Annotated in this window: 54 protein-coding genes and 3 tRNA genes; 40 read left to right on the forward strand and 17 right to left on the reverse strand. The window is 71.3% G+C overall.

Annotation, left to right across the window (positions count from 1 at the left end; all coding sequences use genetic code 11):
• Window positions 1–201: hypothetical protein (locus tag VJ693_RS07070; protein ID WP_324152810.1), on the reverse strand; the 201-nt coding region annotated here is incomplete at its 3' end.
• Between the two features lie 105 nt (window positions 202–306).
• Here VJ693_RS07070 and VJ693_RS07075 point away from each other — a divergent pair.
• The 5 genes from VJ693_RS07075 to VJ693_RS07095 all read left to right on the forward strand — a co-directional run bounded on the left by VJ693_RS07075 (window position 307) and on the right by VJ693_RS07095 (window position 3,937).
• The gene (locus VJ693_RS07075) at window positions 307–1,164 is read left to right on the forward strand and encodes an EamA family transporter (RefSeq protein WP_324152811.1); all 858 of its coding nucleotides are present in this window, start codon (window positions 307–309) and stop codon (window positions 1,162–1,164) included.
• On the forward strand, window positions 1,161–2,057 hold the full coding sequence (locus VJ693_RS07080; RefSeq protein ID WP_324152812.1) for an NUDIX hydrolase: 897 nt from the start codon (window positions 1,161–1,163) through the stop codon (window positions 2,055–2,057). The genes VJ693_RS07075 and VJ693_RS07080 overlap by 4 nt, the downstream gene beginning before the upstream one ends.
• Window positions 2,058–2,118: 61 nt before the next feature.
• Complete coding sequence (locus VJ693_RS07085; protein WP_324152813.1) at window positions 2,119–2,688, forward strand: cytochrome b; 570 nt, start codon at window positions 2,119–2,121, stop codon at window positions 2,686–2,688.
• Window positions 2,689–2,747: 59 nt separating this feature from the next.
• Entirely contained in the window at window positions 2,748–3,317 is a 570-nt protein-coding gene (locus VJ693_RS07090; RefSeq protein WP_324152877.1) for a YceI family protein, read from the forward strand.
• 47 nt (window positions 3,318–3,364) lie between these two features.
• Window positions 3,365–3,937, forward strand: coding sequence for a YceI family protein (locus VJ693_RS07095; RefSeq protein WP_324152814.1), 573 nt, complete (start codon window positions 3,365–3,367; stop codon window positions 3,935–3,937).
• A 3-nt stretch (window positions 3,938–3,940) separates the two neighbouring features.
• Here VJ693_RS07095 and VJ693_RS07100 read toward each other — a convergent pair whose 3' ends face one another.
• The gene (locus VJ693_RS07100) at window positions 3,941–4,240 is read right to left on the reverse strand and encodes an antibiotic biosynthesis monooxygenase family protein (RefSeq protein WP_324152815.1); all 300 of its coding nucleotides are present in this window, start codon (window positions 4,238–4,240) and stop codon (window positions 3,941–3,943) included.
• 86 nt (window positions 4,241–4,326) lie between these two features.
• Here VJ693_RS07100 and VJ693_RS07105 point away from each other — a divergent pair, with 86 nt between their 5' ends.
• Window positions 4,327–5,466 (forward strand): 3-deoxy-7-phosphoheptulonate synthase, encoded by a 1,140-nt coding sequence (locus tag VJ693_RS07105; protein ID WP_324152816.1) that lies wholly within the window; start codon window positions 4,327–4,329, stop codon window positions 5,464–5,466.
• Window positions 5,467–5,482: 16 nt separating this feature from the next.
• Here VJ693_RS07105 and VJ693_RS07110 read toward each other — a convergent pair whose 3' ends face one another.
• From VJ693_RS07110 to VJ693_RS07125, 4 genes are all read right to left on the reverse strand, one after another.
• Entirely contained in the window at window positions 5,483–7,663 is a 2,181-nt protein-coding gene (locus tag VJ693_RS07110; RefSeq protein ID WP_324152817.1) for a putative bifunctional diguanylate cyclase/phosphodiesterase, read from the reverse strand.
• Window positions 7,664–7,729: 66 nt separating this feature from the next.
• Entirely contained in the window at window positions 7,730–10,033 is a 2,304-nt protein-coding gene (locus VJ693_RS07115) for an ATP-binding protein (protein WP_324152818.1), read from the reverse strand.
• A 94-nt stretch (window positions 10,034–10,127) separates the two neighbouring features.
• Entirely contained in the window at window positions 10,128–10,412 is a 285-nt protein-coding gene (locus VJ693_RS07120) for a BTH_I0359 family protein (RefSeq protein WP_324152819.1), read from the reverse strand.
• Window positions 10,413–10,487: 75 nt separating this feature from the next.
• The gene (locus VJ693_RS07125) at window positions 10,488–11,669 is read right to left on the reverse strand and encodes a DUF3108 domain-containing protein (protein ID WP_324152820.1); all 1,182 of its coding nucleotides are present in this window, start codon (window positions 11,667–11,669) and stop codon (window positions 10,488–10,490) included.
• Window positions 11,670–11,722: 53 nt separating this feature from the next.
• On the opposite strand from VJ693_RS07125, the gene VJ693_RS07130 reads away from it, so the two are divergent.
• From VJ693_RS07130 to glcF, 8 genes are all read left to right on the forward strand, one after another.
• Complete coding sequence (locus VJ693_RS07130) at window positions 11,723–12,706, forward strand: fumarylacetoacetate hydrolase family protein (protein WP_324152821.1); 984 nt, start codon at window positions 11,723–11,725, stop codon at window positions 12,704–12,706.
• Window positions 12,703–13,659, forward strand: coding sequence for a TraB/GumN family protein (locus VJ693_RS07135; protein WP_324152822.1), 957 nt, complete (start codon window positions 12,703–12,705; stop codon window positions 13,657–13,659). Before VJ693_RS07130 ends, VJ693_RS07135 begins: the two co-directional genes overlap by 4 nt.
• A 155-nt stretch (window positions 13,660–13,814) precedes the next feature.
• Entirely contained in the window at window positions 13,815–14,537 is a 723-nt protein-coding gene (locus VJ693_RS07140; protein ID WP_324152823.1) for a PhaM family polyhydroxyalkanoate granule multifunctional regulatory protein, read from the forward strand.
• A 122-nt stretch (window positions 14,538–14,659) separates the two neighbouring features.
• Window positions 14,660–16,168: an FAD-linked oxidase C-terminal domain-containing protein gene (locus VJ693_RS07145; RefSeq protein ID WP_324152824.1), complete on the forward strand. Its 1,509-nt coding sequence runs from the start codon at window positions 14,660–14,662 to the stop codon at window positions 16,166–16,168.
• 63 nt (window positions 16,169–16,231) lie between these two features.
• A complete protein-coding gene (locus VJ693_RS07150) occupies window positions 16,232–17,128 on the forward strand; it encodes a hypothetical protein (RefSeq protein WP_324152825.1) in 897 nt (298 codons plus the stop codon).
• Between the two features lie 21 nt (window positions 17,129–17,149).
• Window positions 17,150–18,265 carry a glycolate oxidase subunit GlcE gene (gene glcE, locus VJ693_RS07155; protein ID WP_324152826.1) on the forward strand — a complete coding sequence of 372 codons (1,116 nt, stop codon included), beginning with the start codon at window positions 17,150–17,152 and terminating at the stop codon, window positions 18,263–18,265.
• Window positions 18,262–18,930: a class I SAM-dependent methyltransferase gene (locus VJ693_RS07160; protein WP_324152827.1), complete on the forward strand. Its 669-nt coding sequence runs from the start codon at window positions 18,262–18,264 to the stop codon at window positions 18,928–18,930. The genes glcE and VJ693_RS07160 overlap by 4 nt, the downstream gene beginning before the upstream one ends.
• Before the next feature lie 12 nt (window positions 18,931–18,942).
• A complete protein-coding gene (glcF, locus tag VJ693_RS07165) occupies window positions 18,943–20,196 on the forward strand; it encodes a glycolate oxidase subunit GlcF (RefSeq protein ID WP_324152828.1) in 1,254 nt (417 codons plus the stop codon).
• A 27-nt stretch (window positions 20,197–20,223) separates the two neighbouring features.
• Here the strand turns inward: glcF and VJ693_RS07170 are convergent, their stop codons facing one another.
• Complete coding sequence (locus VJ693_RS07170; protein ID WP_324152829.1) at window positions 20,224–20,958, reverse strand: 5'-methylthioadenosine/adenosylhomocysteine nucleosidase; 735 nt, start codon at window positions 20,956–20,958, stop codon at window positions 20,224–20,226.
• A gap of 124 nt (window positions 20,959–21,082) precedes the next feature.
• Between VJ693_RS07170 and alaC the strand changes: the two genes are divergently transcribed.
• On the forward strand, window positions 21,083–22,291 hold the full coding sequence (gene alaC / locus VJ693_RS07175; protein ID WP_324152830.1) for an alanine transaminase: 1,209 nt from the start codon (window positions 21,083–21,085) through the stop codon (window positions 22,289–22,291).
• Window positions 22,292–22,313: 22 nt separating this feature from the next.
• Here the strand turns inward: alaC and VJ693_RS07180 are convergent, their stop codons facing one another.
• Window positions 22,314–23,570, reverse strand: a complete 1,257-nt coding sequence (locus tag VJ693_RS07180; protein ID WP_324152831.1) for a glycoside hydrolase family 5 protein — start codon at window positions 23,568–23,570, stop codon at window positions 22,314–22,316.
• A 160-nt stretch (window positions 23,571–23,730) separates the two neighbouring features.
• Here VJ693_RS07180 and VJ693_RS07185 point away from each other — a divergent pair, with 160 nt between their 5' ends.
• Together VJ693_RS07185 and VJ693_RS07190 are read left to right on the forward strand one after the other, a co-directional pair.
• Window positions 23,731–24,474: an expansin EXLX1 family cellulose-binding protein gene (locus VJ693_RS07185; RefSeq protein WP_324152832.1), complete on the forward strand. Its 744-nt coding sequence runs from the start codon at window positions 23,731–23,733 to the stop codon at window positions 24,472–24,474.
• Window positions 24,475–24,559: 85 nt separating this feature from the next.
• A complete protein-coding gene (locus VJ693_RS07190) occupies window positions 24,560–25,621 on the forward strand; it encodes a hypothetical protein (RefSeq protein WP_324152833.1) in 1,062 nt (353 codons plus the stop codon).
• A 7-nt stretch (window positions 25,622–25,628) separates the two neighbouring features.
• Here the strand turns inward: VJ693_RS07190 and VJ693_RS07195 are convergent, their stop codons facing one another.
• Window positions 25,629–26,921 carry an alanine racemase gene (locus tag VJ693_RS07195; protein ID WP_324152834.1) on the reverse strand — a complete coding sequence of 431 codons (1,293 nt, stop codon included), beginning with the start codon at window positions 26,919–26,921 and terminating at the stop codon, window positions 25,629–25,631.
• 121 nt (window positions 26,922–27,042) lie between these two features.
• On the opposite strand from VJ693_RS07195, the gene VJ693_RS07200 reads away from it, so the two are divergent.
• The gene (locus tag VJ693_RS07200; RefSeq protein WP_324152835.1) at window positions 27,043–27,516 is read left to right on the forward strand and encodes an META domain-containing protein; all 474 of its coding nucleotides are present in this window, start codon (window positions 27,043–27,045) and stop codon (window positions 27,514–27,516) included.
• A gap of 37 nt (window positions 27,517–27,553) precedes the next feature.
• On the opposite strand, the gene VJ693_RS07205 is transcribed toward VJ693_RS07200, so the two are convergent.
• Both VJ693_RS07205 and VJ693_RS07210 read right to left on the reverse strand, forming a co-directional pair.
• Window positions 27,554–28,522, reverse strand: coding sequence for a DMT family transporter (locus VJ693_RS07205; protein ID WP_324152836.1), 969 nt, complete (start codon window positions 28,520–28,522; stop codon window positions 27,554–27,556).
• 50 nt (window positions 28,523–28,572) lie between these two features.
• A complete protein-coding gene (locus VJ693_RS07210) occupies window positions 28,573–29,238 on the reverse strand; it encodes a LysE/ArgO family amino acid transporter (protein ID WP_414652237.1) in 666 nt (221 codons plus the stop codon).
• Window positions 29,239–29,296: 58 nt separating this feature from the next.
• On the opposite strand from VJ693_RS07210, the gene VJ693_RS07215 reads away from it, so the two are divergent.
• The gene (locus tag VJ693_RS07215) at window positions 29,297–30,214 is read left to right on the forward strand and encodes a LysR family transcriptional regulator ArgP (protein ID WP_324152838.1); all 918 of its coding nucleotides are present in this window, start codon (window positions 29,297–29,299) and stop codon (window positions 30,212–30,214) included.
• A 3-nt stretch (window positions 30,215–30,217) separates the two neighbouring features.
• Here VJ693_RS07215 and VJ693_RS07220 read toward each other — a convergent pair whose 3' ends face one another.
• Entirely contained in the window at window positions 30,218–32,959 is a 2,742-nt protein-coding gene (locus tag VJ693_RS07220) for a TonB-dependent receptor (RefSeq protein WP_324152840.1), read from the reverse strand.
• Window positions 32,960–33,208: 249 nt separating this feature from the next.
• Between VJ693_RS07220 and VJ693_RS07225 the strand changes: the two genes are divergently transcribed.
• From VJ693_RS07225 to VJ693_RS07260, 8 genes are all read left to right on the forward strand, one after another.
• Entirely contained in the window at window positions 33,209–34,540 is a 1,332-nt protein-coding gene (locus VJ693_RS07225; protein ID WP_324152841.1) for a cyanophycinase, read from the forward strand.
• 33 nt (window positions 34,541–34,573) lie between these two features.
• Window positions 34,574–35,374: an ABC transporter substrate-binding protein gene (locus VJ693_RS07230; protein ID WP_324152842.1), complete on the forward strand. Its 801-nt coding sequence runs from the start codon at window positions 34,574–34,576 to the stop codon at window positions 35,372–35,374.
• A 15-nt stretch (window positions 35,375–35,389) separates the two neighbouring features.
• The gene (locus VJ693_RS07235; RefSeq protein ID WP_324152844.1) at window positions 35,390–36,076 is read left to right on the forward strand and encodes an ABC transporter permease; all 687 of its coding nucleotides are present in this window, start codon (window positions 35,390–35,392) and stop codon (window positions 36,074–36,076) included.
• The gene (locus VJ693_RS07240) at window positions 36,076–36,765 is read left to right on the forward strand and encodes an ABC transporter permease (RefSeq protein ID WP_324152846.1); all 690 of its coding nucleotides are present in this window, start codon (window positions 36,076–36,078) and stop codon (window positions 36,763–36,765) included. Before VJ693_RS07235 ends, VJ693_RS07240 begins: the two co-directional genes overlap by 1 nt.
• Window positions 36,766–36,778: 13 nt before the next feature.
• Window positions 36,779–37,903, forward strand: a complete 1,125-nt coding sequence (locus VJ693_RS07245; protein WP_324152848.1) for a succinylglutamate desuccinylase/aspartoacylase family protein — start codon at window positions 36,779–36,781, stop codon at window positions 37,901–37,903.
• A gap of 25 nt (window positions 37,904–37,928) precedes the next feature.
• Window positions 37,929–38,720 (forward strand): ABC transporter ATP-binding protein, encoded by a 792-nt coding sequence (locus tag VJ693_RS07250; RefSeq protein ID WP_324152850.1) that lies wholly within the window; start codon window positions 37,929–37,931, stop codon window positions 38,718–38,720.
• Between the two features lie 100 nt (window positions 38,721–38,820).
• Window positions 38,821–39,306, forward strand: a complete 486-nt coding sequence (locus tag VJ693_RS07255) for a BON domain-containing protein (RefSeq protein WP_324152852.1) — start codon at window positions 38,821–38,823, stop codon at window positions 39,304–39,306.
• On the forward strand, window positions 39,303–39,908 hold the full coding sequence (locus VJ693_RS07260) for a hypothetical protein (protein WP_324152854.1): 606 nt from the start codon (window positions 39,303–39,305) through the stop codon (window positions 39,906–39,908). Before VJ693_RS07255 ends, VJ693_RS07260 begins: the two co-directional genes overlap by 4 nt.
• 125 nt (window positions 39,909–40,033) lie before the next feature.
• Here VJ693_RS07260 and VJ693_RS07265 read toward each other — a convergent pair whose 3' ends face one another.
• Window positions 40,034–41,269: a murein transglycosylase A gene (locus VJ693_RS07265; RefSeq protein WP_324152855.1), complete on the reverse strand. Its 1,236-nt coding sequence runs from the start codon at window positions 41,267–41,269 to the stop codon at window positions 40,034–40,036.
• On the opposite strand from VJ693_RS07265, the gene VJ693_RS07270 reads away from it, so the two are divergent.
• A complete protein-coding gene (locus VJ693_RS07270) occupies window positions 41,268–41,414 on the forward strand; it encodes a hypothetical protein (protein ID WP_324152856.1) in 147 nt (48 codons plus the stop codon). The two genes, VJ693_RS07265 and VJ693_RS07270, sit on opposite strands and share 2 nt — an antisense overlap.
• Here VJ693_RS07270 and VJ693_RS07275 read toward each other — a convergent pair whose 3' ends face one another.
• Together VJ693_RS07275 and apaG are read right to left on the reverse strand one after the other, a co-directional pair.
• Window positions 41,415–43,511, reverse strand: coding sequence for a site-specific recombinase (locus VJ693_RS07275; protein ID WP_324152857.1), 2,097 nt, complete (start codon window positions 43,509–43,511; stop codon window positions 41,415–41,417).
• The gene (gene apaG, locus VJ693_RS07280; RefSeq protein WP_324152859.1) at window positions 43,511–43,885 is read right to left on the reverse strand and encodes a Co2+/Mg2+ efflux protein ApaG; all 375 of its coding nucleotides are present in this window, start codon (window positions 43,883–43,885) and stop codon (window positions 43,511–43,513) included. Before apaG ends, VJ693_RS07275 begins: the two co-directional genes overlap by 1 nt.
• A 148-nt stretch (window positions 43,886–44,033) precedes the next feature.
• Between apaG and rpe the strand changes: the two genes are divergently transcribed.
• Both rpe and gph read left to right on the forward strand, forming a co-directional pair.
• The gene (rpe, locus tag VJ693_RS07285) at window positions 44,034–44,717 is read left to right on the forward strand and encodes a ribulose-phosphate 3-epimerase (RefSeq protein ID WP_324152860.1); all 684 of its coding nucleotides are present in this window, start codon (window positions 44,034–44,036) and stop codon (window positions 44,715–44,717) included.
• Window positions 44,714–45,367 carry a phosphoglycolate phosphatase gene (gph, locus tag VJ693_RS07290; protein ID WP_324152862.1) on the forward strand — a complete coding sequence of 218 codons (654 nt, stop codon included), beginning with the start codon at window positions 44,714–44,716 and terminating at the stop codon, window positions 45,365–45,367. The genes rpe and gph overlap by 4 nt, the downstream gene beginning before the upstream one ends.
• Window positions 45,368–45,395: 28 nt before the next feature.
• Here gph and VJ693_RS07295 read toward each other — a convergent pair whose 3' ends face one another.
• Together VJ693_RS07295 and VJ693_RS07300 are read right to left on the reverse strand one after the other, a co-directional pair.
• Window positions 45,396–46,181 (reverse strand): energy transducer TonB, encoded by a 786-nt coding sequence (locus VJ693_RS07295; RefSeq protein WP_324152864.1) that lies wholly within the window; start codon window positions 46,179–46,181, stop codon window positions 45,396–45,398.
• Between the two features lie 181 nt (window positions 46,182–46,362).
• Complete coding sequence (locus VJ693_RS07300; protein WP_324152865.1) at window positions 46,363–46,986, reverse strand: chalcone isomerase family protein; 624 nt, start codon at window positions 46,984–46,986, stop codon at window positions 46,363–46,365.
• A gap of 405 nt (window positions 46,987–47,391) precedes the next feature.
• Here VJ693_RS07300 and trpE point away from each other — a divergent pair, with 405 nt between their 5' ends.
• The 10 genes from trpE to VJ693_RS07350 form a co-directional block, all read left to right on the forward strand.
• On the forward strand, window positions 47,392–48,867 hold the full coding sequence (trpE, locus tag VJ693_RS07305; protein WP_324152867.1) for an anthranilate synthase component I: 1,476 nt from the start codon (window positions 47,392–47,394) through the stop codon (window positions 48,865–48,867).
• 82 nt (window positions 48,868–48,949) lie between these two features.
• A complete protein-coding gene (locus VJ693_RS07310) occupies window positions 48,950–49,549 on the forward strand; it encodes an aminodeoxychorismate/anthranilate synthase component II (RefSeq protein WP_324152868.1) in 600 nt (199 codons plus the stop codon).
• Window positions 49,546–50,610, forward strand: a complete 1,065-nt coding sequence (gene ltaE / locus VJ693_RS07315) for a low-specificity L-threonine aldolase (protein WP_324152870.1) — start codon at window positions 49,546–49,548, stop codon at window positions 50,608–50,610. Before VJ693_RS07310 ends, ltaE begins: the two co-directional genes overlap by 4 nt.
• A gap of 9 nt (window positions 50,611–50,619) precedes the next feature.
• On the forward strand, window positions 50,620–51,657 hold the full coding sequence (gene trpD, locus VJ693_RS07320) for an anthranilate phosphoribosyltransferase (protein WP_324152872.1): 1,038 nt from the start codon (window positions 50,620–50,622) through the stop codon (window positions 51,655–51,657).
• The gene (gene trpC / locus VJ693_RS07325) at window positions 51,654–52,454 is read left to right on the forward strand and encodes an indole-3-glycerol phosphate synthase TrpC (RefSeq protein WP_324152873.1); all 801 of its coding nucleotides are present in this window, start codon (window positions 51,654–51,656) and stop codon (window positions 52,452–52,454) included. Before trpD ends, trpC begins: the two co-directional genes overlap by 4 nt.
• Entirely contained in the window at window positions 52,451–53,227 is a 777-nt protein-coding gene (locus tag VJ693_RS07330; protein ID WP_324152875.1) for a uracil-DNA glycosylase, read from the forward strand. Before trpC ends, VJ693_RS07330 begins: the two co-directional genes overlap by 4 nt.
• Window positions 53,228–53,260: 33 nt before the next feature.
• Window positions 53,261–53,346, forward strand: a tRNA-Tyr gene (locus VJ693_RS07335).
• Window positions 53,347–53,391: 45 nt separating this feature from the next.
• Window positions 53,392–53,465 (forward strand) — tRNA-Gly (locus tag VJ693_RS07340).
• Window positions 53,466–53,597: 132 nt separating this feature from the next.
• Window positions 53,598–53,672 (forward strand) — tRNA-Thr (locus VJ693_RS07345).
• 58 nt (window positions 53,673–53,730) lie between these two features.
• Window positions 53,731–53,880, forward strand: a 150-nt coding sequence (locus tag VJ693_RS07350; RefSeq protein WP_324152881.1) for a GTP-binding protein, incomplete at its 3' end; no start/stop codon positions are given.

The following is a 53,880-nucleotide window of genomic DNA, read 5'->3' on the forward strand; positions in this document are numbered from 1 at the left end:
GTCGTGGATCGTGAACAGGTGCTGGCCCGGTGTGGCCAGGCCCTGCGGCAGCAGCTGCTCGTAGGCCAGGCGCGAGCGCTCCAGCGCCGCGGCGTCGGGCCAGCGCCCGGCGGCCACGTTCTCCTTGGCGTAGTCGGCCACCGAGTTGTCCTTGAAGCGGGCATAGGCCGCCTCGGTCATGGCGCGCAGCACCGTGCTCATCGTCGTCCCCCTGTATGGCTGTCGGCCCATGTGCCGTGCAGGCGATTGTGCGGGCGTTGTCCCGCCGCGTGTGATCGTCTCGACCCATACCTACACTGACGCCCCATGCCTCTCACCCACCTTGCCCTCGCCCTGGCCGTCGTCGCCGTCTGGGGCACGAATTTCGTGGTCATCAAGTGGGGGCTGGCCGAGCTGCCGCCGTTCCTGCTGGCGGCGCTGCGCTTCGCGATGTCGTCGCTGCCCTTCATGTTCTTCATCCGGCGGCCGGCCACGCCCTGGTGGCGGCTGGCCGCCTTCGGCGTGCTGCTCGGCGCCGGCCAGTTCGGCCTGCTGTTCCTGGCGATGAAGGCCGACATCTCGCCGGGTCTCGCTTCGCTGGTCGTGCAGGCCCAGGTCTTCTTCACGATCGCGCTGGCGGCACAGCAGCTGAAGCTGGCCCAGGTCGCGGCGCTGATGCTGGCCGTGGCCGGCATGGGCTGGATCGGCTGGCAGGCCGCGCAAGGCGGCGCCGGCATCAGCCCGCTGGGTTTGTTCCTGGTGCTGGGTGCGGCGCTGTGCTGGGCCCTGGCCAACGCGGTGGCGCGCGGTGCCGGCCGGGTCGACGCGCTGGGCTTCATGGTCTGGTCCAGCCTGTTCGCGCTGCCGCCGCTGGCGCTGCTGGCGGTGGCTTTCGACGGCGGCCCGGCGGCCATCGGCGCGGCGCTGGCCGCGGCCAGCCCGGCGGCCTGGGGCGTGGTCGTCTGGCAGGCGGTGGGCAACACCTTGTTCGGCTATGGCGCCTGGAACTGGCTGCTCGCGCGCCACCCGCCGGCCACGGTGACGCCGGCGGCGCTGCTGGTGCCGGTGTTCGGCATGGGCGCGTCGGCCATCGCCTTCGGCGAGACCCTGCCGGCCTGGAAGCTCGGCGCCGCCGGCCTGGTGATGTCCGGCCTGGCGCTGAACCTGTGGGCGGCCACGCGATGAGCGGCCCCTGGCCCTGCCTGGCCGACGCGCGGCGCAGCGAACGCGGGCCGCGCTGGCCCTTCTTGCTCGGGGGCCGGCGCGCCGGCTCGGTCGATGCCACCGGGCGCCGCGCGCTCGCGGCCTGGCCGCACTGGATCGCCCAGCTGCCTGACGGCGCGGTGACACTGACCGCGCCGCGTGACACGCGCGATGCGGTGCTGGCCGAGCTGAACGCCGCGCTGCGCGCCCAGGGCCTGATCCGCGCCTGGCGCGACGAGCCGTTTGCGCTGTGGGACGAGGCCGGCGAGCGCGCCGCGGTGATCGAGCGCGCGGCCTCGCGCTTCTGGGGCGCGCTCACGCTGGGGGCGCACGCCAACGGTTATGTGGCCGACCCGGCCAGCGGCCGGCCGACCCACCTGTGGATCGCCCGCCGTGCCTGGAACAAGCCCACCGACCCCGGCCGGCTCGACAACCTGGTCGGCGGCGGGGTGCCACATGGCCAGACGCCGAGCCAGGCGCTGCTGCGCGAGGCCTGGGAAGAGGCCGGGCTGCAGCCCGAGGAACTCGCCGGCCCGGGGAGCCTGGCACGGGGCCGGACCATCGAGCTGGCTTGCGACATCGCCGAGGGCTGGCAGCACGAGTGGCTGTTCGTCTTCGACCTGGCCCTGCCGCCCGGCCGCGTGCCGCGGAACCAGGACGGCGAGGTCGCTGAACACCGCTTGTTACCGATTGCCGACGCCCTGCAATGCGCGGCCGAAGGTCAAATGACGACCGATGCCGCGCTCGCCACGCTGGACTTCGCGCTGCGCCATCACCTGCTGCCCGACGACGAAGCGCGCCCGCTGTCGGTGCGCTTCGAGGCCTTGTGCGTCGCACCGGCCCGGGCGGCGCGTTTTGACGTTCAGCAAATCTGAAACGCCGCCTCAATCGGGCTGAACCGAATCGGGGTCCGGCGTGCACACACTGCCGATCACGATGAACACCCCGGCTTCGCCTTCCACCCCCGCCCGCCGCTACGGCGGCGTCGCCATCGGCTTTCACTGGCTGTTGGCGCTGATGATCATCGTCAGCTTCGGCGTCGGCTGGTACATGAGCGACCTGCCGATGTCGCCGACCCGGCTGAAACTGTTCAACTGGCACAAGTGGGCGGGCGTGACCATCCTCGCGCTGTCGGTGCTGCGCCTGGCCTGGCGCTTGACGCATCGGCCGCCGGCCGACCCAGCCGGCCCGCGTTGGCAGCAGCAGGCGGCGCACGCGATGCACTGGGCGCTGTACGCCCTGTTCTTCCTGGTGCCGCTGGCCGGCTGGGCCTACAGCTCGGCGGCCGGCTTCCCGGTGGTCTGGTTCGGCGTGCTGCCGCTGCCCGACTTCGTCTCGCCCGACAAGGCACTGGCCGACCTGATGAAAGAGCGCCATGCGGTGCTGGCCTGGACGCTCGGCGCGCTGGTCGTGCTGCACATCGCCGCGGCGCTGAAGCACCAGTTCGTCGACCGCGATGGCCTGCTCGACCGCATGCGCTTCGGCCGCCGTCCCACCTCGCCTTGATTGAGAGAGCCTCACTCATGATTGACTCGTCCTTGCTGCGTACCGCCACCGTTGCCGCCATGGCCGTCTCGGGCCTGCTGGCCAGTGGCCTGGTGAACGCCCAGGCTGGCGCGGCCCAGGCCGGCGCAGCCCAGAAGGTCGTCCCCGCCCAGAGCGAGATCGGCTTCACCTCCAAGCAGATGGGCGTGCCGGTGGACGGCAAGTTCCGCAAGTGGGATGCACAGATCGCCTTCGACCCGAAGAAGCCCGAGGCCGGCAAGGTCAGCTTCACGATCGACACGGCTTCAGCCGGCTTCGGCTCGCCCGAGACCGATGCCGAGGTGCCCAAGGCGGCCTGGTTCAACGTCGCCAAGTTCCCGCAGGCGAGCTTCCAGTCCAGCAGCCTGAAGGCCGTCGGCCCGGCGCGCTACGAGGTCGCCGGCAAGCTGACGATCAAGGGCAGCACCAAGGACGTGGTTGTGCCCGTCGCCCTGGCCCAGGCCGGCGGCGTGACCACCGCGACCGGCGCGTTCACGATCAAGCGGCTCGATTTCAAGATCGGCGACGGCGAGTGGGCGGACACGTCCATGGTCGCCAACGACGTGCAAGTCAAGTTCAAGCTCGCCGTGACCGGCATTGCGCCGCTCTGAGCGCCTCTTCCTCCCAACCCCTTTCACCCTCCCTGGAGAACCTCCGCATGAAGACCCCGCTGATCGCCGCTGCCCTGTTGACGCTCGTTGCCACCGGGGCCCAGGCCGACGTCGCGACCTACGGCATCGACCCGAGCCACACCTTCGTGACCTTCGAGATCGCCCACTTCGGCACCTCGACCAACCGTGGCCGCTTCGACAAGAAGGAAGGCAGCGTGCAACTCGACCGCGCCGGCAAGGCCGGCAAGGTCGAGATCACGATCGACACGACCTCGGTCAACAGCGGCACCGCGCCCTTCGACAAGCACCTGAAGAGCGCCGAGATCCTCAACACCGAGGCCTTCCCGACCGCCAAGTTCGTCGGCGACAAGTTCAGCTTCAACGGCGACAAGGTCAGCGAAGTGGCCGGCCAGCTGACGCTGAACGGCAAGACCAACCCCGTCACGCTGAAGGCCAGCAACTTCAACTGCTACCAGAACCCGATGCTCAAGCGCGAGGTCTGCGGCGGCGACTTCGAAACCACCATCACGCGCAGCCAGTTCGGCGTCAACTACGGTCTGCAGTACGGATTCCCCGACGCGATGAAGCTGATCATCCAGGTCGAAGCAGTGAAGCAGTAACTGTCAGGATTTCCCGACCAGCTCGAAGTGTTCGACCACCGGCGGCTCGGCGAAGAACGGGCCGACGATGGCGCGCCACTGCGTGAACAGCTCCGACTGGCGGAAGCCCACCGTGTGGTCCTCGAGCGCGTCCCAGAAGATCATCAGCAGGTAACGCTCGGGGCGCTCGACGCCGCGGTTGACCTTCCAGCCGCGAAAGCCCTGGGCTTTCGCGATCACGGTCGTGATGCCGCGCACGATGGCTTCGTCGAAAGCGGCCTGCTGGCCCGGCGCGATGCGGATGTCGGCGTGTTCGAGGATCATGGCGTGCGGCCTGGTGTCGCTGTGGGGGCCGGCCAGTGTCCCACGGCGCGGATAATCCGGGGTTCCTTCCTCGAATGCGCGCGACGATGAACCGACCCGACGACTGGCAGCACGACCACGAGGTCGGCGGTGCCCCCACCGTGCCCGCCGCCGATGCGGTGGCCACCCACGATTCGACCCGCGTCGACGACGTGCGCATCGGCGCCGTGCGCCCGCTGATCTCACCCGCGCTGCTGCAGGACGAGATGCCGATGCCCGACGAGGCCCAGGCGCTGGTCGAGGCCGCGCGGCGTGACCTGGCCAGCGTGCTGGCCGGCCGCGACGACCGGCTGATCGCCGTCGTCGGCCCCTGCTCGATCCACGACCACGACCAGGCGATCGAGTACGCGCAGCACCTCAAGCGTGTGGCCGACGAGCTCAACGGCGACCTGCTGGTCGTGATGCGGGTGTACTTCGAGAAGCCGCGCACGACGGTGGGCTGGAAGGGCTACATCAACGACCCGCGGCTGGACGGCAGCTTCCGCATCAACGAGGGCCTGAAGCGCGCGCGCCAGCTGCTGCTCGACGTGGCCGCGCTCGGCCTGGCCGCAGGCACCGAATTCCTCGACCTGCTGAGCCCGCAGTACATCGCGGATCTGGTCTCCTGGGGCGCGATCGGTGCCCGCACGACCGAGAGCCAGAGCCATCGCCAGCTCGCCTCGGGCCTGAGCTGCCCGGTCGGCTTCAAGAACGGCACCGACGGCGGCGTGAAGGTCGCCGCCGACGCGGTGGTCGCGGCCCGCGCCGCGCACGCCTTCATGGGCATGACCAAGATGGGCCAGGCCGCGATCTTTGAGACCCGCGGCAACGACGACTGCCACGTGATCCTGCGCGGCGGCAAGCAGCCCAACTACAGCGCGGCCGACGTCGAAGCCGCCTGCGCCGTGCTGCGCGCCTCGGGCCTGCGCGAGCAGGTGATGATCGACTTCTCGCACGCCAATTCGAGCAAGCAGCACCGCCGGCAGATCGAGGTCGGCGCGGACGTGGCGGCGCAGATCGCCGGCGGCGAGCGCCGCATCACCGGCGTGATGATCGAAAGCCATCTGCACGACGGCCGGCAGGAACTGGTGCCCGGCCAGCCGCTCAAGCCCGGCGTGTCGATCACCGACGCCTGCCTGGGCTGGACCGATACCGAGCCGGTGCTGCGGCAGCTCGCCGGCGCCGTGCGCCAGCGGCGCGGGCGCTGAGCGCGCGCCCCGCGGCTTACTGCAGCGCCGCGGTCCCGCTCGTGTTCCCGCTCGTGTAGATCGACGGGCGGAAGTCGGGCATGTGCACGCCCTCGTCGCCCATGGCCCACAGGGTCAGCCGGTCGGCCGCCATCGGCTTGGCGAACAGGTAGCCCTGCAGCTCGTCGCAGCGCAGCGCCAGCAGCATGTTGCGCTGCTCGTCGGTCTCGACGCCCTCGGCGACGACCCGCAGGCCCAGCGCGTGGGCCATCTTGACGATCGCGTCGACGACGGCCAGCGCGTCGGAGCTGTGCTGGATGTCGGTGAACAGGCTGCGATCGACCTTCAGCTGGGTCACCGGCAGCTTGCGCAGCAGCGCGAAGTTGCAGTAGCCGATGCCGAAGTCGTCGATCGACAGCGTCACGCCGAGCTGCGCGAGGGCGGCAAAGGCGGTGACGGCCGCGTCTTCCATCAGCACCGACTCGATGATCTCGATCGTCAACAGGGCCGGGTCGACGGCGTGGGCGTGCAGGGCGTGGCGGATGCGCTGCACCAGGTTCTCCTGCCGCAGCTGGTGGGCCGACATGTTGATCGACATGCGCATGCGGATGCCGAGGTCCATCCATTCGCGCAGCTGGCGACAGGCCTCGTCGATGACCCACTGGCCGAGCGCGCCGATCAGGCCGAAGCGCTCGGCCACCGGGATGAAGATGCCGGGCGAGATCAGCCCCTTGGTCGGGTGCTGCCAGCGCACCAGGGCCTCGACGCCGGTGATCTGGCCCGAGCGGCCGTCGATCTTGGGTTGGTAGTACAGCACCAGCTCCCCGTGCTCGATCGCGCCGCGCAGCGCGTGCTGCAGCTCGAGCTGGGCCCGGCTGTCGTGCTCCATGCTGGGCTCGAAGATCGCGAAGCCCGCGCCGCCGGCGCGCTTGGCGGCGTACATCGCGGCGTCGGCGCGCGCGAGCAGCTTCTGCGCCGGGCCGTGCTCGGGGTACAGCACGATGCCCACCGAACCGGACAGGTGCACCTCGGCGCCGCTCGGCAGCTTGCAGGGCACGGCCAGCGCCTGCAGCACCCGCTTGGCCAGCTGGCCGGCGCCGGCGCCCGGGTGCTCGGCCAGCAGCAGGAACTCGTCGCCGCCGACGCGGGCCACCACATCCGACTGGCGCGCCAGCTCCTGCAGCCGGTGGCCGACTTCGCGCAGCACCGCGTCGCCGGCGCTGTGGCCGAAGGAATCGTTGACCGGCTTGAAGCCATCGAGGTCGACGAACATCACCGCCAGGTTGCCGCCCGGCCCGGCCGGGTCGTCGAGCAGTTCCAGCGCCTCGGTCAGCCGCTCTTCGAACAGCAGCCGGTTCGGCAACCGGGTCAGCGGGTCGGTCAGTGCCTGTTCACGCAGGCGGCGGTTCGCTTCGCTCAGCGACGAGGCCAGCACGCGGTTGCGGCGCGAGGCGCGGGCGTCGATCAACACGCCGATCAGGCCGAGCAACACGGCCAGCGCGCCGGCCGCGCAAGCCCATTGCAGCGCCTCGACGCCGACCAGCGACGCGCCGGCGGGCGGCATGGGCCCGGCGAAGCCGAGGCTGCCGAGCGTCAAGGCCTGGGCCAGGCCCGAGGCGAGCGCGAAACCGGTGGCCGCCAGGCCCAGGCGCAGGCCGAAGCCGCCGAGGGCACTCCAGCGCCGGCCGAAGCTGAGGCCGAAGCCGGCCATCGCCGCGGCGGCCACGCCGGCCAGCGCGAACAGCGGCCAGGCGGGCCCGGTCGCGCTGGCCGAACTGACCACAGGCGGCTCGGCCAGGCTGGCCAGCGACAGGCTGTGCACCACGGTCCACACCAGCCCGAATCCCAGGCCTTGCAGGACGAGGTGGGCGGTGTCGCTCCAGTTCAGGCGCGCGGAGGCCAGCACGGCGGCCAGGCCCAGCGAGGCGGCCAGGCCGCTGCCGGCCATCGGCCAGCCGCGAAAATGCGGTTCCCAGGGCAGGCCCAGGCCGGTCAGTGCGAGGAAGTGGGCTGCCCACAGCCCGGCGCCGCCGGCCAGCGCGCCGGCCCCCCACCACCCCAGCGCGGTGACCGCGTCGCTCGAGCGGATCTTGCGCAGCCCGTGGCCGATCAGGCCGAACACCAACCCGGCGAGCACCGCGGCCAGCGCCATGGCCGGCCCCTGCAACTCGGGAGCGGCAAGGGCAGGGGTGAGCGTGGCGGCGAGCGGCGCGGGCATGGGGCAGGCGAGGGGCGCCAATTATTGGCCCCGCCTGCGCCGGCCGCGACGCCGGCGTCTGAACATTCATGCAGATGGCGTGAAGCCGAGCGCGCGGCGCTGCCGGACCTCGGGTTTGACCCGGTGCTCGCTCTCGAGCTGGGCGAGAAATTCGTCCGGCCCGAAGGGGGCACCCAGCACCTCGACCTGGCGTTGCACCGCGGCAAAATCGCCCGGCGCGAGCTGGTCCAGCGCGGCCAGGCGCTGGTGCTGCTCGCTGTTCAGCGCGCTGGCATCGCCGCCCAGCGCCTCGGCGACGAACATCGCCACCCGCTGCTCGGTGCGCAGCGCCTTGAAGCGGATCTTGAAGGTGAAGCGGCGCAGCGCGGCCTCGTCGAGATCCTCGAACAGGTTGGTCGTGCAGATGAAGACGCCGGGGAAGCGCTCCATGCCCTGCAGCATCTCGTTGACCTCGCTGACCTCGTAGTGCCGCTCGGCATAGCGCCGGCTGCGCAGGAAGCTGTCGGCCTCGTCGAGCAGCAGCACGGCCTCTTCGGACGCGGCCTCGTCGAACATCCGGGCCATGTTCTGTTCGGTCTCGCCGACGAACTTGCTCATCAGGTCGCTCGCCTGGCGCACCAGCAGCGGCCGGCCCAGCGCGGCGGCGATGTGCTCGGCCAGCGCCGTCTTGCCGGTGCCCGGCGGGCCGAAGAAGCACAGCGCGCCGTGCGAGCGCCGCTGCAGCGCGGCCACGATCTGCGGCACCCCGAAGCGCGACTCGACGTTCAGCAGCGACAGGTCGTAGTGCGTCACCGCCGGCCGCGCGCCGCGCTCTCGGCTGCCGCCCAGCGCCAGGTCGGCGTGCGCGAGCTGGCGCTCGATCATCGCTTCCAGCTCGTCGGGCGGCGCGGCCAGCTCGGCAAAGCGCACGGCCGTGCGGATCTGCGCCGGCGTCAGCCCGCGCCGGCCGGCCAGCCGGGCGGCGAAACCCTCGCTGACGGCCGTGCCGGCCAGCGCGCGCGCGACCAGCGCCTCGCGCGCGCCGGGCGGCGGCGACTTCAGCTCGAGGTGGTACTGAAAGCGGCGGCGGAACGCCGGGTCGATCTGCTCGATGCGGTTCGTGATCCAGATCACCGGCACCGGGTTCGATTCGAGGATCTGGTTGACCCAGGCCTTGCCGCTGACACTGGCCGACGAGGCGCCGTCGCCGGCGTCCAGCCGCGCCATCAGCTGCGCGGTGTCGCTCGGGATCGCCGGGAACACGTCCTCGACCTCGTCGAACAGCAGCGCGACGTTGGCCCCGCCCTTGAGGAACACCTGGCTGATCTGCAGCGAGCGGTAGCGGTCGCGCCCGGTCAGCGAGTTGCCGTCGCGGTCGGCGTATTCGACTTCGTACAGCTCCAGCCCGGCGGCCTGGGCGCAGACCTTGGCCAGCTCGGTCTTGCCGGTGCCGGGCGGGCCGTACAGCAGCACGTTGACGCCGGCGGCCTTGGCGGCGACCGCGTTGCGCAGCAGCGCGCACAGCACCTTGACCTCGTCGGCCACGAACTCGAAGTCGGGCACCTCCAGCGTGGTGTGCGGGGCCGGCCGGGTGAAGACGGCCATCAGGTCGCTCGGATCGCGGTACTCGCGCATCAGCACCGGCGGCAGCTGCTCGCTGACCTTCATCAAGTCGGCCAGGTCGGTGATGTTGTGCTCCGAGATCAGGTTCTCGACCATGCCGATGCGCTCGAGCCGCGAGCCCGCGCGCAGCGCCTCGGCGACCTCGCGCTCATCGACGCCGGCCACGCGCGCCAGCATCGCGAAGGCCTCCTGCGCGTTCGACACCTTGAACTCGACCAGCAACCCACGCAGCTCGCGCTGGTAGCGCGCCAGCGTGCCGTACAGCAGCAGCGCGCGCTCGGCCGGGTTCAGCTGCAGCAGCTGGCCGAGCGCGTCGATGTTCTTCTCGACCAGCGTCGCGTGCTTCTTCAGCGCCCGCTCGAGCCACTCGGCGGTCGCGTTCAGCGTGGCGAGCAGGTCCTTCGGCGCGTCCTTGATGTACTCGTCGATGTAGAAGAACAGCGAGCTTTCTTCGTACGGCCCGCGCCACGCGCCATGGCGCTCGATGAAGGCGGCGTCGGTCAGCCGCTCGTGGCCGGACCAGTGCTCGTTGTTGCAGCAGCGGCGGGCGAGGAACGAGCGCAGGCGGTGCAGCACCGGCAGCGGCCAGACGAGGTGGCGCCCGGTCAGGCCGAGCAGGCTGCTCCAGTCGCGGCGCAGGTTGAAGCGGCCGCTTTGCGCCAGGGTCAGCGTCAGCACGAAATGCGTGCACAGCCGGTCCAGCACCGGCGCTTCGGCCAGGCCGGGCGACAGCACCACGCGCGCATCGGCTGCTAGACGCTTGACCACTGCTTGAACGCCACGTCGAAGTGGCGCCGATCTTGGCCCAGGCGTGGCGCGTCGGCAAGCCCCAGCAGCGCGCGGGGTCAGCGCGCGGCGCCGATCAGTGCATGGTCAGCGGCTGTTGCGCGAGCTGCGTGTAACCGGAGATGAATTCGTCGATCTCCTCGGTGCCGGACTCCTCGTCGTCGGCCAGTGCCTGGACGCCGTCGCGAAAGCCCCGCGCCAGCGCCCCGTCGAGGAAGATGCCCTTCCTGGCCAGCTTGTCGACGATCTCGTAGCCGCCGCGGGAAGAGGCGTCGTCACCGTTGGGCAGGTCGGCGCCGGCCTCGCGATCGAGCGAGATCTGCACCACCGCAAACGCGTCGGAGTTGTAAACCAGGTTCATCGCACCGTGCCTCCTTAGGCTGCTGCCAGGCCGGAACGGCCCCTTGAAGCGCACATGGGCGCCGGGCCGCCGATTTCAAGGTGCGCCGCGCGCCGCCGAGCTTGCCGCCGGGGCCGGCAGCGGGCCGGCGAGCCAGAAGGCCTCGGACGCGCCACGGCCCGGCACCTGGGTGAAGCGCAGCCCCACCGGCAGGTGGCCGGCCTCGCGCGCCAGCCACACCTCGACGCGCTGGTCGTACGGCTGCGACGGCTCGCGCACCAGGTGCACGGTGGCGATCGGCTGGCCGGCGGGCTCCAGCCGCTCTTCGCCCGCCACCTCGAAGCGCCACTCGGTCACCTGGCCACGCGCATTGGCCACCTGCAGGCGCAGACGCTGGCCGGTGCGCAGCCCGCCCGGCTCGGCCTGGCCGATCGCCATCAGCTGCAACAGCACGCTGACGCGGTCCTGCGCGCCGTCGTACAGCGCCAGCGCCCGGGTCGAGCTGGAAAAGCTGATCACCCCCGCGTCGCGCTGGAAGTTCGCCGCGCGCACCTCGACCCCGCGCTGGCGCTCGACCATGCGCTGCGGTGCGATGCCGGCGACATCGAAGCCGCCGCGCGAGACCCAGTCCATCAGGGCCTTGTCGGCCACCACGCCGTAGAGCTGGGCGCGGTAATGCGAATTGCCTTCGCCGCTGAGCTCGAAGCTGAGCCGGCCGATGCCCCCCTCGTCGCCACGCTCGACGCGGTAGTCGAGCTTGAACGGCTGGCTCGGCACCTGGGTCGTGTACACCGGCGGCCGGCCACCCTCGGCCTCGGCCTGGGCCGAGGCGACGCTGCCGGGCATCGGCGCAGCCGGGCTGGCCGATGACTCATCGGCCGGCGTCGGCTCGGTCCCGGCGACCGCCTCGGGGGCCAGCGGGCCGGCGCTCCAGTCGATCGGGCGGTCCGGCGGCTGGCGGATCGACGGTGGCTGCGCCGGCCCGGCCTCGGGGGGCGGCGCCGGCTCGGGTGGCGGCGCGGGCTGCGGCGGTGCCGGCTCGGGCGGCGGGGGCTGGGGGCCGGCGGCGTCTTCGCTCGGCGCCGGCGCCGCGGCCGGGGGCGCCAGCGTGACCAGCTGGATCGCCGGCACCTGCGCGGGCGCGCGGCCCAGCGGCTCCTGCAGCGGGCCGATCAGCCAGGCGTGCGCGGCCAACACCACCAGCAGCACCGTTGCGAGCTGGCCGCGCCGGCGCCAGGCCAGCAGGCGGGGATGGGGGCCAGGGGGCGACACGGGCATCGGACGACAATGGTGCCATCAGTCTGACGCGTCCCTTTTTTGTCGACCGCCCCATGAAACTCGCCACCTACAAGGACGGCTCGCGCGACGGCCAGCTCGTCGTCGTCTCGCGCGACCTCGCGACCGCGCACTACGCCAACGGCATCGCCGGCCGGCTGCAGCAGGTGCTGGACGACTGGAACTTCCTGTCGCCGCAGCTCGAGGACCTCTACACGACGCTGAACCACGGCAAGGCGCGGCACGCCTTCGCCTTCGACCCGGCGATGTGCATGGCGCCGCTGCCGCGCGCCTACGCCTGGGTCGACGGGTCGGCCTACCTGAACCACGTGGAGCTGGTGCGCAGGGCGCGCGGCGCCGAGATGCCCGAGTCGTTCCTGGGCGACCCGCTGGTCTACCAGGGCGGCAGCGACGATTTCCTCGGCCCCTGCGACGACGCGCCGTTCACCAGCGCCGAGGCGGGCATCGACTTCGAGGCGGAGATCGCGGTGGTCACCGGCGACGTGCCGATGGGGGCCACGCCGGGGCAGGGGCTGGAGAGCATCCGCCTGCTGATGCTGGCCAACGACTGGACGCTGCGCAACCTGGTGCCGACCGAGCTGGCCAAGGGCTTCGGCTTCTTCCAGAGCAAACCGGCGACGGCCTTCAGCCCGGTCGCCGTGACGCCCGACGAGCTGGGCGACGCCTGGGCTGCCGGCCGCGCGAACCTGACGCTGCAGTCGAGCTGGAACGGCCGCAAGGTCGGTCTGGTCGAGGCCGGGCCGGAGATGAACTTCCACTTCGGCCAGCTGATTGCCCACATCTGCAAGACACGCCATCTGCGCGCGGGCGCCATCGTCGGCTCGGGCACCGTCAGCAACAAGGAGGCCTCGCGCGGCTACAGCTGCATCGCCGAGAAGCGCGCGCTCGAGATGATCGAGCACGGCGAGGCGAAGACCGGCTTCATGCAGTTCGGCGACACGATCCGCATCGAGATGAAGGGCAAGGACGGCCACAGCCTGTTCGGCGCGATCGAGCAGACGGTGGTGGAGGCCGCATGAACCGGCTGCTGCGCGCCGCGCTCGGCCTGGCGGCCGCGGCCCTGACGCTGCTGGCCGCGCCCGCGGCGCTGCACGCCGCCGAGGCCTGCCCGCCGCAGCCGGCGGCGCTGACGCCCGACGACGTGGCGCAAGGCATGCGCCAGGCGGTCGACCGCGGCTTGCTGTGGCGCGTCAGCAAGGGCGGCCGCACCTCCTGGCTCTACGGCACGCTGCACGTCGCGCGCAAGGCCTGGATGTTCCCGGGCCCGCAGGTGCGCCAGGCGATGCAGGCGGCGGACCGCGTCGCGCTCGAGCTCGACCTGCTCGATCCAGCGATCACCGGCCGGCTGGCCGGGCTGATCACGGCCGGCCCCTCGGCCACCCCGCTGCCCGAGCCGCTGGCGCGCCGCCTGCGCGTGCAGGCCGAGGCGAACTGCGCCGGGCCCGATTTGGCGGCGCTGAAGCCCGAGATGCAGGCGGTGACGGTCACCGTGATGGTCGGCCGCCGCGCCGGGCTGGAGCCGGGCTATGCGATCGACGGCTTCCTGGCCGGCTTCGCACGCGGCCTGCACAAGCCCGTGCTGTCGCTCGAAACGCCCGAGGGCCAGATCGGCCTGCTGCTGCAGGCCACGCCCGCCGAGACGGCGAGCTTCGTCGACCATGCGCTCGACGACATCGAGCGGGGCCAGGCGCTGAAGACGCTCGAGCGCCTGGCCGAGGCCTGGGCGCGTGCCGACTGGAACGAACTGAGCCACTACGCCGACTGGTGCCGCTGCCTCGACACCGAACACGACCGCGCGCTGATGCACCGCCTGGCCGACGAGCGCAATGTCGCGATGGCCGACCAGCTGCAGAAGCGCCACGAGGCTGGCGAGCGGCTGTTCGTCGCGGTCGGCGCGCTGCACATGATCGGGCCGGAGGGCCTGCCGGCGCTGCTGGCCGCGCGCGGCTTCACCGTGGAGCGGGTGGAGTAAGGCCCCCACGCCCCCTTCCGGGGGCTGCCCCCCATGGGGGCTCGCGCGGCCGACCGGCAAAGCCGGATCCGCGCACGCCACTTGGTGGGCGGCGGCTCCTGCGGAGCGCCTTTCCCGTACCATCTTCCATCCCACGCAAACACCAGGAGCGGGTGATGGCAGATGCGGCCAGTTTCACGAAGATGGTTCCGGGCTTCGATTTCCTGCAGGGGCTGGTGAAGAACGCCGGCGCCGCGCTGCCCAACATGGGCCAGTGGATCGCGCCGACGCTGAACCCCGAAGAGCTGGAGAAGCGCATCGAGGAGCTGCGCACCGTGCAGTTCTGGCTCGAGCAGAACGCCCGCATGCTGGGCGCGACGATCCAGGCGCTGGAAGTGCAGCGCATGACCTTGTCGACGCTGAAGACGATGAACGTGCAGATGGGCGAGCTGCGCGATTCGATCAAGCTCACCGTGCCCGGCATGGAATCCATGACCCCGGCCGCCCCGGCCGAGCCTCCCGCCGCGCCCACCCCGGCCAAGAAGGCCCCGGCGAAGCGGGCCGCATCCGGCGCGAAGGCCCGGGTCGAGACGCCGATGGGCACGGTGGACCCGATGCAGTGGTGGGGCGCGCTGACCAAGCAGTTCACGACGCTGGCCGCTGGCGCGATGAAGGACAGCGCCACCGACGCGGCCAAGAACCTGGCCGGCGCGATGGTCAAGCAAAGCTTCGATGCCGCCGGCGAGACCCTGAAGCGCGCGGTCGAGATCGGCGCGCAGGTCCCCGTCAAGGCGACCAAGGTCGCGGCCAAGGCGGTCGAAGGGGGCGTGAAGGTGGCATCGAAGGCCGCCGCCACGGCCGGGGCCGCCAAGCGATCCACGCCGCGCAAGCGCAGCTGAACGGCACCTGCGGGGCACTCGAGCGCGGCGATTGCGACACGCCAGGTCACGACTGAATCAACCTGCCGGGGGCTTCGGCTTCAGCGCCGATTCAGTCGGCGCTTGCTACAGTGGCTGCCACGATGTCTGTGCTGCCCCATGCATCCGAGCCCGTCGTCGACGGGTCGCGCCGCGCCGCGCGCCAGCGCGAGGTCGTTGCTGCGCTGCAGGCCGTGCTGCCGCCGCACGCGCTGCTGTGGCAGAGCGAAGACACCACCCCGTACGAATGTGACGGCCTGACGGCCTACCGCCAGCGCCCGCTGGCCGTGGCGCTGCCCGAGACCGGCGCCCAGGTCGGCGCCGTGCTGCGCGCCTGCTCGGCGCTGGCGGTGCCGGTGGTGGCGCGCGGGGCCGGCACGGGCCTGTCGGGTGGCGCGATGCCGCACGCCGAAGGCGTGACGCTGGGCCTGGCCAAGTTCAACCGCATCCTGAAGATCGACAAGCAAAGCCGCACGGCGGTCGTGCAATGCGGCGTGCGCAACCTCGCGATCAGCGAGGCGGCCGAGCCGCTGGGCCTGTACTACGCGCCGGATCCGTCGAGCCAGATCGCCTGCACCATCGGCGGCAACGTGGCCGAGAACTCCGGCGGCGTGCACTGCCTGAAGTACGGCCTGACGCTGCACAACGTGATGAAGGTCAGGGGCTTCACGATCGACGGCGAGCAAGTCGAGTTCGGCGGTGACGCGCTCGATGCACCGGGGCTGGACCTGCTGCCGCTGATCGTCGGCAGCGAAGGCATGCTGGCCGTGGTGACCGAGGTCACCGTGAAGCTCACGCCCAAGCCGCAGCTCGCGCGCTGCATCATGGCCAGCTTCGACGACATCCGCCGCGCCGGTGACGCGGTGGCCGCGATCATCGCCGCCGGCATCATCCCGGCCGGCCTGGAGATGATGGACAAGCCGATGACCGCCGCGGTCGAGGATTTCGTCCACGCCGGCTACGACCTGAACGCCGCGGCCATCCTGCTGTGCGAGAGCGACGGCACGCCGGAGGAAGTGGACGAGGAGATCGGCCGCATGATGGACGTGCTGGCCGGCTGCGGCGCGACGCGCATGGAGGTCTCGGCCAACGAGGCGCAGCGGCTGAAGTTCTGGAGCGGGCGCAAGAACGCCTTCCCCGCTTCGGGCCGCATCAGCCCCGACTACATGTGCATGGACTCGACCATCCCGCGCAAGCGCCTGGCCGACATCCTGATCGCGATCGCGCAGATGGAAACCAGGTATGGCCTGCGCTGCTGCAACGTCTTCCATGCCGGCGACGGCAACCTGCACCCGCTGATCCTGTTCGACGCCAACGACCCCGACGAGCTGCAGCGTGCCGAACTGTTCGGCGCCGACATCCTCGAGACCAGCGTCGAGATGGGCGGCACGGTGACCGGCGAGCATGGCGTCGGCGTCGAGAAGCTCAATTCGATGTGCGTGCAGTTCAGCCCCGAGGAGCTCGCGCAGATGGGCGGCGTCAAGTCGGCCTTCGACCCGCCGGGCTTGCTGAACCCCGGCAAGGTGCTGCCCACGCTGCAGCGCTGCGCCGAGTACGGAAAGATGCACGTCAAGCGCGGTCTGCTTCCCTTCCCCGAGCTGGAGCGGTTTTGAATCGGCTTAAGCCAGCCTTCATCGGGCCTCGCGACGATCGGCACTCCATTGCGGGAGTCGCCGATGCGAACGCTTGTTTCCCTGGTGCTGCTGGGCGCCGCTGCGGCGCAGGCCACCGACTTCCAGCTCGCCCCGGTCAAGCTGCCAGGCGGGGTGACGATCTTCGGCACCGTGTCGACCGACGGCACGATCGGCCCGCTGGCGCCGGCCAACCTGACCGGATGGCGGGTCACCGTGCGCACGGCCACGCGCTACGACTACACGCCGTCCAACGCGCCGCCCTCGAACGTGTTCGGCGTGGCGGTGACGGCCGATGGCCGCAAGCTGCGCGTGGCCGCCTCGCCGGACGGGACCGGCGGCGCGTTGTCCTTCGGCACCTACATGCCCGAGGTGGGTGTGCACCTGGCCAACTACAGCCAGAGCTGGCCGCCCGGCATGGGGTTCGCGATGTACCAATACGGCGCGGACTTCGAGTACCTCGACATCCCCGTGCCGCCGAGCGGCTGGCGTGTGGTGGCGAGGGCAGCGGCGGGCAGCAGCGTCTACAAGATCGTGCCGGTGAGCTTCGTCAGCGGCGCCGTGATGACCGGCACCCTCACCACCGACGGCAGCACCGGTGTCATTGGCCCGGCGCAGCTGCTCGACTGGCATGTCACCGTGCGCAACCACAGCGACGTCGTCTACTACCAGGACGCCAGCGGGGCCAACAGCGAGGTGTTGCCCACCACCCAGGGCTTGTCGACCGACGGCCGCACGCTGTTCGTCGCGCGGCCGGGCGGCTATCTGGGCGTCGGCGTGCCGGCGGTGCCACCCGGGCGCCCGCGCGGCGCGGTGCCGGCCGATTTCAGCGATGCCGCTCCACCCAAGGGCCAGGCCGGCTACTTCGACGCCTTCACCGTGCAATACGTGCCACTGCACTTCGGCGGCACGCTGTATCCCGCGGCGCAGGCCATGCCCTGAATCACGGCGGCGAGGGGCGTCATGGCTGACGCCACGCTGCAGGCGGTGGTCGACGCGGTGCGCGACGCTGCCGAGCACCGCCGCCCCGTGCGCCTGGTCGGCGGGGGCACGAAGGATTTCTACGGCGGCGGGCTGCGGGGCGAGCCGCTCGATCTGAAGCCGCTGGCCGGCATCAGCGCCTACGAGCCGACCGAGCTGGTGGTCACGGTGCGTGCCGGCACGCCGCTGGCCGAGTTGGAGGCGGCGCTGGCCGAGCAGGGCCAGTGCCTGCCGTTTGAGCCGCCGCGCTTCGGTGCGGGCAGTGCGGAGGCCGGGTCGAGCGGTGGCACGGTGGGCGGCATGGTCGCTGCCGGCCTGGCCGGGCCGGCGCGCGGCGCGGTGGGGGGCGTGCGCGACTACGTGCTGGGCGCCACGCTGATCAACGGGCGCGGCGAGGTCCTGAGCTTCGGCGGCCAGGTGATGAAGAACGTGGCCGGCTACGACGTGTCGCGCTCGCTCGCCGGCTCGATGGGGCAGCTCGGCGTCATCGCCGAGGTCTCGCTGAAGGTGCTGCCCATCGCGCCCGGCCGGCTGACGCTGCGCTTCGACATGGACCAGGCCAACGCGCTGCGCCATGTCAACGAGTGGGCCGGCCAGGCCCTGCCGTTGTCCGCCAGCGCCTGGTGGGACGGCGCGCTGATCCTGCGCCTGCAGGGCGCGCAGGCGGCGGTGGCGTCGGCCGCGCAACGCCTCGGTGGTGAGCCGATCCAGGCCGAACTGGCCAACGGCTTCTGGGCCGATCTGCGCGACCAGCGCGACGAGTTCTTCAGCCAGGCCGCCGAAGCCGTCGTCGGTGGCGCGCGGCTGTGGCGGCTGTCGGTCGCCGCGACCGCGCCGCGCATCGAGCTGCCGTGCGAGCAGCTCGTCGAATGGGGCGGCGCCCAACGCTGGCTGGTCACCGATGCGCCACCGGCCACCGTGCGCGCGCTGGCGGCCGAGGCCCTGGGCCACGCGACCGTCTGGCGAGGCGACAAGACGGGCGGTGCCTTCCACCCGCTGCCGCCGGTGCAGCAGCGGCTGCAGCGCGCATTGAAGGCGGCCTTCGACCCCTGGGGCGTGTTCAACCCCGGCCGGCTCGACAACCTGGACGCTGCATGAGCACCACGACGGCCACCGAAGCCAGCATGGCCGAGTACTACGCCCGCCGCGCCGGCGAGTACGAGAAGGTCTATCTCAAGCCGGAGCGCCAGGCCGACATCCGCGCCCTGGAGGCCGCGCTGCCCGAGCCCTTCGCTGGTCGCCGCGTGCTCGAGATCGCCTGCGGCACCGGCTGGTGGACGCCGCATGGCGCGGCGCGCGCCACGCACTGGCTGGCCACCGACCTGAACCCCGAGACCATGGCCGTCGCCCAGGCCAAGCCCATGCCGGCGGCGGTCGAGTTTCGCCGTGTCGATGCCTACACGCTCGATGGGCTGCGCGAAGACGAACGGTTCGATGCGGCGTTCGCCGGCTTCTGGTGGTCGCACGTGCCGCTGTCGCGTCTGCCCGGCTGGCTGGCCACGCTGCATGCGCGGCTGGCGTCCGGCGCGCGCGTGCTGATCTGCGACAACCGCTTCGTGCCCGGCAGCAACATCGCGCTGTCACGCCGCGATGCCGAGGGCAACACCTACCAGCAGCGCACCCTCGACGACGGCTCGACCCACGAGGTGCTGAAGAACTTCCCGACGCGCGAGCAGGCCTTCGCCGCGCTCGGCCCGCGCGCCCGCGACCCGCGCTGGACCGACTACACGCACTACTGGCTGCTCGACTACGCGCTCGCCTGACCCCGGCCCCCGATGCAGACCCACCTCGCCCCCGAATTCCGCGACACGCCCGACGGCCAGGCGGCCGAGGCCATCCTGCGCGCCTGCGTGCACTGCGGCTTCTGCACGGCGACCTGCCCGACCTACCAGCTGCTCGGCGACGAGCTCGACGGCCCGCGCGGCCGCATCTACCTGATGAAGCAGGTGCTCGAAGGCGCCACGCCGACGCGCGCCACGCAGCTGCACCTGGACCGCTGCCTGACCTGCCGCAACTGCGAATCGACTTGCCCGAGCGGGGTGCGCTATGGCGAGCTGGTCGACATCGGCCGCCGCGTTGTCGAGGCCAAGGTCGAGCGGCCGGCGGCCGAACGGGCGGCGCGCTGGCTGCTGAAGGAGGGCCTGACCTCATCGCTGTTCGCGCCGGCGATGAAGCTCGGCCAGCTCGTGCGCCCGCTGCTGCCCGCCGTGCTGAAAGCCAAGGTGCCGTCGCCCACCGGGCCCGAGGCGCACCGCTGGCCGACGCGCACGCACCCGCGCAAGGTGCTGATGCTGCTGGGCTGCGTGCAGCCGGCGATGATGCCCAACATCAACTCGGCCACGGCCCGCGTGCTCGATGCGGCGGGCATCCAGACCCTGGTGGCCGACGAGGCCGGCTGCTGCGGCGCGATCCGCCTGCACCTGGCCGACCACGAGGGCGGCCTGGCCGACATGCGCCGCAACATCGACGCCTGGTGGCCGCTGGTGGAGGGCCTGACCGACGCGGGCCGCGTCGAAGCCATCGTGATGAACGCCTCGGGCTGCGGCGTGACGGTGAAGGAGTACGGCCAGGCGCTTGCGCACGACCCCGACTACGCCGAGAAGGCACGACGCGTCAGCGAGGCGACCAGGGACCTGAGCGAGCTGCTGCCCGAGCTCGTGCCGGCATTGAAGGCCAGGCTCGGCACGCGCGCCGGTGCGCCGGTGCCGCTGGCCTATCACCCGCCATGCACGCTGCAGCATGGGCAGCAACTGCGCGGCGGCGTCGAGACCCACCTGGCCGCGCTCGGCTTCGACGTGCAGAAGGCCCCGGTCGACAGCCACCTGTGTTGCGGCTCGGCCGGCACCTACTCGGTGCTGCAGCCGGAGCTGTCGCTGCAGCTGCGCGACCGCAAGCTCAAGGCGCTCGCGCCGGTCGCCGCCGACACTATCGTCTCGGCCAACATCGGCTGCATCCAGCACCTGCAGTCGGGCAGCACGCGCCCGGTGCGGCACTGGGTCGAGGTGCTGGACGAGGCCCTGGGCGGCTGAGCGGCTGAACGGCTGAATCGGCGAGGTTCAGGCCGCCGCCAGCGCGTGCTGCACGATGGCCAGCCCCAGCGGCGCGGCCACGCGGTGCAGGAACTCGCCGAAATCGACGTGGGCCGTGTCGTCGGCGCGGTCCGAGATGCTGCGCACCACCGCCAGCGGCGTGCCGAAGGCATGGCAGACCTGGGCCACGGCCGCGCCCTCCATCTCGACCGCCAGCGCATCCGGCAGCAAGGCCCGCAGCGCGCGGCTTTCGCCGACCGTGGCGACGAAGCGGTCGCCGCTGACGATCAGGCCGCGATGCACGCGGCAGCCGTGGCCGAGCAGCGCCGCCGTCTCGCCGTGCTCGGCGAGCGCGGCCGCGGCGCCGCGCGCCACCGCGTCGCTGAAGCCCGCATCGACCGGAAAGCGCGACAAGCCGGTCAGCGGCACCTCATGGCGCGGGAACAGCGGCGAGGCATCCATGTCGTGCTGCAGCAGCGCGTCGGCCACCACCACGTCGCCCACCTGGACCGCCGTCCCGATGCCGCCGGCCACGCCGAGGAACAGCACGCGGTCGGCGCGGAAGTGGTCGAGCAGCAGCGTGGCGGTGACGGCCGCCGCGACCTTGCCGATGCCCGAGCGCACCGCCACCACCTCGTGGCCCGCGAGGCGGCCGAGCCAGAACTCCCGGCCGCCGCGCGGCTCGACGCGCGCGCCCTCGATCGCCGGCAGCAGCGCGGCGAGTTCCTCGTTCATGGCGGCGATCAGGGCGGTGCGGGGCATGGGGCGATTGTCGTGCGGGCCGGTGGGGCGGGAATCGCCTACCATCACGAAGTCGGTGCGCAATGCGCCGGCTCACGTCGCTCGGACGGTTCCGGGCGCTCACGTTGCAAAGGACTGTTTCCCCATGGCCACCGGCTCCTCCGGTCAGCGCCGCTTCGCGCGCATCGACCGCCTGCCCCCTTACGTCTTCAACATCACCGCCGAGCTCAAGCTGGCGGCGCGCCGCCGCGGCGAGGACATCATCGACTTGAGCATGGGCAACCCCGACGGGGCGACCCCGCCGCACATCGTGGCCAAGCTGGTCGAGGTCGCGCAGCGGCCCGACACGCACGGCTACTCGGCGAGCAAGGGCATCCCGCGGCTGCGGCGGGCGATCTCGCACTGGTACCGCGAACGCTACGGCGTCGAGATCGACCCCGACAGCGAGGCCATCGCCACCATCGGCTCGAAGGAGGGCCTGGCGCACCTGATGCTGGCCACGCTGGACCGCGGCGACACCGTGCTGGTGCCCGACCCGAGCTACCCGATCCACATCTACGGCGCGGTGATCGCCGGGGCCGACATCCGCTCGGTGCCGCTGGTGCCGGGGGTCGATTTCTTCGCCGAGCTCGAGCGCACGATCCGCGGCAGCTACCCCAAGCCCAAGATGATGGTGCTGGGCTTCCCGAGCAACCCGACGGCGCAGTGCGTCGAGCTGGGGTTCTTCGAGAAGGTGATCGCACTGGCCAAGAAGCACGACATCTTCGTCGTGCACGACCTGGCCTATGCCGACATCGTGTTCGACGGCTGGACCGCGCCGAGCATCATGCAGGTGCCGGGCGCGAAGGACATCGCGGTCGAGTTCTTCACGCTGAGCAAGAGCTACAACATGGCCGGCTGGCGCATCGGCTTCATGGTCGGCAACCGCGACCTCGTCGCCGCGCTGGCGCGCATCAAGAGCTACCACGACTACGGCACCTTCACGCCGCTGCAGGTCGCGGCGATCGCCGCGCTCGAAGGCGACCAGCAGTGCGTCAAGGACATCGCTGCCACCTACCAGAAACGGCGCGACGTGCTGGCCAAGGGCCTGACCGAAGCCGGCTGGCCGGTCGAGGTGCCCAAGGCCTCGATGTACATCTGGGCCAAGATCCCGCCAGCCTATGCGCACCTCGGCTCGCTCGAATTCGCCAAGCAGCTGCTCGAGAAGGCCAAGGTGTGTGTGAGCCCCGGCATCGGCTTTGGCGACCACGGCGACGACCATGTGCGCTTCGCCTTGATCGAGAACGAGAGCCGCATCCGCCAGGCGGTGCGTGGCATCAAGGCGATGTTCCGGGCCGACGGGGTGGCTGGTTGAGCGCCGGCCACCCCGCGCCACGTCAGGGCAGGTAGGGCGTCAGCCAGCCCATCTGCGGTGCGTCGCTGCCGTCGCTGCGCGGCTCGATCGAGAACATGTAGCCGCCCCACCAGGGGCCGGCGGCCCACCAGGTCCAGCCGGCCCAGACATCGCGGTTCGCGCTGAGGTAGGCCAGCATGCCGTCGACCGCGACGTGGCAGGTGGCGTTGTCGCCGCCGGCCATCTCGCCGAGGAAGCCGCGCTTGGCGTGGCTGCGCAGCCAGGCGGTGAAGGCCGTCAGGCGCTCGACGCCGATCGTCTCGCTGACGCAGGTGGCCGACCCGCCCGAACTGTCGCCGTCGAGGTACTGGTGCACCTCGTAGGCGTGGTTGTTCGCCGGGTCGATCACGCCGAGCATCGTGGTGGCGTTGGGGCTGCCGTACCAGTTCTGGCTCCAGCTGTGCGCGCCGGTCCAGCCGTTGCCCGGCACCAGCACGAGGTTGTTCGCCCCGGCGGCGCGGATGGCCGCGATGGCCGCGTTCGCGGCGGCCAGCCACTGCTCGGTCGCCATGTCGTGCGGCTCGTTCATCAGCGCGAACACGACCTTGGGGTTGCCCTTGTAGGCCGTGGCCAGGCGCGACCAGAAATCGGCGAAGGCATTGTTCGAGACGCCGGCGCCGATGATGTTGGTGTACCAGCGCGCGTAGTTGTGCGGGTCCAGCACGACCGTCGTGCCGCCGGCGGTGGCGTTGGCGACGAAGCCGTTCAGGCGTGACCATTCGGCGGCGTCGAACGGGGCCTGCAGCGTGGGCTGCAAGCGCTCCCAGCGGAACGGCAGCCGCACCGTGTTCATCTTCTTGCCTGCGAAGTAGCTCACCTCGCCCTGATTCGGGTAGATGTAGTTGACGCCGTAGGTGCCCGGCAGCGCGCCGTTGCCCCACGGGTCGGCGCCGAACTCGGCGCCGGCCAGGCTGACGCCGCGGTAGGCCGGCACCGGGCTGCTCATGTCGATGGCCTTCTTGGCGCGCGAGCAGACCTTCTTCGGCACGTCGGGGTTCGGATCGACGCCGCCGAAGTTCGCCAGCGTGCAGGCAACGCCGTTCTGGTAGATGCCGTAGACGTACTTGCCGGCGGCGCCGTAGGCCACCTTGCGCGCGCCGCTGAAGGCGCAGGTGCCGCCGTCGATGGCGCACTTGGTGTAGCCGGCGGGCACGTTGCCGGCCTGGGCGGTGCCGGCGCCTGCCGTCAGTCCGGCCAGCGCGGCGGCCATCAGCCACCGGGAAGGGATGGGGTGTTGCATGCGGGCCTCCTTGGCGTGGGTGTGTTTGGGCGCGGATTCTGCGGCCGTGGGGGAAGCGAGGCCGTCTTGGATACATGCGGATGCCACTCTTTCGTCTGGGCATGGTGGCGCCCCGGCGCGTTCCCCACAATCTCGCGGTCAGACACGACAGGAGTGGGGCATGGGAACTTCGGCGCGCGGCGCCTTCCGGCGCATGGCGGGTGTGGTCGTGGCCGGGGCCTTGTCGGCCGGCGCGGCCCACGCCCAGGGGCACTACCGCGACACCCACTACGGTGAAGGCACCTTCTACGGTTACTCGGGCGGCGGCAACTGCAGCTTCCCGCCGCCCAGCGGCCTGACGGCGGCGATGAACGAAGCCGACTACAACGGCGCGCAGGCCTGCGGGGCCTGCATCGTCGTCACCAACCCGGCCAACGGCTCGAGCGTCGAGGTGCGCATCGACGACCGCTGCCCCGAGTGCGCGCCGGGCGACGTCGACCTCGACGAAGAGGCCTTCGTGCAAATCGCCGCGCGCGAGGAAGGCCGCATTCCGATCAGCTGGGTCTACGTGGCCTGCACGCCGCCGACGCTGTCGCTGTACTTCAAGGAAGGCTCGAACCCGTGGTGGACGGCGATCCAGGTGCGCGACCACCGCTACCCGGTGGCCAGCGTGGCCTGGCGCCCCTCCGGAACCACCAAGTTCACCAAGCTGCCGCGCGAGATGTACAACTACTTCGTCGCCACCAGCGGCATGGGCGCCGGGCCTTACGACTTCAAGATCACCGACGTGTTCGGCCAGGTCGTCAAGGTCTACAAGGTGGCGCTGGACGTGGGCGTCGACATCCCGACGAAGAAGCAGTTCCCGCTGCTGGGCGGCCAGACGGTGCGGCGCGTCTTGTCGTCGGCACTGGCCGCACCTCGCTGAAGCTTGTTGACACTCGTCCTGGGAGGGGCAGCGCAGAGTGGTCGCTTGCCAAGCGTTCCAGAGAATACGAATGCGTCACCCATCCATGAACACCGCGGCGCGCCGGTTCGCCGCAGGCCTGGGCTTGCTGGCACTCCTGGCCCCGGGCGCCCGGGCGGAAACCTACGCGGCGCGCGAAATCTGCGAATGTGTCGTGACCAGCCTGTCGGCCGACGGCCGGGCGGCGACAGGCCAATTGAACTATTCGCAGCAGACCTTCCGCTGGGCGGTGGGCGAAGGCCTGCAGCCTCTCGGGCGCGGCACGATGAGAAAGCTCGGCGCCCCGTACGGCTGGCCGGCGATCTCTGGCGATGGCCAGACCATCGCGTCGACCATCATGGACGACACCCGGCGCTACGCCATCCAGGGCCGCTGGACCGCCGCCACGGGCTGGCAGCAATTGCCGCTGCCCGCTGATGTGGCGATCAACGAAACTCGCGTGGCGAGCGTCGCCAATGGCCTGTCTCGCGACGGCGCCGTGGTCGCCGGCCACTACCCCGATCTGACCGGCGAGGGCCGCCCCAGCCGCTGGTCCGCGGACACCGGCATTCAGGCGCTTGGCTATGGCGGCGAGGTCAACGCGGTCAACGGAGATGGCCGTGTCCTCGTGGGTGAGCAGGCGGGCAACGCCATGGTCTGGATCGACGGTGCACCGATCGCCCTGGGCGCCGGCATGGCCTTCGGGGTGAACGCGGCCGGCGACATCGTCGTGGGCGGTGCGCCCAGAGCGCCGTCGGGCCGGCTCACGCCGGCCATGTGGGTCTGGCGCGATGGCGCCTGGCACCGCCGACTGCTGGGCACGGTTGCGGGTCAGGGCTTCAGCGTGGGCTATGCGACCGGCGTGTCCGACGATGGCCGGATCGTCGTCGGCCATGGCTGGTGGGCCGACGGCGGCTGGCGGCCCGAGCGTGCCTTCATCTGGACTGCGCCGGACGGGCTGGTGGAGGCCGAGCAGTATTTCGAGTCCCGCGGCTACCCGGTCAGCCAGCGTCTGTTCGTGAAGCGGATCGGCGCCATCAGCGGTGATGGCCGCGTGATCGGCGTCGTCGGAACCGACGTGGCGACAGGACACCACCGCAGCCTGGCGGTGGAGCGCGTCGATCCCTGAGACGCGGCTAGAAGTTCGTCGTGATCGCGTCGACGACGGCGTAGTCCTCGTCGACGACCGGCATCCAGCGCCACTTGTCGAAGGTGGTGCAGGGGTGCGAGATGCCCAGCGCCACGCGGTCGCCCACCTGTGGCGAGACGGCGGCGTCGCCCGGCCGCAGGTAGGCGTGCTGGTCGTTGAGCTTGTCGATCGTCCAGCCGGCGGGCGCCTCGCGCGGGCGCAGTTCGCCGGCCGGGGCCCATTTCACGGGCACGGGCAGGCCCCAGTCGGTCGAGACGTCGCGCTTGCCGGCGTTGAGGATCGCCAGGCCCGGCTCGGGGCAGGACTGGACCACGGCCCACACCTCCAGCGCCGCGCGCAGGCCGTTCGCATCTGCACATCCGAGCCGCCGGTTCACGACCTGCGCATAACGGCGGTAGGCGCCGTCGTCGTGGGTCACGTAGCAGCCCGAGCGCAGCAGCGGCTGCCAGCGGCTGCCCGGGGGCTTCAGGCCGCGTGCGACGAGATCGAAGACGGCCGAGCCGCCGGCGCTGACGATGGGCTGGTCGACCTCGAACAGGCCCTCGGCCTCGCAGGCGGCGGCCAGCGTGTGCAGGCGCTGCATCAGCGCATTCACGAGTGCGGCGTCGCCGGCATCGTCGCCCGTGGCCCACAGCCCTTCGTAGGCTTCCACGCCGGCCAGCCGCACCGCGGGGCTGGCATGCAGCCGGCGCGCCAGCGCGAGCGCCTGGGTGTCGTCTCGCACGCCGGTGCGGCCGCCGGGCAAGCCGAGCTCGACGAGGACCTCGAAGGCCAACGGCGCGGCGGCCTGTTCGATCAGCGCGAGCTGCGCCGTCGAGTCGACCAGGAAGGGCGCGCGCAAGCCGGGATGCGCCTGCAGCAAGGCGGCCAGCGCCCCCAGCTCGCCGGCTTGCAGCACCTGGTTCGCGATCAGCGCGCGGCGCACGCCGGCGGCCACGCCGACCGCGAGCTGCTGCACGTTGGCGAAGGTGATGCCCCAGGCGCCGGCGTCGAGCTGGGCCCGGAACAGCGCCGGCGCCATCGTCGTCTTGCCGTGCGGTGCGAGGCCGATGCCGGCGTCATCGGCCAGCCGTTGCATCCAGCCCAGGTTGTGCTGCAGCGCATCGCGCCGGATGAGCGCCAGCGGCAAGGGCAGGTCGCCGGCCAGCACGCGCCAGCCCTGGCAGCCGATCGCCGAGCGGCGCAAGGCCGGCGCGCCGAGGGGGTAGCCCTTGCAGGCGAGGGGGTCCAGCAGCGGGTCGAGCAAGGCGTCGAGAGACGGGGCAAGCGGCGTGTCCATGGCGCCCGATTGCAGCACAGCAGGCCGGCGCCGGCGGCTGACTTCGGTTTGCCACACGCCGGGCTCAGAATTGCCGTCCCGATGCTGCCGCCGTGCGCACTTGCTCGGCTCTGTTCCCGCCATGCGCCTTGCCGCCTCTTGCCTGATCCTCGGCCTGCTCGCGGCCGTGGCCGGCTGCGCCCACACCGGCGACGCCGCCGCGCGTGCCCATGCCCGCAGTCCGGCCTTGCAGCATGGCGAGTGGCGGGTGGCGACGGTGGACGGCTCGGTGCCGCTGCCCGACGCGCCGATCACGCTGCGCTTCGGTGCCGATGGCGGTCTGCGCGGCCACGCCGGCTGCAACGGATTCAGCGGCAGCTACGGTCTCGCCGGCGATCGCATGTCGACAGCCGGCCTGGCCAGCACGCAGCCCGAGCGGGAGCCCGGCATCGGCCCGCTCGCAACCACCCGCATGGCCTGCTCCTCGGCCCGCATCGCCGAGGAGCGCCGTTTCCTCGCCGCACTGGAGCAGGTCAACGCCTTCGAGTTGCGCGACGACGGCGTGCTGATCCTGCGCACCGGCGACACGCCCCGCATCGAGGCGCGCCGGCGCTGATGCCGGGGCGTGCGCTGGCTCCCGGGAACCGGCCGGGTCAGTTCGGGTGGCCCTCGGCCGCCACCGCCTCCGGCTCGACCCGCAGCGCCCAGGCCACGCCGGCGATCAGCAGCGCGATGCCGGCGAGTGTCGCCGCGCCGGGCCAGGCGCCGCGCAGGACGAAGGCATAGGCCAGGGCCGACAAGGTCTCGAACACGATCAGCTGGCCGGCCAGGTTGGTCGGCAGGCGCTGGCTGGCTTCGTTCCAGCACAAGGTGCCGATCCACGACGACAGCAGGCCGATCGCCAGCATCAGGCCGATGAAGGCGCCGGGCCGCGGGCCGAAGGGCATGGCCCAGGGCGCGTCGGTGGCACCGAACCAGGCCCAGGTCAGCGCATAACCCAGCACGGCCAGTGGCAGCGTCGCCAGGCCCTGCGCGGTGGCCCAGCTGCGCGGGCTGCGGTCGGGGTGGGCGCGCAGCCAATCGGCATTGCGCAGCGGGTACCAGGTCCAGCAGGCCACCGCGCCGACGGCCAGCAGCGCGCCGAGGGCGTAGCGCGTGGTGTCGGCGCCGGGGTCGTCGCGCATCGCCGTCCACTCGGCCTGGTTGACCAGCGCGATGCCCAGTGCGATCAAGCCCAGCGACGGGGCGAGCCGGCGCCAGGGCAGGCGGCCGTCGCGCGCGGCGTTGCGTGCGTTCGCGCAGGTGGCGATGACGACCGGCAGCGTGCCGATGATCATCGTCGGCAGCGGGGCACCGGCGCGCTGGATCGCCGAGGCGAGGAACAGGTAGTAGACGACGTTGCCGACCAGCGCGAGCTTGAGCGCCTCGATCCAGTCCGCGCGTGTCAGCCCGCGCAGGTGGGCCCGGTCGAGCCAGCCCAGCGGCAACGCGATCAGCCCGAAGGCCAGGTAGCGGCCGAACGACAGCATCACCGCCGGGTAGTCGGCCAGCATCAAGGGGCCGACGAACACCAGCCCCCACATCAGGCCGGCGGCCAGCGCGAACATCACTCCGATTGTCATGGGCCGGATGATGCCTGGCGCACGGCGGCGGGTCTGTACGGCGTTGCGGTTCAGGCCCAGGCCATGGGCGCGACCCGCGAGGCCAGCGCCAGCATCGTCAGGCCGACCAGGCCGTCCAGCACCTGCCAGGCGCGCGGCCGGGCGAACAGCGGGGCGAGGCGGCGCGCGCCGTAGCCCAGGCCCGTGAACCACAGCCCGCTGGCCAGCACCGCGCCGCTGACGAAGGCCGTGCGGCCCGGCGCGCCCGGCTGCTGGGCACCGATGCTGCCGATCAGCAGCACCGAATCCAGGTAGACATGCGGGTTCAGCAAGGTGAAGCCGGCCACCTGGGCCAGGGCCTGGCGCCGGGTCAGGCCCGCCCTGGCGGTGGCCTGCAATGCACCCGGCGCGCGCGCCTGCCACAGCGCGCGCAGGCCGTAGGCCAGCAGGAACAGCGCGCCGGCGCCGGCCAGCGCGTGGGCCAGCCCCGGGCGTTCGCCGATCAGGCTGGCCAGGCCGGCCACGCCGGCGGCCATCAGCACCGCATCGGCCAGCGTGCAGAAGGCGACGATGGGGCCCACGTGCTCGCGCCGCAGGCCCTGGCGCAGCAGGAAGGCGTTCTGCGCGCCGATGGCGACGATCAGGCCGCAGGTCAGCGCAAAACCCTGCGCCGAGGCGGCGATCAGCGCCGAGGTGGTCGAGGTCACGGTGTCGTCGAGCAGCATGGCGCGCAGCATGCCGGCCGCGTGCGCAGACCGCCAGTTAGACTTTCTTCACCCGATTCAGCTGCCCTGAATGCTCGACTACGCCCTGCTCGATGCCCTGGCCGCGGTGCTGCGCGAAGGCAGCTTCGAGCGTGCCGCGCGGGCGCTGCACCTGACGCCGTCGGCCGTCTCGCAGCGCGTGCGCCTGCTCGAAGAGCGGCTGGGCCAGGTGCTGGTGGTGCGCTCGAACCCCACGCGCGCCACGCCGGCCGGCCGCGCGCTGGCCCGCCACGTCGAGCAGGTGGGCCTGCTGGAGCACGAGCTGCTGGCCGAGCTGCCGGCGCTGGCGCAGGGCGTGAAGGGCCGGGTGACCTTGCCGGTGGCGGTGAACGCCGACAGCCTGGCCAGCTGGTTCATCGCCGCGGCGGCCGAGGCCACGGCCGATGCGCCGCTGCTGCTCGACCTGAGCCTGGACGACCAGGAGCACACCGCCGAATGGCTGCGCAGCGGCGAGGTGGTGGCCGCGGTCACCGCGCTGGCCGATCCGGTGCCCGGCTGCCGCAGCCTGCCGCTGGGCCGGCTGCGCTACTGCGCCACGGCCAGCCCGGCCTTCATGCAGCGCCATTTCGGCGGCGGCGTGAATGCCGACACGCTGGCCGAGGCACCCAGCCTGACCTTCAACCGCCGAGACCGCCTGCAGGCCCAGTGGATCGCGCAAGTGCTCGGGCACGACCTGCCGACACCGACCCACTGGCTGCCCGCGACGCAGGCTTTCGTCGACGGCTGCCGTGCCGGGCTGGGCTGGGGCATGAACATCGAGCCGATGGTGCGGCCGGCGCTGGCGCGCGGCGAGCTGGTCGAGCTGGTGCCGGGGCAGACGCTCGCGGTGCCGTTGTACTGGCAGCACCGGCGCCGCGCGCTGCCCGTGCTGGAGGCGCTCAGCCGCGCGGTGCTGAAGGCGGCCGCGGCCGTGCTGGAGCCGCTGGACGCGCCGGCGCCCCGAGCCTGACGCTCACCTGAACTTGTACTGCACGCTGGCGTAGTAGAAGCGGCCGCGCGGGTCGGTGTAGCTCGGGTCGTAGCCCGAGAGGTAGAAGTAGGCCTGGTTCGAGAACGGCGGCGGCGTGTCGAGCAGGTTCTTCACGCCCAGGCGCAGCGCGAGGGCCGGCGTGGCCTGCCACGAACCCTGCAGGTCCCAGATCGAATAGGCCTTGACGCGGTTGGGCGCCACGTACAGGCCGGTGTTGATGTCCGGCGCGTTGTTCTGGTCCACGTAGCTCGACAGGTAGGTGTTCGACAGCGTCGCGCCGAACTCGCCGCGCTCCCAGTCCAGGCTCAGCACATGGCGCCAGCGCTGCACCGCGCGGTCGTTGACGAACTTGCCGAGGTTGCTGATGAACGGGTCGCCGTCGCCGGCCTGCTCCTTCGAGCTCAGCGTGAGCGTGCCGTTCAGGCGCAGGCCGAAGCTGCCCACGTCGGTCTGCAGGCCGGCCCAGGCGAGCGTCAGGTCGATGCCCGAGACCTTCTGCTGGCCGCGGTTGGCCTTGCGCAGCTCGATGAAGCAGATGCTGCTGTCCTCGGGGTCGTAATCGCAGCCGGGCAGGCCTTCGTCCTCGTTGTAGCGGTGGACCAGCGGCTCGTACTTGGCGAGGTTGCCGAGGATCACGTCAGCGCCGATCTTGCTGATCAGGTCGCGCTTCTCGATGGCCCAGTAATCGACGCTGGCATTGAACTGCTTGCTCGGCTCGTAGACCGCACCGAGCGAGAACTGGCGCGACTTCTCGGGCTTCAGAGTCGGGTTGCTGTACGAGCGCACGCGCCAGGTGTCGGTGCACTCGGTGACCGAATCGCCGCACACCGGGTCGAGCAGCAGCGGGCCGTCGTACTCGGTGACCGGGCGGTACAGGTCGGTCATCGACGGCGCATGGAAGCCGCTGCCGGCCGATGCACGCACGATGAGCGCCGTGCTGGGCCGGTAGCGCAGGCCGATCTTCGGGCTGGTGGCGCCGCCGGTGCGCTGGTAGCGCTCGTGGCGGATCGCCAGCTGCAGTTCCAGCTCGCGCGTCAGCGGCGCGTTCAGTTCGGACCACAGCGCCGCCACCTTGCGCGAGTAGCTGAAGTCGGCATCCGGGCCCTGCGAGATCTCGCCGAGGATCAGGTCGTCGGCCAGCGCCTGCGACTGGTGGTAGGCCTGCTCCTCGCGGCGGTACTCGCCGCCGACGGCCAGGCCCAGGTCGCCACCGGCGAGCTTGGCCAGCGCGCGGCTGAACTTGAAGTCGGCCGCGTCCATGGTGCCGGTCGAGCGCCGCACCTCGCCGGTGATCTGCGCGGCGGCGATCAACGCCTGGCCCTCGGCGCTCGACGGGCCGAAGGGGTTGATGCGGCCGTCGGCCAGGCCGTCGTCGATCATCGCCTCGTTGAGGTAGCCGTGGAAGGCGCGGTCCGAGACGGTGTTGCTACTGTGGTTCAGCGCGACCTCGTAGTCCCAGTCGGCGAGCGTGCCGTTGACGCCGGCGACATAGCGCTGGCCGGTGGAGACGAGCTCGCTTGACTGGCGGCCCGCTTCGACGAAGCGCAGCCGGGCCGAGATGACCGAGTCGTTGGTCCCGTCTTCGAGCCCGAAGCCCGACAGACCGTCGACGTGCGTGACGCGCAGGTCGATGTCCGGCGTGAACGGCGCCGGCAGCGCCACGTACCAGCTCGTGGCCTTCGCATACGACGCCTCGCCGAAGAGCTGGTGACCGGCCCCGAGATCGAGCACGCCCCGGGTCAGCAGCGACTGCTTGTCGGTCTTGGGGTACAGCTCCACGTCCTGCATGAAGTTGTAGGTGCAGCCCTGCAGGCCGCCGATGCCATCGGGCAGGCTCAGGTTGGCCGGCGGGTTGCAGGCCGGCCAGCTCAGGTTGAAGCGCGTCTCGGTCAAGGGCTGGCCGCCGAGCGTGAAGCCCTTGTCCTGCAGCACGGCGAGCTGCTCGTCGGAAATGTCGATGTTCGCCGGATAGGTGCGGCTGAGCAGCAAATAGGGCAGGCGGCCCGGGATGTCGAGCTTCTCGATGAATCGGCGCTGAGGCGACGCGAGCCGGTCGGTCTGCTGGAAATCGAGCACCGCCATCACGTTGAACCCGTCGCGGCCGTAATCGCCGAAGCCGGCGGCGATGGAGGCGGTGCGCTTGCCGCCGCCGCCTTCCTGCGTGTCGCCGTAGTAGGCGGCCGCTTCCACGCCCTGGAAATCGCGCCGGGTGATGAAGTTGATGACGCCGCCGATGGCATCGCTGCCGTAGATCGCCGAGGCGCCGTCGAGCAGCACCTCGACGTGGTCGATGGCCGCGGCGGGGATCGTGTTCAGGTCGACGCCGGCGTCGTCGCCCGGCGAGGCGAAGTTGGCCATGCGCCGGCTGTTGAGCAGCACCAGCGTCGACGACACGCCGATGCCGCGCAGGTTGGCGGCGTTGAAGCCCATCTGGTCACGGTAGCCGCCGGCCGCGATGCTGATGCCGTCGGTCAGGTTGGCGGCGGTCGCCGACAGGCGCGCGACGATCTCGGCGGCGGTCGTCACGCCGGCCCTCTCGATGTCCTCGCGCGTGAGCACCTGCACCGGCAGCGCCGTTTCCCCATCGATGCGCTTGATCGCCGAGCCGGTGATCTGCACCCGCTGCGGCTTGATCGCGCTGCTGTCATCGGCCGGCGTGGTCTGTGCATGGGCGCCCGGTGCGGCGGCAAGGGCCAGCAGAACGCCCTGGGCGAGCAGGTGCAAGGCGGTGCGAGGGCGGGGGGCATCGTGTCGCATCGGCAGGTCGCTTTCCGATTCTTGGTGGAGGGGGCCGGGGACTGCGCGGGCGAGGGCCAGTCTAGGGAGCGGCGCGTGTTTCACACAACCCAACCTTCGAGTGACGTGGCAGCGGCGCAACTGGGGGCGAAAATGCGCGTCCATCCCCTGTTCTCGGCACTGTGGCTTGCCTGCCAATGCCAAGATGCCGGCGGAAGAATCGACACGCCTGTTGCCATGCATTCACGCCTGAACGCCCTCTTTGCCAGCCTGTGCCTCGGCGCCGCGGCGCTGTGCGGCCCGGCCGCCCGTGCCGAAAGCCTGACCAGCCAGGCCGTGCCCAGCGCCGGGGCGCGCGCCGCCGCGCCCAGCCGCGAGGTCAAGATCGGCGAGCCGGCCAAGGGCTACGCCGTGATCGTCGGCGGCGCCCTGACGGCCGACAACGACGAGGTCTGGGGGCGCATGGTGGCGCTGTCGGGTGGCAAGGGCGCGCGCTGGGTGGTGTTCGGCACCGCTTCGGAAACGCCGGACCGCGCCGGCCGCCGCGCCGCCGAGATGCTGGAGAAGCGCGGCGCAATCGCCGAGCCGCTGCCCGTCGCACCGCTGTTCCGCTGGGTCGACCTGACGAGGGCGGTGCGCGACCCGCAACTGCTCGACCAGGTGCGCAATGCCGATGGCATCTTCTTCACCGGCGGCGCGCAAGAGCGCATCGTCGACACCTTCAAGCCCGGCGGCCAGAACACGCCGATGCTCAACGTCATCTGGGAGGTCTACCGCCGCGGCGGTGTCGTGGCCGGCACCTCGGCCGGCGCGGCGATCATGAGCACGATCATGTTCCGCGACCCCAAGAGCGTGATCGCCACGATGAAAGGCCCCTTGCGCGACGGCAAGGAGATCGACCACGGCCTGGGCTTCGTCGGCCCCAACCTGTTCGTCGACCAGCACTTCCTCAAGCGCGGCCGCTTCGGCCGCATGATCCCGCTGATGCTGGCCAAGGGCTACAAGCTGGGCCTGGGCGTCGACGAGAACTCGGCCGCGATCGTGCAGGGCGACATGGTCGAGGTCATCGGCGGCAAGGGCGCGCTGCTGGTCGACCTGAACGACGTCAAGACCGAGCCCAACGTCGGCGCGCTGAACGTGATCGGCGCGCGCCTGACCTACCTCGACAAGGGCGACCGCTTCGACCTCGGCCTGCGCCGCATCGAGCCATCGGATCGCAAGCTGCGCGGGCAATACCTCGACCCCAACTCGCCGGGCTACAAGCCCTCGTACGACACCGACCCGTTCTACATCGACATGCTCGGCGAACTCGCGCTGATCAATGCGATGACCTTCCTGATCGACAGCGCGCGCGCCGAGGTGCGCGGCCTGAGTTTCGACCCCAAGTCGCCGTCGAACGACCCGTTGGCCGATCTCGGGTTTTCCTTTCGGCTGTACAAGGGCAAGGACAGTCTGGGCTGGTACTCTGACGAATCCGGCGGCGAGGAATACTCGGTCGCCAACCTGTACCTCGACATCACGCCGGTGCGCATCAGCCGGCCGCTGTTCGCGCCCTGGACCAAGCGCTGAGCGTCGTCAACAACAAGCCTCCGTGGAGATCCGATGGCCATGACCCCCCGCCGCACCACCGTCGCCGCCGCCCTGCTCGCGGCCGCCCTGTCCTTCGCCGGTTCCGTCGCCTGGGCCCAGGCGCCCGACTGGAAGAAGGTCCGCATCGGCGTCGAGGGCGCCTACCCGCCGTTCTCCGAGGTGGGCACCGACGGCAAGCTCAAGGGCTTCGACATCGACATCGCGCTGGCCCTGTGCGCCGAGATGAAGGCCGAGTGCACCCTCGTGCAGCAGGAATGGGACGGCATGATCCCGGCGCTGCAGGCGCGCAAGTTCGACGCGATCATCGCGTCGATGGCGATCACCGAGGAGCGCAAGAAATCGGTCGCCTTCACCGACAAGTACTACAACACCCCGGCCTGGCTGGTCGGCAAGGCCGGCACCTCGCCCGACCAGTCGCCCGCCGCCTGGAAGGGCAAGAAGATCGGCGTGCAGCGCACGACCACCCACGACCGCTATGTGACGCAGACCTACAAGGACAGCGAGATCGTGCGCTACGCCAAGCAGGACGAGGTCTTCCTCGACCTGGCCGCCGGCCGCATCGACGCGGCGCTGTGCGATTCGGTCGCGGCCGACCTGGGCTTCCTGAAGAAGCCCGCCGGCAAGGGCTTTGCCCCCATCGGCGCGCCGATCGACGACCCGGCGATCTTCGGCGTCGGCTCGGGCATTGCGCTGCGCAAGACCGATGCTGCGCTGCTGCAGAAGTTCAACGCCGCCATCGCCGCGATCCGCGCCAACGGCAGCTACAAGAAGATCCAGGACAAGTACTTCACCTTCGACGTCTACGGCAGGTAAAGGCGGCGTCGGCACATGCTGCACGGCTACGGCGCCAGCCTGCTCGAGGGCGCGCTGCTGTCGCTGGCGGTCGCGTTGGCGTCGCTGGCGATCGCGCTGGTGCTGGGCCTGTTCGGCGCGATCGCGAAGCTGTCGCACGTGCGGCCGCTGCGCTGGGCGGCGCAGGGTTACACGACGCTGATCCGCGCGGTGCCCGACCTGGTGATGATGCTGATGGTGTTCTACGGCGGCCAGGTGCTGGTCAATTCGCTGGGCGATCGCCTCGGCTGGGGGTATGTCGACATCGACCCCTTCGTCGCCGGCGTGCTGACCATCGGCTTCATCTTCGGCGCCTACTTCACCGAGGTGCTGCGCGGCGCCTTCCTCGCGGTGCCAGCCGGGCAGAAGGAGGCCGCGCTGGCGTTCGGCATGACGCCGCGCCAGGTCCTGGTGCGCATCGTCGGCCCGCAGATGCTGCGCCATGCGCTGCCGGGGCTGTCGAACAATTGGCTGGTGATGATCAAGAGCACGGCCATCGTCTCGGTGATCGGCCTGTCGGACCTGATGAACCGCGCCGGCCACGCCGCCGGCGCGACGCGAGAGCCCTTCCTGTTCTACCTGGCCGCCGGCGGCGTGTACCTGGCCTTCACCGCGCTGTCCGAACTCGGCTTCGCCTGGTTGCAGAAACGCCTGGCGATCGGCGTGCGGCGGGTGGCGCTGTAATGGACGTCGAGGTCATCGTCGACAGCCTGCCGCTGTACGGCCACGGCGCGCTGGTCACGCTGGCGCTGCTGGTGCTGTCGCTGGGCATCGGGCTGGCGGCGGCGCTGCCGCTGGCGATGCTGCGCAGCCTGCCATCGCCCTGGGTCTGGCGGCCGATCTGGGCCTACACCTACGTGATCCGCGGCACGCCGATGCTGCTGCAGTTGTTCCTGCTGTACTACGGCCTGGCGCAGTTCGAGGCGGTGCGCGACAGCGTGCTGTGGCCCTGGCTGCGCTCGGCGTGGTTCTGCGCGGTCGCGGCTTTCGCGATCAACACCTGCGCCTACACCACCGAGATCCTCTACGGCGCGATGCGCGCGGTGCCGGCCGGCGAAGTCGAGGCCGCGCAGTCGCTGGGCATGTCGCGCTGGGTCGTCTTCCGGCGCATCGTGCTGCCCTCGGCGTTCCGCCGCGCGCTGCCGGCCTATGGCAACGAGGTCGTGCTGATGCTGCATGGCACCTCGCTGGCCAGCGTCGTCACGCTGTACGACCTGACCGGCGCCGCGCGCGAGGTCAACTCGCGCTACTACATGCCCTTCGAGGCCTTCATCACCGCCGGCGTGTGCTACCTGCTGATCACCTTCGTGCTGGTGGCGCTGTTCCGCGCAGCCGAAGCGCGCTGGCTGGCGCCGCTCACGGCGCGTTCCTGAACCCCGTCATCCGATGCGTACCGAACTCCATCCGCTGCCGCCCGCCGCCCCCGGCACCCGCCATGAACTCGTCAGCCTGCACTACGGCACGCCGGGCCGCGGGCCCAAGGTCGTGATCCAGGCCTCGCTGCACGCCGACGAAGTGCCCGGCATGCTGGTCGCGCACCACCTGCGTGGCCGGCTGGCGGCGCTGGAGGCGCAGGGCCGGGTCAGCGGCGAGGTCGTGCTGGTGCCGGCGGCCAACCCGCTCGGGCTGAACCAGTGGATGCTGCGCGCGCCGCAGGGCCGCTTCGACTGGACCAGCGGCGAGAACTTCAACCGCCAGTTCGCCGACCTGACGCAGGCGGTGTTCGACCGCGTCGGCACCGAGCTCGGCCCCGACGCCGCGGCCAACGTCGCCCGAGTGCGCGCCGCGCTGCGCGACGCGGTGGCCGCGCTGCCCGCGGTGACGCCGCTCGAGCACCTGCGCCGAACCCTGCTCGGCCTGGCCATCGACGCCGATACCGTGCTCGATCTGCACTGCGACGGCCAGGCCGTGCTGCACCTGTACACCACGCACGCCACGTGGGCGTCGCATGGCGAGCTGCTGGCGCGCTGCCTGGGTGCCGAGGTGGCGTTGCTGGCCGATCGCTCGGGCGGCGACCCGTTCGACGAGGCCTGCTCGATGGTCTGGTGCGACCTGGCCGCGAAGCTGCGCCCGGACCAGCCATTGCCGCCGGCCTGCCTGGCCGCGACGATCGAGCTGCGCGGCGAGCACGACGTGAAGCACGCGCTGGCGTCGCGCGATGCCGAGGCCATCCTCGCCTACCTGCACCACCGCGGCGCGATCCGGCTCGACCCTGCGCCGCCGCTGCCCGAAACGTGTTGCGAGCCGACGCCGCTGGCTGGCTCGATGCCGATGCACGCCCCGCATGGCGGGGTGTTGGTCTTCCTGCGCGAGGTCGGCGAGCACGTGCGCGCCGGCGAGCCGCTGGCCGAGGTGATCGACCCGCTGACCGGCGCGGCCAGCGTGCTCACGAGCCCGGTCGACGGCCTGTTCTTCGCCTGCGAATGCAAGACCTTCGCCGTCGCCGGCATGGCGATCGGCAAGGTTGCGGGGCGCCAGGCGCTGCGCAGCGGCGCCTTGCTGTCGGTATGAGGCCCCCACGCTCCCTTCCATCCCCATGAATCACCCTGCCCACGCCGCGGCTCACCTCGGCCTCGTCGTCGACAACCTGCACAAGCGTTTCGGCGAGCGCGAGGTGCTGCGCGGCGTGTCGCTGCAGGCGCGGCCCGGCGACGTGCTGGCCATCATCGGCGCCAGCGGCTCGGGCAAGAGCACGCTCTTGCGCTGCCTGAACCTGCTCGAGCAGCCGCACGAGGGCACGCTCAAGCTCGGCGACGAGACGCTGGCCCTGAAGCGCGACCGCGATGGCAGCCTGATGGCGGCCGACCCGGCCCAGTTGCGCCACTGGCGATCGCGCCTGGCCTTCGTGTTCCAGAGCTTCAACCTCTGGCAGCACCGCACCGCGATCGAGAACGTCACCGAAGCGCCGATCCACGTGCTCGGCCAGGCGCCCGCCCAGGCCCGCGAGCGGGCACGCGAGCTGCTCGCGCGCGTCGGGCTGTCGCACCGCGAAGCGAGCTACCCGGCGCAGCTGTCCGGCGGCGAGCAGCAGCGCGTCGCGATCGCCCGCGCGCTGGCGGTCGACCCCGAGGTGATGCTGTTCGACGAGCCGACTTCGGCGCTCGACCCCGAGCTGGTCGGCGAGGTGCTCAAGGTCATGCGCGGCCTGGCGGCCGAGGGCCGCACGATGCTGGTCGTGACGCACGAGATGGAGTTCGCGCGCGAGGTCGCGAGCCACGCGATCTTCCTGCACCAGGGCCTGATCGAAGAGCAGGGCGCGCCGCGCGAGGTGCTGGTGCGGCCCGTGAGCGAGCGCCTGAGGCAGTTCCTCTCGGGTGGATTGAAGTGAAGCCCCGGAAATGAGACCCCCACGCCCCCTTCCGGGGGCCGCCCCCCCGGGGGGCTCGCGCAGCGGACCGGCAAAGCCGGATCCGCGCACGCCGCTTGGGGTGCGGCGGCTCCTTTGGAGCGTCGCGATCGCGGCACTCGGCGGCCTGCCGGTGGCTGCTGCGGCGGACGAATCTCGCCGCAATGTCTTCGATGATCCCTTCGTCCAGCTCACGCGCGGCTTGGGCGCCTGCCCGGTGCCCGTCGGTCCGTTGCTGACCGAGGCCGAGGCGCGCGCGCAGGCGCATGGGCGCATCGAGCGCGGCACCAGCTGTTATCGCGCCGGGCGTTGCCGCTTGCCGAACAGCTACCTGTACGACAAGGAGATCATGCCGCGCGTGCAGAAGGCGGTCGAGGCCGATGGCCGATTCGAGCGCACGACCAGCGTCTGGGCCACCGGCCAGCGGCGCTGGCTGTGGTTGCAGGGCTGCGTTTCGACGGCCGACGAAAGCCAGGCGCTGGAGACGCTGGTGCGCGCCATCGACGACGTCGAGGGCGTGGTCAACGAGCTGGTCGTCGCGCCCGTGCTACCGTCCCCGTCACGATGAGCTGCCCGCCCCCGCCTCGCCGCGCCTGGCTGTTGGCCGCCAGCGCCTGGCTGGCCGCGCCCGGGCTGCGGGCCGCGCCGCCGGCATCGAACTTCAGCCTCGAATGGCGCCTCGTGCCGTGGCCGCCGGCGCCGATGCCGGTGGTCACGCCCGGCACGGTGACCGTGGGCACCGCCGGGACGACCGGCACACCGCCCGGCACGCTGACCACCCGCACGGCGCCGGCACCCGAGTTGCCGCCGCAGCGGCTGGTGCTGCGCAACGGCGGCCAGGCGCAGATCACGCTGTCACGCGACGACCTCGGTGCCGGCCCCGATTGGGTCTGGACCGCGCAAGGCGGCCAGGGCCTGCAAGGGGCCACGCGCCGCCACGGCCGCCGCGAATCGCTGTGGGTGAGGGTCGATTGGCCCGGCGGCCGCGCCACCGCCACGCTGGCCTACCGCTTCGAGCAACCGCTGCCCGACACCGGCCGCGCCGATGCGGCACAGCAGCTCGACGGTGAATTGCTCGTGCCCTTCGATCAATGGAGCGTGCTCGGCCACTGGGCCGCGCCGGACGGCACCGGCCAGATGCTGGAAGTCCGCCTCAGCCGCGTGTCCTGAGCCCTTGCCCGCCGGCGCGCGCGCAGCGCCGCGCCCCCCAAGTGGCGTGCGCGGATCCGGCTCTGCCGGTCTGCTGCGCGAGCCCCCCCGGGGGGGCAGCCCCCGGGAGGGGGCGTGGGGGCCAATCACCTCGGCCACAGGGCCCACGCGCGCAGTGGCTGCTTCATGCGCCCGGCCTGCGCCTCGGCCTCGTCACCCCAGCCCCAGAAGTAGTCGGCCCGCACCGCGCCGACGATCGCGCCGCCGGTGTCCTGTGCCATCACCAGCCGCTGCAGCGGCCTGGCGGACAGCGGCTCGGTCGCATCCATCCACACCGGCGTGCCGTAGGGCACCGCCAGCGGGTCGACGGCGATCGAGCGGCCGGGCGTCAGCGGCACGCCCTGGGCGCCCTTGGGGCCCAGCGCCGGGTCGGGCAGGGCCTCTTCGCGGAAGAACACGGTGCGCGGGTTCTGCCACAGCGCTTCGTTGATGCGCCGGGGGTTGCGCCGCGCCCAGTCCTTGATCGCCGGCCAGCTCGCTTCGCCGGGCGCGAGCTCGCCCTGGTCGATCAGCCAGCGGCCGACCGAGCGGTACGGGTGGTCGTTGTGGCCGGCAAAGGCGAGCCGCAGCAGGCGCACGCTGCCGTCGGCCTCGCTCAGCTTCAGCCGGCCCGAGCCCTGGACCTGCAGCACCAGCGCGTCCAGCGGGTCTTCGACGTAGGCGATCTCGCGGCCCTTCAAGCCGGCCTGCGCCGCAGGCAGCGTGTCCAGCTCCTGCCGGGTCCAATAGGGCCTGCGCTGGCCCAGGTCCGCCGGCGGGCCATACAGCGGCACGCGCCGGGTCCGCGTCGGCCTGCGGCTGGCCTCGACCAGCGGCTCGAAGTAGCCGGTCGCCAGGCCGTTCGGGTCGCCTTCGAGCGATTCGACGCGGTAGACCTTGAAGCGCTGCTCGATCCACTGGCGCGCCTGCGCATCGTCGGCCGGGAAGAACTGGCGCGACTGCGCACAGACGGCCGCCCAGCCCTCGGCAAGCGCCGCCGCGGGGGGCGCGCCGTTGCCTCCGTTGCCATTCGCCAAGGGCGGGGTGCCGCACGACAGCCGCAGCGCGGGCCAGAGCTCGGCCACACGGTCCTGCCCCCAGCCGGGCAGCTCGGCAAAGCTGGCCGGCACCCAGCGCGCGTGGGCGCGCTCGATCGTGCCGGGCGGCGGGGGCAGCGCGGCGCTGGCCGCCGGCGCCGGGGCACCGCGCTGTTCCACCGGCGCCGGCGGCTGGCGCTGCAGCACCGAGCACGAGGCGAGCAGCGCGGCGGCAAGCAGCGTCGCAGCGGCGCGCCGCCCTGACAATCGAGGCCGGGCGCCGGCATGGCGCGGAGCAGTCGACATGGGTTGGTTGATCTTCGAGGCCTTGGCCGCCGGCGGGCTGCTGGTCTTCATAGTGTGGTGGACGATGTTCTCGGGCCGGCGTGGCGGCGAGCCGCGCAGCGGCGAGGAGCCGGCCGACGGCCGCGGCGACGACGCCCCGCGTTGATCACGGCGCGGGCGCCTCTTCCGTCGCGTTGGCGTCTTCTGCCGGCGGCACGACGAAGCTCGCCGGCGCCTGGCGGAAGCGCCGGCGCAGCGCGGCGTACAGGCGCCCGCGGTCGCGCACCCGCAGCCCGCGCGAGGCCAGCGCAACGCGAAACGCGAGCGTGAAGCTCACGCCCAGGTTCAGCAGCCCGACCAGCGGGATGGCGGCCAGGCACCACCAGAAGTCCGGCTCGTGCAGCAGCGCCGGGCCCAGCGCGCCGAGCGCGGCGGCCAGCTGGCCCATCGCCAGCGTCACGTGGCGCACCTCGAGCCCGAGGCCGAAGAAGGCGCCGATCGCCGGCACCAGCCCCAGCATCAGGCCGAGCGACACGTTGGCCGCCAGCCCCGAGATGTGCTGTCGCCACCAGCGTGACCAGCGCATCGCGCGCTCGGGCCCGAGGCGGTCGCGGATCGCCGGGTTCCAGGCGATCGCGCTGTCGAGCCGGTGGAAGACGAACCAGTTCTCGACCCAGCCGGCGATCAGGCTGGAGGCGAACAGCAGCACGCCGGTGAAGGCCGCGTAGAGCAGCGTCGGCCCCAGCAGGTGCAGCGAGTGCAGCACGTGGTGCGTCGCCTCTTCGCCGACCACCGGCGCACCGGCCAGCCACCAGGCCAGGCCCTGCACGGCGAGCACGACCGGCACCACCAGCGCCAGGTTGCCGACGATGCCGGCCACCTGCGTGCGCAGCAGGTGCGCCACCTCGTCGACGAAGCCCTCGACCGCCTCGTCGCTGGCGGACACGCCCTCGAGCTTGGCGGCCATCGCCGGCGCGGTCATCGCCGGCTGCTTGGTCGCGACCGTCCAGTGCAGCAGGTAGATCAGCACGAAGCTGGCCGCGTAGTTCAGCCCTGCCGCGAAACCGGCCCAGAACGCCGACAGCGCCAGCGCGCCGAGCGCGAACTTCAGCAAGGTCGTCAGGCCGATCACCGCGCCGCCGCCGCAGGCCTGGGCCAGCATCGTGCGGTACTCGGCGCGGGTGCGGGTGATGTAGTGCTCGCCGGTCTCGGCGCTGCGCTCGGTCACCTTGCGCGCCAGCAGCGCGTAGTGGCGGCGGAACAGGCCAATCAGCGAGCGCCGCCGGTCCGCGCACTGCACCAGGCCGACGAGCAGCGCGCGCAGTTCGGGCGCCGCGCCGGCGGGGGCAGGGGCGGGCGTGCCGCCGATGGCTGGGGCGGCGGGCGACAGGTCGCTGACCAGGCAGGCCAGCAGCGCCTCGATGCGATCGCCGCGCTCGCGCAGCTGGTCGATTTGGAACACCAGGTCGACCGAGATGCCGTGCTCGTCCAGGTGGCCGCGCACGCTGGCCGCCGCCTGGCGGCAGGCGTCGAGCACGGCGCGCAGGTAGGCCGCCTGCTGCAGGCGCGCCGCGGCGTCGTCGCCGTCGAGGTGGCCGGCGCGCAGCGCCTCGGCCGCCTGAACGACCTGGTGAAACGGGCGGTCGGCCAGCAGGGGCGCGTCCATGCGCTGGCGCATCGGCCCCGACAGGCCGGACGCGCGCATCTGGCTGGCCAGCAACTGGATCGATTCGACCATCGCCGGGCGCCACGGCTCCTGCCCCGACACGGCTTCCTCGGACGGCATGACGAGCGCGAGCAGGCGTTCGAGCGTGCCCTCGTCGATGGCCGCCAGCCAGTCGGCATCGGCCGCTTCGCTGAACAACTGCGGAAACAGCGCGCCCAGGTCGTCGGTCTGCGGCGTGCCGGGCAGCCAGCCCAGTCGCAGCCGCTCGGCGAACTCGCTGAGAAAGCCGTGGCGGGGCGCGAAGCCGAAGTCGGCCAGCAGGCCGGTCGCATCCAGGCGCGAGAAGGTCGCGCGCCACAGGCCGCCCAGCCGCTCGCGGTACTCGGGGTGGCGCTCGGCCACGTCGACGAACAGGCGCAGCCGCTGCACCGGCCAGGGGGTGGACGGGTCGGTCGGCTCGCCCGGTCGGTCCGGGCCGGGCGAGCGCAGCCATTGCAGCCACCGCACCAGCCACAAATGCTGCTCGGCCGCCGTCGCGCGCGGGTCGGCGGCGTTGAGCAGCGCGCTCAGGTCCCAGCGCGCGCGCGGGCCCACCATCAATGCAGCGCCTGCGCTTGCGACAGATCGAACGGCGGCACCGGGGTCTCGAACCAGTGCGCGTCCTCGGTGATGCAGAAGAAGGTGCCCTGCATGCGGCCGCGCGGCGTGGCGATGCGTGCCCAGCTGGTGTACTCGAACTGCTCGCCCGGCTTCAGGATCGGCTGGTGGCCGACGACGGCCAGGCCGCGCACCTCTTCGGTCTTGCCGGCGCTGTCGGTGATGATCCAGTGGCGGGCCACCAGTTGGCCGGTCACCGCACCGGTGTTGCGAATGGTGACGGTGTACGCGAAGGCGTAAGCGTCTTCAGCGGCGGACGAGCGCTCGGGCAGGTACTGGGTGACCACCGAAACGCTGAACTGCGGCTTGCTCATGCGGCCCCCTTGGCGCTGCGCGCCGTCCCCCCGAGGGGGAATTCGCCTATGAGGCGGCTTTTCGTGCTCATGCGGCCATTCTAGGAAGCCGGTGGCGGCCATACCCCTCCTCGTAAAATGCAAGCCTCTCCGCCCGAAGCCGCCGACCATGCCACGCACCTACCGCATCGCCCCCAGCATCCTCTCGGCCGATTTCGCCCGCCTGGGCGAGGAGGTGCGCACCGTGCTCGCCGCCGGCGCCGACTGGATCCACTTCGACGTGATGGACAACCACTACGTGCCGAACCTGACCTTCGGCCCGATGGTCTGCCAGGCGCTGAAGCCCCACGCGGTCAGGCCCGACGGCAGCAAGGCGCCGATCGACGTGCACCTGATGGTCAGCCCGGTCGACGCGCTGGCCCAGGCCTTCGCGAAGGCGGGCGCCGACCTCGTCAGCTTCCACCCCGACGCCAGCACGCACGTGGACCGCACGCTGCAGCTGATCAAGGCCGAGGGCGCGCAGACCGGGCTGGTGTTCAATCCGGCCGAGCCGGTGGACGTGCTCGAGTGGGTCATCGACAAGGTCGACCTCGTGCTGATCATGAGCGTCAACCCCGGCTTCGGCGGCCAGAGCTTCATCGACAGCGCGCTGCGCAAGACCGAGAAGGTGCGCAAGCTCATCGACGCCAGCGGGCGCGACATCCGGCTGGAGGTCGACGGCGGCATCAAGGTCGACAACATCCGCCGTGTCGCCGACGCGGGCGCCGACACCTTCGTCGCCGGCAGCGCGATCTTCGGCCAGAAGGATTACAAGCAGGTCATCGACGCGATGCGGGTCGAGCTCGCCCGGTGAGGCTGCAGGATTTCGACGCTGCGCTGATTGACCTCGACGGCACGCTGGTCGACACGATCGGCGACTTCGAGGTCGCGCTGGCGCGCACGCTGGCGGACCTGGGCCTGCCGGCAGTCGGGCGGGCCTTCATCGAACGCACGGTCGGCCAGGGGTCGGAGCACCTGATCCGCTCGACGTTGGCTGAAGCCGGCGGCGCCGGCGCGCATTACGACCAGGCCTGGGCACGCTACCAGGCGCATTACGAGTCGATCAACGGCCGCCATTCGGCGGTCTTTCCCGGCGTGGCCGAGGGCCTGCTGCGCCTGCGCGAGGCCGGCCTGCGGCTGGCCTGCCTGACCAACAAGCCGGCGGCCTTCGCGCGCCAGCTGCTGGCCGCCAAGGGCCTGGACCAGGTCTTCACGCACTGTTTTGGCGGCGATTCGTTCGCCCGCAAGAAGCCCGATCCGCTGCCGCTGGTCGAGGCCTGCAGGGCGCTCGGCGCGGCGCCCGAACGCACGCTGATGATCGGCGACTCGCGCAACGACGTGCTCGCGGCGCGCGGCGCCGGCTGCCCGGTGGTGCTGGTCCGCTATGGCTACAACCATGGCGAGCCGGCGGAGTCGGCCGGCGCCGACCGGGTGATCGACAGGCTGGACGAGCTGGCGCGGTAAGGCGCGGCCAAGGCCGGCGCGAGCTTGGTCAGCTGTCCAGGTCGAAGCCCAGGTCGACGACCGCGCTGCGGGCGCTGGGCACCGGCTTGAACTGCCAGCCGCTGACGGCCTCGAGCGCGGCCTCGTTCAGGCTGCGGTGGCTCGTCTGGACGACGGTGGCGTTGCTCACGCTGCCGTCGGGTTGCACCTCGAAACGCACCTGCACCGTGCCCTTGCGCAGTCGGCGCATCGTGTTGGCGGGGAAGTCGGGCTCGGCGGCCTTCACCAGCGCGAGGGGTTCCTCGGGCTCCTCGGGCGCCGGCGGTGTGGTGGCTGCGCGCGCCAGCTCGGCGGCGGACGAGGCGGCTGGCGCCACCAGGCCCGCGGCAGCGGCGCTCGGCATCGCGGCGGCCGGGTTGGGCGCCGCCAGCGCGCCGGGCGCGGCGAGCATGGCCGTGGCCTCGGCGGGGCTGCTGCCAAGCGCCGGCCCGGTACTGGCGGGCGCGCCGGCCGCGCCGCCGCTGCTGGCCACCGCGGCCATCGGGTTCCCGCCGCCACCGCCCCCGGCCGGGCTGGGGACGGGCCGGGCGACCGGCCTGATCTCGGCGATGCGCGGTGCCGGCTTGCTGGGGGTGGCATCCGCCTTCTGCGCGTTCAGGCGGATCCAGTACAGCGGGCTGGCCGCATCCTTCTTCACCCGTTCGCTGACGCTCGGCTCGGCGCCGTTGACGGCCGGCGCGGTCGCCGTCTGGCCGTGCGCGACGGGATGGAACAGCAGCGCCGCCAGGCTGAGCGAGGGCCCGGCGGCGGCCAGGCGTCGGACGAGGTGTGTCATCGGCGTCATCACGAGAAGCCGCGGCCCGCGGTCAGCGGCGGCGCACGGCCATTGCACGAACCAGGCGCGGGCGCGGATCGCGCGCCGGCGCACCACTTCAAGAACTCATCAACGGCGAGCTCGGGGTCGAGTCAGACACCGGCCGCGCCACGCACGGCCGCAAGCAAGAACCATTCATCGCTCACTGGTCGCTGCCGAAGCGGCCGCTGCGGGCCTTGCCCAGCAACGCGTCCTTCAGCTGCGAGTCGGCTGGCGAGGGCCCGAGCCAGATGCTCATCAGCGCGGTGTAGAACTCCGGCTCCTTGATCGGCTCGGATTCGGGTTTGCCATTGACCGAAATGACGGTGCCGGTGCCGGGCACCCAGTCGACCGAGAACGACTCGCCCGCGCTCAGCTTCTTGCGCTTGGAGAACAGGTCGGCCATCTTGATCGTGCCGTTGATCGACTTGGCGAAGATCTCGCGCGGCGAGTTCTTTTCCATGCCCTGCGTGAAGAGCTTGCCAAGCTCGTTGCCGTCGATCTCGCGCAGCATCACGATGTGGATGCGGCGCGGCGCGTTGACGGCGCCGTAGACCGCCTCGGGCGTGCCCATCTTCGCGGGCAGGTACAGCCCGGCGGTGTAGACCTTGAAGATGGCCTTGTAGCGGATGCCCGCGCCGTTGAGCTGCAGCTTGGCGTTGCCGACCTGCTCGACCGTTTCGTACTTGACGCCCGCCAGCTCGACCGTATCGGCCCGGGCGGGTGCCAGCGAGGCCATGGAAATGAACAACCCGAGCAGTGCGCTCGAACCCAGACGACGCCACATGGGGCAAACCTTTCCGATTTTCGTGTCCGGGGGCGAGCACCCGCTTCAGCCAAGGCTGCGCGGGGGCCCCACCCCGAATGAGCCACAAAGTGTGAACCCGTGTTACGGGGAAGTCCATGCGTCGGAACCCGAGAATTCGCGGCCGACTGCTACACTTTCCACATCATGTTCACTTCGCGCAGATGGATGGCGTCGTCGCACGACCGGGGAGCCTGGCCCTGGCGTCGCTGGCCCGCGTGAAACCTTCTGCCGACGGCGCCGCTCCGCTCGATTGACGCGGCGCCCGGCCTCCCCCGATGGTTCAGGGCCTCGCAGCCCGGCCACGAAATCCGACAACCGGCCCGCCACGACCGCCCGCGCTTGCATGTCGCGCAGCCGGTTGCGGGCCCCGGAGGACCCGTCCAAGTGATCACTGAACTCGAATTCCAAAGCCTCGCCGCCGAGGGCTACAACCGCGTGCCCCTGATTGCGGAGGCCTTCGCCGACCTCGAGACCCCGCTGTCGCTGTACCTGAAGCTGGTCGGCGGCGCCAAGCATGGTTTCCTGCTCGAATCGGTCGTCGGCGGCGAGCGTTTCGGCCGCTACTCGTTCATCGGCCTGCCGGCGCGCACGCTGCTGCGCGCCACCGGCCGCCACTGCGAGATCGTCACCGACGGCCGCGTCGTCGAAACGCACGAGGGCAACCCGCTCGACTTCGTCGCCACCTACCAGCAGCGTTTCAAGCCGGCGCTGCGACCCGGGCTGCCGCGCTTCTGCGGCGGGCTGGCCGGCTACTTCGGCTACGACACGGTGCGCTTCATCGAGCCCAGGCTGGCCGCCACGAACCGGCCCGGCGGCATCGGCACGCCCGACCTGATGCTGCTGCAGACCGAGGAGCTGGCGGTCATCGACAACCTGTCGGGCCGCCTGTACCTGATCGTCTGGGCCGACCCGGCGCAGCCCGAGGCCTACTTCAAGGGCAAGAAGCGCCTGGCCGAGCTGACCGACAAGCTGCGCTACAGCGTGACCGCGCCGCAGGTCAAGCGCGGCCCCAGCCATGCGGTCGAGCGCGAGTTCGCCAAGGCCGACTTCGAGCAGGCCGTGCGCCGCGCGAAGGAATACATCGCCGCCGGCGACTGCATGCAGATCGTGATCGGCCAGCGCCTGAAGAAGCGCTACACCGAGAGCCCCTTGAGCCTGTACCGCGCGCTGCGGTCGCTCAACCCGTCGCCCTACATGTACTACTACGACATGGGCGAGTTCCAGATCGTCGGCGCGTCGCCCGAGATCCTGGTGCGGCAGGAGACCCGGCCCGAGGGCGAGGTGATCACGATCCGCCCGATCGCCGGCACCCGCCCGCGCGGCGCGACACCCGAGACCGATCGGCAGAACGAGGTCGACCTGCTGGCCGACCCGAAGGAGCGCGCCGAGCACGTGATGCTGATCGACCTCGCGCGCAACGACATCGGACGGATCGCGCAGACCGGCTCGGTCAAGGTCACCGAGGCCTTCGGCATCGAGCGCTACTCGCACGTGATGCACATCGTCAGCAACGTCGAGGGCCTGCTCAAGCCGGGCCTGACGAGCCTGGACGTGCTGCGCGCCAGCTTCCCGGCCGGCACGCTCAGCGGCGCGCCGAAGATCCGCGCGATGGAGATCATCGACGAGCTGGAGCTGACCCAGCGCGGCATCTACGGTGGCGCCTGCGGCTACCTCAGCTTCGCCGGCGACATGGACGTGGCGATCGCCATCCGCACCGGGGTGGTCAAGGACAACACGCTGTACGTGCAGGCCGGGGCCGGCGTCGTCGCCGATTCGGTGCCCGAGGCCGAGTGGAAGGAAACCGAGGCCAAGGCGCGCGCGGTCATCCGCGCGGCCGAGCTCGTCGAGGAGGGCTTCTAGAGATGACGCCCCCAAGCTCACTGCATTCGCTGCCCCCCAAGGGGGTGCTCAGCCTCCTAGAGGCGGCTCGTCGGAGGCTGACATGCTACTCATGATCGACAACTACGACTCGTTCACCTACAACCTGGTGCAGTACTTCGGCGAACTGGGCGAGCAGGTACGGGTCTTCCGCAACGACGAGATCACGCTCGAAGGCATCGCCGGTCTGAAGCCCGATCACCTGGTGCTGTCGCCGGGGCCGTGTTCACCCGCCGAGGCCGGCATCTGCGTGCCGGCGATTCGTGAATTCACGGGCAAACTGCCCATCCTCGGCGTGTGCCTGGGCCACCAGAGCATCGGCGCGGCGCTCGGTGGCCGCGTCGTGCGGGCCAAGACACAGATGCACGGCAAGACCAGCCGCATCGAGACCGACGGCCGCGGTGTGTTCCGTGACCTGCCGCAGCACTTCACGGTGATCCGCTACCACTCGCTGGCGATCGAGCGCGAGACCCTGCCGGCGGCGCTGGAGATCAGCGCCACAGCCGACGACGGCGAGATCATGGGCGTGCGCCACCGCGAGCTGGCAGGCACGGCGACGCCGCTCGAGGGCGTGCAGTTCCACCCCGAGTCGATCCTCTCCGAACATGGCCACGCGATGCTGCGCAACTTCATCACGATGAGCCGGCAGGAGGTGCACGCGTGAGCACGGTGAGCTACGGCACGGCGGCGGGCCGCGCGGCCGGCGCCAAGGTGGTTGATCTGCGCAGCGACACGGTGACCCAACCCACGGCTGCGATGCGCGAGGCGATGATGGCCGCGCCGCTGGGCGACGACGTGTTCGGCGACGACCCGACCGTCAACGCGCTGCAGGAGCGGATCGCCGCTCTGCTGGGCTTCGAGGCAGCGCTGTTCATGCCAAGCGGCACGCAGAGCAACCTGTGCGGGCTGCTGGCCCACTGCGGGCGCGGCGACGAATACATCGTCGGCCAGATGGCCCACACCTACCGCTACGAGGCCGGCGGCGGCGCGGTGTTCGGCAGCATCCAGCCGCAGCCGATCCCGAACCAGCCCGACGGCACGCTGGCGCTGGCGGACATCGAGGCGGCGATCAAGCCCGACGACCCGCACTTCGCGCGCAGCCGGCTGCTGTGCCTGGAGAACACGTGGAACGGCAACGTGCTGCCGCTGGGCTACATCGAGCAGGCCACCGCGCTGGCGAAGGCGCGCGGCCTGGCGACCCACCTCGACGGCGCGCGGCTGTTCAACGCGGCGGTGGCCTCCGGCGTGCCGGCGCGCGAGATCACGCGCCACTTCGACAGCGTCTCGGTCTGCTTCAGCAAGGGCCTGGGCGCACCGATTGGCTCGGCGCTGTGCGGCTCGCGCGAGCTGATCGCCCGCGCCCACCGCGTGCGCAAGATGGCCGGCGGCGGCATGCGCCAGGTCGGCTTGCTCGCCGCAGCGGCCGACCATGCGCTGAGCCACCACATCGACCGCCTGGCCAACGACCACGCGCTCGCGCGCCGGCTGGCCGAAGGCATGGCCGGCATCCCCGGCCTGAGCGTCACCGCGCCGCAGACCAACATCGTCTTCGCCCAGGTCGACGGCGGCCGCGGCGCCGCGCTGCTGGCCCACCTGAAGTCGCGTGGTGTGCTGGCCACCGGCCTGATCGGGCTGCGTTTCGTGACGCACCTGGACGTCGACGCCGCCGGCATCGACACCGCGATCGCTGCGGTGCGCGAGTTCTTTGTCGCCAACCCCACCTGACGAGCTGCCATGACGATCAGCAACACCGACGCGCTGGTGCGCGTCATCGAGCACCGCGAGATCTTCCACGACGAGATGCTGGCGTTGATGCGCCGCATCATGAGCGGTGAGATGTCGCCGGTGATGATCGCCGCGCTGGCAATGGGCCTGCGTGTCAAGAAGGAGACGATCGGCGAGATCGCCGCCGCGGCCCAGGTGATGCGCGAGTTCGCGACGCCGGTCGAGGTGGCCGACAAGACGAACCTGGTGGACCTGTGCGGCACCGGCGGCGATGCGGCGCACACTTTCAACATCTCGACCGCGTCGATGATCGTCGCCGCGGCCGGCGGTGCGCGCGTGGCCAAGCACGGCGGGCGCAGCGTCTCGTCCAGCTCCGGCAGCGCCGACGTGCTGGAGGCGCTGGGCGCCTACATCGGGCTGAATGCCGAGCAGGTGGCCGAATGCCTGCAGGAATGCGGCATCGCCTTCATGTTCGCGCCGAACCACCATGCCTCGATGAAGCATGCGGCCCCGGTGCGCAAGGAGCTCGGCGTGCGCACGATCTTCAACATCCTGGGCCCGCTGACCAACCCGGCCGGCGCGCCGAACCAGCTGATGGGTGTGTTCCACCCCGATCTCGTGGGCATCCAGGTGCGCGTGCTGCAACGCCTGGGCTCCGAGCACGTGATGGTGGTCTACGGCATGAACGGCATGGACGAGATCTCGCTGTCCGGCGAGACGATGATCGGCGAGCTGGTCCACGGCGAGGTGCGCGAGTACGTCGTGCACCCGAGCGACTTCGGGCTGCCGGTCTACGACTCGCGGGTGCTGAAGGTCGCCAACCAGCAGGAGTCGGTGCAGTGCATCGAGCGGGCGCTGGCCAACGAGGACGGCCCGGTGCGCGACATCGTGCTGCTGAACGCCGGTGCGGCGCTGTACTGCGCCAACGTCGCGCCGTCGGTGGCCGACGGCGTCAAGCGTGCCCGCGAGGCCGTGGCCTCGGGCGCGGCGCTGGCCAAGCTGAGCCAGTTCGTCGCGACGACCAACCGCTTCCGGCCGGCGGCATGAGCGGGGTTCCGGACATCCTGCGCCGCATCGTCGAGGTCAAGCACGGCGAGGTCGCCCAGGCGCGCGTGGTGGCTCCGCTGGCCACCTTGCGCGCCGAAGCCGAGGCGCGCCGCGACACGCGGGGCTTCGTGCGCGCGCTGCGGGCCAAAGTCGACGCCGGCCGGCCGGCTGTCATTGCCGAGGTCAAGAAGGCCAGCCCCAGCAAGGGCGTGCTGCGCGAACACTTCGTGCCGTCGGAGATCGCGGCAAGCTACGAGCGCCACGGCGCCGCCTGCCTGAGCGTGCTGACCGACGCGCCGTTCTTCCAGGGCGCGCCCGATTACCTGCGCCAGGCCCGGGCCGCGTGTGCCTTGCCCGTGCTGCGCAAGGACTTCATGGTCGACGCCTACCAGGTTATCGAAGCGCGCGCGATGGGCGCCGACTGCATCCTGCTGATCGCCGCCTGCCTGGGCGACGCGCAGATGGCCGACCTGGAAGCCGAGGCCCTCGCGCTCGGCATGGACGTGCTCGTGGAGGTGCACGACGGCGCCGAGCTCGAGCGCGCTTTGAAGCTGAAGACACCGCTGGTCGGCATCAACAACCGCGACCTGCGCAGCTTCGAGGTTACGCTCGACACGACGCTGGGCCTGCTGGGCCAGGTGCCGGGCGACCGGCTGCTGGTCACCGAATCCGGCATCCTCACGCCGGCGGACGTTCAGCGCATGCGCGACGCCGGCGTCAATGCTTTCCTGGTCGGCGAGGCCTTCATGCGCGCCGCCGACCCCGGCAAGGCACTCTTGGCCCTGTTCGGCGGATGACCGCCCTGCTCGACATCGACAACCGGCTGCGCACGCCCCTGCCCGAGCTGCTCGACCGTGCGCCGGCCGACTGGCGGCCGGTGATCGACGCCTGGCGCATCAGCCCGACCGGGTGCGCCCTGATCGAGCACATCGAGCGCCGCCGGCAGGCCGGTGCGGTGATCTACCCGGCCGACCCGCTGCGGGCGCTGGCGCTGACCCCGCTGGCCGGGGTGCGCGTCGTGATCCTCGGGCAGGACCCATACCACGGGCCGGGCCAGGCCGAGGGCCTGGCGTTCTCGGTGCCGGCAGGCGTCAAGCCGCCGCCCAGCCTGCGCAACATCTTCGTCGAGCTGCAGCGCGACCTGGGTGTGCCGGCCCCGGCCCAAGGCCACCTCGGCGGCTGGGCGCGGCAGGGTGTGCTGCTGCTGAACACCAGCCTGACCGTCGAGGATGGCCAGGCGGCCAGCCACGCCGGGCGCGGCTGGGAGGGCCTGACAGACGCGCTGATCGAGACCGTGGCGGCCGAGCCGCGCCGGATCGCCTTTCTGCTCTGGGGTGCCCATGCCCAGGCCAAGGCGCCGCTGATCGAGCGGGTCGCTCCGGGGCGGCACCTGCTGCTGCGGGCCAACCACCCGTCGCCGCTGTCGGCCCGCCGGCCACCGCAGCCCTTCATCGGTTGCGGGCATTTCCACGCCTTGCGGGCCGCCTGCATCGAGATCGACTGGCTCGGCCCGGTTCAGGTACCGGCCGTTGACCCAGGAATCGGGCCGAACACGGAGCTCGCGCATTGACTTGACGCCATGCTATACTCTCAGGCTCGCTGCGGAGGGGTGCCCGAGTGGTTAAAGGGGGCAGACTGTAAATCTGTTGGCTTACGCCTACGCTGGTTCGAATCCAGCCTCCTCCACCACAGCGACCGAACACGAGAGAGCGAGTCCCGGCGCCGATTCCGAATGCGGGAGTAGTTCAATGGTAGAACCTTAGCCTTCCAAGCTAATGACGCGGGTTCGATTCCCGTCTCCCGCTCCAGTAAGGAAGACTGAAAGGGGCTCGAGGTTCGTGAATGTGATCGGTGTGATTGCGATCGGTGTGGTGGCGGTGATGTCGCCACAGGCTTGGGTGGATGCCGTGAGCATCGGGTGCGCCCAGGCCTGTGTCGATGCCCATGTGGCTCAGTGGTAGAGCACTCCCTTGGTAAGGGAGAGGTCGCGCGTTCGATCCGCGCCATGGGCACCACCACCTCACCTGTGTGATGTCAGTACTTTTTTGATTCCGACGCCTGTAGGAGCGCAAGATGGCAAAGGGCAAGTTTGAACGGACCAAGCCGCACGTGAACGTGGGCACGATTGGTCACGTGGACCATGGCAAGACGACGCTGACGGCGGCGATCACGACGATCCTGTCGGCCAAGTTCGGTGGCGAAGCCAAGGCCTACGACCAGATC

It is taken from the genome of Ideonella sp. (assembly GCF_035254525.1).
GTDB lineage: Bacteria > Pseudomonadota > Gammaproteobacteria > Burkholderiales > Burkholderiaceae_C > Ideonella.

What these genes read in the sequence shown, in the direction of transcription:
- VJ693_RS07080 (WP_324152812.1), top strand. Translation starts at nt 1,161, where the DNA reads ATGAGCGGCCCCTGGCCCTGCCTGGCCGACGCGCGGCGCAGCGAACGC.
- VJ693_RS07100 (WP_324152815.1), bottom strand. Translation starts at nt 4,240, where the DNA reads ATGATCCTCGAACACGCCGACATCCGCATCGCGCCGGGCCAGCAGGCC.
- glcF (WP_324152828.1), top strand. Translation starts at nt 18,943, where the DNA reads ATGCAGACCCACCTCGCCCCCGAATTCCGCGACACGCCCGACGGCCAG.
- VJ693_RS07160 (WP_324152827.1), top strand. Translation starts at nt 18,262, where the DNA reads ATGAGCACCACGACGGCCACCGAAGCCAGCATGGCCGAGTACTACGCC.
- trpD (WP_324152872.1), top strand. Translation starts at nt 50,620, where the DNA reads ATGACGATCAGCAACACCGACGCGCTGGTGCGCGTCATCGAGCACCGC.
- VJ693_RS07090 (WP_324152877.1), top strand. Translation starts at nt 2,748, where the DNA reads ATGGCCGTCTCGGGCCTGCTGGCCAGTGGCCTGGTGAACGCCCAGGCT.
- VJ693_RS07300 (WP_324152865.1), bottom strand. Translation starts at nt 46,986, where the DNA reads ATGTGGCGTCGTCTGGGTTCGAGCGCACTGCTCGGGTTGTTCATTTCC.
- VJ693_RS07275 (WP_324152857.1), bottom strand. Translation starts at nt 43,511, where the DNA reads ATGGTGGGCCCGCGCGCGCGCTGGGACCTGAGCGCGCTGCTCAACGCC.
- VJ693_RS07095 (WP_324152814.1), top strand. Translation starts at nt 3,365, where the DNA reads ATGAAGACCCCGCTGATCGCCGCTGCCCTGTTGACGCTCGTTGCCACC.
- alaC (WP_324152830.1), top strand. Translation starts at nt 21,083, where the DNA reads ATGGCCACCGGCTCCTCCGGTCAGCGCCGCTTCGCGCGCATCGACCGC.
- VJ693_RS07190 (WP_324152833.1), top strand. Translation starts at nt 24,560, where the DNA reads ATGAACACCGCGGCGCGCCGGTTCGCCGCAGGCCTGGGCTTGCTGGCA.
- VJ693_RS07130 (WP_324152821.1), top strand. Translation starts at nt 11,723, where the DNA reads ATGAAACTCGCCACCTACAAGGACGGCTCGCGCGACGGCCAGCTCGTC.
- VJ693_RS07225 (WP_324152841.1), top strand. Translation starts at nt 33,209, where the DNA reads ATGCATTCACGCCTGAACGCCCTCTTTGCCAGCCTGTGCCTCGGCGCC.
- VJ693_RS07075 (WP_324152811.1), top strand. Translation starts at nt 307, where the DNA reads ATGCCTCTCACCCACCTTGCCCTCGCCCTGGCCGTCGTCGCCGTCTGG.
- VJ693_RS07085 (WP_324152813.1), top strand. Translation starts at nt 2,119, where the DNA reads ATGAACACCCCGGCTTCGCCTTCCACCCCCGCCCGCCGCTACGGCGGC.
- VJ693_RS07210 (WP_414652237.1), bottom strand. Translation starts at nt 29,238, where the DNA reads ATGCTGCGCGCCATGCTGCTCGACGACACCGTGACCTCGACCACCTCG.
- VJ693_RS07140 (WP_324152823.1), top strand. Translation starts at nt 13,815, where the DNA reads ATGGCAGATGCGGCCAGTTTCACGAAGATGGTTCCGGGCTTCGATTTC.
- VJ693_RS07330 (WP_324152875.1), top strand. Translation starts at nt 52,451, where the DNA reads ATGACCGCCCTGCTCGACATCGACAACCGGCTGCGCACGCCCCTGCCC.
- VJ693_RS07125 (WP_324152820.1), bottom strand. Translation starts at nt 11,669, where the DNA reads ATGCCCGTGTCGCCCCCTGGCCCCCATCCCCGCCTGCTGGCCTGGCGC.
- VJ693_RS07200 (WP_324152835.1), top strand. Translation starts at nt 27,043, where the DNA reads ATGCGCCTTGCCGCCTCTTGCCTGATCCTCGGCCTGCTCGCGGCCGTG.
- VJ693_RS07135 (WP_324152822.1), top strand. Translation starts at nt 12,703, where the DNA reads ATGAACCGGCTGCTGCGCGCCGCGCTCGGCCTGGCGGCCGCGGCCCTG.
- VJ693_RS07240 (WP_324152846.1), top strand. Translation starts at nt 36,076, where the DNA reads ATGGACGTCGAGGTCATCGTCGACAGCCTGCCGCTGTACGGCCACGGC.
- VJ693_RS07270 (WP_324152856.1), top strand. Translation starts at nt 41,268, where the DNA reads ATGGGTTGGTTGATCTTCGAGGCCTTGGCCGCCGGCGGGCTGCTGGTC.
- VJ693_RS07180 (WP_324152831.1), bottom strand. Translation starts at nt 23,570, where the DNA reads ATGCAACACCCCATCCCTTCCCGGTGGCTGATGGCCGCCGCGCTGGCC.
- trpC (WP_324152873.1), top strand. Translation starts at nt 51,654, where the DNA reads ATGAGCGGGGTTCCGGACATCCTGCGCCGCATCGTCGAGGTCAAGCAC.
- VJ693_RS07260 (WP_324152854.1), top strand. Translation starts at nt 39,303, where the DNA reads ATGAGCTGCCCGCCCCCGCCTCGCCGCGCCTGGCTGTTGGCCGCCAGC.
- VJ693_RS07105 (WP_324152816.1), top strand. Translation starts at nt 4,327, where the DNA reads ATGAACCGACCCGACGACTGGCAGCACGACCACGAGGTCGGCGGTGCC.
- VJ693_RS07295 (WP_324152864.1), bottom strand. Translation starts at nt 46,181, where the DNA reads ATGACACACCTCGTCCGACGCCTGGCCGCCGCCGGGCCCTCGCTCAGC.
- VJ693_RS07265 (WP_324152855.1), bottom strand. Translation starts at nt 41,269, where the DNA reads ATGTCGACTGCTCCGCGCCATGCCGGCGCCCGGCCTCGATTGTCAGGG.
- VJ693_RS07205 (WP_324152836.1), bottom strand. Translation starts at nt 28,522, where the DNA reads ATGACAATCGGAGTGATGTTCGCGCTGGCCGCCGGCCTGATGTGGGGG.
- glcE (WP_324152826.1), top strand. Translation starts at nt 17,150, where the DNA reads ATGGCTGACGCCACGCTGCAGGCGGTGGTCGACGCGGTGCGCGACGCT.
- VJ693_RS07145 (WP_324152824.1), top strand. Translation starts at nt 14,660, where the DNA reads ATGTCTGTGCTGCCCCATGCATCCGAGCCCGTCGTCGACGGGTCGCGC.
- VJ693_RS07195 (WP_324152834.1), bottom strand. Translation starts at nt 26,921, where the DNA reads ATGGACACGCCGCTTGCCCCGTCTCTCGACGCCTTGCTCGACCCGCTG.
- VJ693_RS07310 (WP_324152868.1), top strand. Translation starts at nt 48,950, where the DNA reads ATGCTACTCATGATCGACAACTACGACTCGTTCACCTACAACCTGGTG.
- rpe (WP_324152860.1), top strand. Translation starts at nt 44,034, where the DNA reads ATGCCACGCACCTACCGCATCGCCCCCAGCATCCTCTCGGCCGATTTC.
- VJ693_RS07120 (WP_324152819.1), bottom strand. Translation starts at nt 10,412, where the DNA reads ATGAACCTGGTTTACAACTCCGACGCGTTTGCGGTGGTGCAGATCTCG.
- VJ693_RS07230 (WP_324152842.1), top strand. Translation starts at nt 34,574, where the DNA reads ATGGCCATGACCCCCCGCCGCACCACCGTCGCCGCCGCCCTGCTCGCG.
- VJ693_RS07150 (WP_324152825.1), top strand. Translation starts at nt 16,232, where the DNA reads ATGCGAACGCTTGTTTCCCTGGTGCTGCTGGGCGCCGCTGCGGCGCAG.
- VJ693_RS07215 (WP_324152838.1), top strand. Translation starts at nt 29,297, where the DNA reads ATGCTCGACTACGCCCTGCTCGATGCCCTGGCCGCGGTGCTGCGCGAA.
- VJ693_RS07250 (WP_324152850.1), top strand. Translation starts at nt 37,929, where the DNA reads ATGAATCACCCTGCCCACGCCGCGGCTCACCTCGGCCTCGTCGTCGAC.
- VJ693_RS07245 (WP_324152848.1), top strand. Translation starts at nt 36,779, where the DNA reads ATGCGTACCGAACTCCATCCGCTGCCGCCCGCCGCCCCCGGCACCCGC.
- VJ693_RS07110 (WP_324152817.1), bottom strand. Translation starts at nt 7,663, where the DNA reads ATGCCCGCGCCGCTCGCCGCCACGCTCACCCCTGCCCTTGCCGCTCCC.
- VJ693_RS07170 (WP_324152829.1), bottom strand. Translation starts at nt 20,958, where the DNA reads ATGCCCCGCACCGCCCTGATCGCCGCCATGAACGAGGAACTCGCCGCG.
- apaG (WP_324152859.1), bottom strand. Translation starts at nt 43,885, where the DNA reads ATGAGCAAGCCGCAGTTCAGCGTTTCGGTGGTCACCCAGTACCTGCCC.
- VJ693_RS07185 (WP_324152832.1), top strand. Translation starts at nt 23,731, where the DNA reads ATGGGAACTTCGGCGCGCGGCGCCTTCCGGCGCATGGCGGGTGTGGTC.
- VJ693_RS07235 (WP_324152844.1), top strand. Translation starts at nt 35,390, where the DNA reads ATGCTGCACGGCTACGGCGCCAGCCTGCTCGAGGGCGCGCTGCTGTCG.